The sequence below is a fragment of the Enterococcus sp. AZ084 genome (genome assembly GCF_051714905.1).
Taxonomy (GTDB): domain Bacteria; phylum Bacillota; class Bacilli; order Lactobacillales; family Enterococcaceae; genus Enterococcus_B; species Enterococcus_B pernyi.
In genome coordinates this window covers 2,897,672-2,955,342 of record NZ_JBIOSS010000001.1, presented here as the reverse complement: position 1 = coordinate 2,955,342, position 57,671 = coordinate 2,897,672, and the positions used below count along the sequence as shown (strand labels likewise).

The 57,671-nt window shown below is 38.4% G+C and carries 48 protein-coding genes and 1 other annotated feature (2 of these 49 running past the window's edge); of the genes, 42 read left to right on the top strand and 6 right to left on the bottom strand.

What is annotated here, in order from left to right; genetic code table 11:
• The 16 genes from IGI79_RS13335 to IGI79_RS13260 all read left to right on the top strand — a co-directional run.
• Positions 1-635: the 3' portion of an Rgg/GadR/MutR family transcriptional regulator gene (locus IGI79_RS13335; protein ID WP_108145290.1), read on the top strand. Its footprint begins 250 nt before the window's first position; only the last 635 of its 885 coding nucleotides appear in the window; its start codon lies beyond the left edge, outside the window; it ends in the stop codon at positions 633-635.
• A 149-nt stretch (positions 636-784) separates the two neighbouring features.
• Positions 785-1,078, top strand: coding sequence for a WXG100 family type VII secretion target (locus IGI79_RS13330; protein ID WP_019722716.1), 294 nt, complete (start codon positions 785-787; stop codon positions 1,076-1,078).
• A 252-nt stretch (positions 1,079-1,330) separates the two neighbouring features.
• Complete coding sequence (gene esaA / locus IGI79_RS13325) at positions 1,331-4,717, top strand: type VII secretion protein EsaA (protein ID WP_104776011.1); 3,387 nt, start codon at positions 1,331-1,333, stop codon at positions 4,715-4,717.
• 13 nt (positions 4,718-4,730) lie between these two features.
• Positions 4,731-5,216: a hypothetical protein gene (locus tag IGI79_RS13320; protein WP_104776010.1), complete on the top strand. Its 486-nt coding sequence runs from the start codon at positions 4,731-4,733 to the stop codon at positions 5,214-5,216.
• 13 nt (positions 5,217-5,229) lie between these two features.
• Positions 5,230-5,505, top strand: a complete 276-nt coding sequence (locus IGI79_RS13315) for a hypothetical protein (RefSeq protein ID WP_010734040.1) — start codon at positions 5,230-5,232, stop codon at positions 5,503-5,505.
• Positions 5,502-6,674 (top strand): type VII secretion protein EssB, encoded by a 1,173-nt coding sequence (gene essB / locus IGI79_RS13310; protein WP_104776009.1) that lies wholly within the window; start codon positions 5,502-5,504, stop codon positions 6,672-6,674. The genes IGI79_RS13315 and essB overlap by 4 nt, the downstream gene beginning before the upstream one ends.
• A complete protein-coding gene (essC, locus tag IGI79_RS13305; RefSeq protein ID WP_195273595.1) occupies positions 6,661-11,073 on the top strand; it encodes a type VII secretion protein EssC in 4,413 nt (1,470 codons plus the stop codon). The genes essB and essC overlap by 14 nt, the downstream gene beginning before the upstream one ends.
• Positions 11,070-11,471: a DUF4176 domain-containing protein gene (locus tag IGI79_RS13300; RefSeq protein ID WP_104776007.1), complete on the top strand. Its 402-nt coding sequence runs from the start codon at positions 11,070-11,072 to the stop codon at positions 11,469-11,471. Before essC ends, IGI79_RS13300 begins: the two co-directional genes overlap by 4 nt.
• 11 nt (positions 11,472-11,482) lie before the next feature.
• Positions 11,483-11,737, top strand: coding sequence for a hypothetical protein (locus IGI79_RS13295; protein ID WP_104776006.1), 255 nt, complete (start codon positions 11,483-11,485; stop codon positions 11,735-11,737).
• Between the two features lie 9 nt (positions 11,738-11,746).
• Entirely contained in the window at positions 11,747-12,097 is a 351-nt protein-coding gene (locus tag IGI79_RS13290) for a hypothetical protein (RefSeq protein ID WP_104776005.1), read from the top strand.
• Positions 12,088-13,680 (top strand): hypothetical protein, encoded by a 1,593-nt coding sequence (locus IGI79_RS13285; RefSeq protein WP_104776004.1) that lies wholly within the window; start codon positions 12,088-12,090, stop codon positions 13,678-13,680. The genes IGI79_RS13290 and IGI79_RS13285 overlap by 10 nt, the downstream gene beginning before the upstream one ends.
• Positions 13,681-13,685: 5 nt before the next feature.
• The gene (locus tag IGI79_RS13280; protein WP_104776003.1) at positions 13,686-14,597 is read left to right on the top strand and encodes a hypothetical protein; all 912 of its coding nucleotides are present in this window, start codon (positions 13,686-13,688) and stop codon (positions 14,595-14,597) included.
• A 35-nt stretch (positions 14,598-14,632) separates the two neighbouring features.
• Positions 14,633-15,508: a hypothetical protein gene (locus tag IGI79_RS13275; protein ID WP_104776002.1), complete on the top strand. Its 876-nt coding sequence runs from the start codon at positions 14,633-14,635 to the stop codon at positions 15,506-15,508.
• An 88-nt stretch (positions 15,509-15,596) separates the two neighbouring features.
• A complete protein-coding gene (locus IGI79_RS13270; protein ID WP_104776001.1) occupies positions 15,597-16,478 on the top strand; it encodes a hypothetical protein in 882 nt (293 codons plus the stop codon).
• A 19-nt stretch (positions 16,479-16,497) separates the two neighbouring features.
• Entirely contained in the window at positions 16,498-17,373 is an 876-nt protein-coding gene (locus IGI79_RS13265; protein ID WP_104776000.1) for a hypothetical protein, read from the top strand.
• On the top strand, positions 17,366-17,698 hold the full coding sequence (locus IGI79_RS13260; RefSeq protein WP_019723025.1) for a DUF4176 domain-containing protein: 333 nt from the start codon (positions 17,366-17,368) through the stop codon (positions 17,696-17,698). Before IGI79_RS13265 ends, IGI79_RS13260 begins: the two co-directional genes overlap by 8 nt.
• Before the next feature lie 171 nt (positions 17,699-17,869).
• On the opposite strand, the gene IGI79_RS13255 is transcribed toward IGI79_RS13260, so the two are convergent.
• Positions 17,870-19,477: an SWIM zinc finger family protein gene (locus IGI79_RS13255; protein WP_104775999.1), complete on the bottom strand. Its 1,608-nt coding sequence runs from the start codon at positions 19,475-19,477 to the stop codon at positions 17,870-17,872.
• A 171-nt stretch (positions 19,478-19,648) separates the two neighbouring features.
• Positions 19,649-20,116, bottom strand: coding sequence for an Rrf2 family transcriptional regulator (locus tag IGI79_RS13250; protein ID WP_104775998.1), 468 nt, complete (start codon positions 20,114-20,116; stop codon positions 19,649-19,651).
• A 121-nt stretch (positions 20,117-20,237) separates the two neighbouring features.
• On the opposite strand from IGI79_RS13250, the gene IGI79_RS13245 reads away from it, so the two are divergent.
• Entirely contained in the window at positions 20,238-21,083 is an 846-nt protein-coding gene (locus IGI79_RS13245) for an SDR family oxidoreductase (RefSeq protein ID WP_065096463.1), read from the top strand.
• Between the two features lie 330 nt (positions 21,084-21,413).
• Positions 21,414-22,574, top strand: a complete 1,161-nt coding sequence (locus IGI79_RS13240) for a glycoside hydrolase family 73 protein (protein ID WP_010734052.1) — start codon at positions 21,414-21,416, stop codon at positions 22,572-22,574.
• Between the two features lie 67 nt (positions 22,575-22,641).
• Here IGI79_RS13240 and IGI79_RS13235 read toward each other — a convergent pair whose 3' ends face one another.
• Positions 22,642-26,130: a glucosaminidase domain-containing protein gene (locus IGI79_RS13235; RefSeq protein ID WP_104775996.1), complete on the bottom strand. Its 3,489-nt coding sequence runs from the start codon at positions 26,128-26,130 to the stop codon at positions 22,642-22,644.
• Positions 26,131-26,350: 220 nt separating this feature from the next.
• On the opposite strand from IGI79_RS13235, the gene IGI79_RS13230 reads away from it, so the two are divergent.
• Both IGI79_RS13230 and IGI79_RS13225 read left to right on the top strand, forming a co-directional pair.
• A complete protein-coding gene (locus IGI79_RS13230) occupies positions 26,351-26,791 on the top strand; it encodes a DUF2798 domain-containing protein (RefSeq protein WP_019723030.1) in 441 nt (146 codons plus the stop codon).
• A gap of 84 nt (positions 26,792-26,875) precedes the next feature.
• Positions 26,876-27,184: a hypothetical protein gene (locus IGI79_RS13225; RefSeq protein WP_029594010.1), complete on the top strand. Its 309-nt coding sequence runs from the start codon at positions 26,876-26,878 to the stop codon at positions 27,182-27,184.
• 180 nt (positions 27,185-27,364) lie between these two features.
• Here the strand turns inward: IGI79_RS13225 and IGI79_RS13220 are convergent, their stop codons facing one another.
• A complete protein-coding gene (locus tag IGI79_RS13220; RefSeq protein WP_104775995.1) occupies positions 27,365-28,612 on the bottom strand; it encodes a glutamate-5-semialdehyde dehydrogenase in 1,248 nt (415 codons plus the stop codon).
• Positions 28,612-29,415 carry a glutamate 5-kinase gene (gene proB / locus IGI79_RS13215; protein ID WP_104775994.1) on the bottom strand — a complete coding sequence of 268 codons (804 nt, stop codon included), beginning with the start codon at positions 29,413-29,415 and terminating at the stop codon, positions 28,612-28,614. Before proB ends, IGI79_RS13220 begins: the two co-directional genes overlap by 1 nt.
• A 214-nt stretch (positions 29,416-29,629) precedes the next feature.
• Between proB and IGI79_RS13210 the strand changes: the two genes are divergently transcribed.
• From IGI79_RS13210 to IGI79_RS13155, 12 genes are all read left to right on the top strand, one after another.
• A complete protein-coding gene (locus tag IGI79_RS13210; protein ID WP_010734058.1) occupies positions 29,630-30,157 on the top strand; it encodes a dUTP diphosphatase in 528 nt (175 codons plus the stop codon).
• A gap of 65 nt (positions 30,158-30,222) precedes the next feature.
• Entirely contained in the window at positions 30,223-31,593 is a 1,371-nt protein-coding gene (gene radA, locus IGI79_RS13205; protein WP_019723034.1) for a DNA repair protein RadA, read from the top strand.
• Positions 31,594-31,619: 26 nt separating this feature from the next.
• Entirely contained in the window at positions 31,620-32,768 is a 1,149-nt protein-coding gene (locus tag IGI79_RS13200) for a PIN/TRAM domain-containing protein (RefSeq protein WP_019723035.1), read from the top strand.
• 325 nt (positions 32,769-33,093) lie between these two features.
• Positions 33,094-34,554 carry a glutamate--tRNA ligase gene (gene gltX, locus IGI79_RS13195; protein WP_019723036.1) on the top strand — a complete coding sequence of 487 codons (1,461 nt, stop codon included), beginning with the start codon at positions 33,094-33,096 and terminating at the stop codon, positions 34,552-34,554.
• Positions 34,551-34,784: a binding site (T-box leader), on the top strand. (Overlaps the previous gene by 4 nt.)
• Positions 34,785-34,866: 82 nt before the next feature.
• Complete coding sequence (epsC, locus tag IGI79_RS13190; RefSeq protein WP_010734062.1) at positions 34,867-35,415, top strand: serine O-acetyltransferase EpsC; 549 nt, start codon at positions 34,867-34,869, stop codon at positions 35,413-35,415.
• Complete coding sequence (cysS, locus tag IGI79_RS13185; protein WP_104775993.1) at positions 35,399-36,811, top strand: cysteine--tRNA ligase; 1,413 nt, start codon at positions 35,399-35,401, stop codon at positions 36,809-36,811. Before epsC ends, cysS begins: the two co-directional genes overlap by 17 nt.
• Positions 36,808-37,212 (top strand): Mini-ribonuclease 3, encoded by a 405-nt coding sequence (locus IGI79_RS13180; protein WP_010734064.1) that lies wholly within the window; start codon positions 36,808-36,810, stop codon positions 37,210-37,212. Before cysS ends, IGI79_RS13180 begins: the two co-directional genes overlap by 4 nt.
• Positions 37,196-38,059: a 23S rRNA (guanosine(2251)-2'-O)-methyltransferase RlmB gene (rlmB, locus tag IGI79_RS13175; protein WP_066025867.1), complete on the top strand. Its 864-nt coding sequence runs from the start codon at positions 37,196-37,198 to the stop codon at positions 38,057-38,059. The genes IGI79_RS13180 and rlmB overlap by 17 nt, the downstream gene beginning before the upstream one ends.
• A gap of 3 nt (positions 38,060-38,062) precedes the next feature.
• Positions 38,063-38,593 carry an NYN domain-containing protein gene (locus IGI79_RS13170; protein WP_019724412.1) on the top strand — a complete coding sequence of 177 codons (531 nt, stop codon included), beginning with the start codon at positions 38,063-38,065 and terminating at the stop codon, positions 38,591-38,593.
• A gap of 77 nt (positions 38,594-38,670) precedes the next feature.
• Complete coding sequence (locus IGI79_RS13165; RefSeq protein ID WP_019724411.1) at positions 38,671-39,246, top strand: sigma-70 family RNA polymerase sigma factor; 576 nt, start codon at positions 38,671-38,673, stop codon at positions 39,244-39,246.
• A gap of 116 nt (positions 39,247-39,362) precedes the next feature.
• The gene (locus tag IGI79_RS13160; RefSeq protein ID WP_010734068.1) at positions 39,363-39,608 is read left to right on the top strand and encodes a Veg family protein; all 246 of its coding nucleotides are present in this window, start codon (positions 39,363-39,365) and stop codon (positions 39,606-39,608) included.
• A gap of 93 nt (positions 39,609-39,701) precedes the next feature.
• Positions 39,702-40,139 (top strand): GNAT family N-acetyltransferase, encoded by a 438-nt coding sequence (locus tag IGI79_RS13155; RefSeq protein ID WP_023520523.1) that lies wholly within the window; start codon positions 39,702-39,704, stop codon positions 40,137-40,139.
• 35 nt (positions 40,140-40,174) lie between these two features.
• Here the strand turns inward: IGI79_RS13155 and mscL are convergent, their stop codons facing one another.
• Positions 40,175-40,639, bottom strand: a complete 465-nt coding sequence (gene mscL, locus IGI79_RS13150; protein WP_010734070.1) for a large conductance mechanosensitive channel protein MscL — start codon at positions 40,637-40,639, stop codon at positions 40,175-40,177.
• A gap of 224 nt (positions 40,640-40,863) precedes the next feature.
• Between mscL and yfmF the strand changes: the two genes are divergently transcribed.
• The 10 genes from yfmF to IGI79_RS13100 all read left to right on the top strand — a co-directional run.
• Positions 40,864-42,132 carry an EF-P 5-aminopentanol modification-associated protein YfmF gene (yfmF, locus tag IGI79_RS13145; protein WP_195273591.1) on the top strand — a complete coding sequence of 423 codons (1,269 nt, stop codon included), beginning with the start codon at positions 40,864-40,866 and terminating at the stop codon, positions 42,130-42,132.
• A complete protein-coding gene (gene yfmH, locus IGI79_RS13140) occupies positions 42,125-43,414 on the top strand; it encodes an EF-P 5-aminopentanol modification-associated protein YfmH (RefSeq protein ID WP_195273589.1) in 1,290 nt (429 codons plus the stop codon). Before yfmF ends, yfmH begins: the two co-directional genes overlap by 8 nt.
• A gap of 295 nt (positions 43,415-43,709) precedes the next feature.
• Positions 43,710-44,600 (top strand): helix-turn-helix domain-containing protein, encoded by an 891-nt coding sequence (locus IGI79_RS13135; protein ID WP_065096451.1) that lies wholly within the window; start codon positions 43,710-43,712, stop codon positions 44,598-44,600.
• 171 nt (positions 44,601-44,771) lie between these two features.
• On the top strand, positions 44,772-45,350 hold the full coding sequence (gene pgsA / locus IGI79_RS13130) for a CDP-diacylglycerol--glycerol-3-phosphate 3-phosphatidyltransferase (RefSeq protein ID WP_104775991.1): 579 nt from the start codon (positions 44,772-44,774) through the stop codon (positions 45,348-45,350).
• 309 nt (positions 45,351-45,659) lie between these two features.
• Positions 45,660-46,844, top strand: coding sequence for an IS110 family transposase (locus IGI79_RS13125; RefSeq protein WP_438846054.1), 1,185 nt, complete (start codon positions 45,660-45,662; stop codon positions 46,842-46,844).
• A gap of 404 nt (positions 46,845-47,248) precedes the next feature.
• Complete coding sequence (locus IGI79_RS13120) at positions 47,249-48,493, top strand: competence/damage-inducible protein A (protein WP_104775979.1); 1,245 nt, start codon at positions 47,249-47,251, stop codon at positions 48,491-48,493.
• Between the two features lie 105 nt (positions 48,494-48,598).
• Entirely contained in the window at positions 48,599-49,639 is a 1,041-nt protein-coding gene (recA, locus tag IGI79_RS13115; RefSeq protein WP_019723454.1) for a recombinase RecA, read from the top strand.
• Positions 49,640-49,927: 288 nt separating this feature from the next.
• Complete coding sequence (gene rny, locus IGI79_RS13110; RefSeq protein ID WP_104775978.1) at positions 49,928-51,484, top strand: ribonuclease Y; 1,557 nt, start codon at positions 49,928-49,930, stop codon at positions 51,482-51,484.
• Positions 51,485-51,676: 192 nt separating this feature from the next.
• Positions 51,677-51,880 (top strand): hypothetical protein, encoded by a 204-nt coding sequence (locus tag IGI79_RS13105; RefSeq protein WP_029594071.1) that lies wholly within the window; start codon positions 51,677-51,679, stop codon positions 51,878-51,880.
• 365 nt (positions 51,881-52,245) lie between these two features.
• Positions 52,246-57,671, top strand: the 5' portion of a protein-coding gene (locus tag IGI79_RS13100; protein ID WP_438846053.1) for a QWxxN domain. 2,476 nt of this gene lie beyond the right edge of the window; only the first 5,426 of its 7,902 coding nucleotides appear in the window; the start codon lies at positions 52,246-52,248; the stop codon falls past the right edge of the window.

Here is a 57,671-nt window from a genome sequence, read left to right as displayed (position 1 = left end):
AAAAGAAAGATAGTTTAGAATTACATAGTATTATCATGTTGTATGAAACAGAAGAACCTGATTCTCAAAGAGAACGTCATCTGATCAGTCTTTGTCGCTTGATGATCGCTCAATTAAAAGAGGAAAAAATCGATGTGCTATCTTCAGAGGTTTATCAGTATTTAATGAAGGCACAAACATGGACTCGCTACGAAATTTTTTTGTTTACTAATTGTATGTATGCGTTCCATCCTAAATTTATCGATTTGATTTTAGAAAAGTCGTTTCTTAGTTTGGCGGTCTACGAAGAAAATCGCAGCGGGCAAAGTGAGACATTTCGCATGTTGGCAAATGGCCTCATTCTATTTATTAAAAATCAGGATCTCCGCCTGGTTTGGAAATATGGGGCGAAGTTAGAAGAGTATTTCCTTGAAGAAGAACTATACTATGAGCGTAACTTGCAACTGTTTTTACAAGGCGTCTGGTATATGATCAAGGGAAATGAAAAAGGAAAGTCTCATGTGAAAAACGCATTAGCAGTCAGTTGCTACTTGGATTCAAAGCAACAATATCAAAAAAAATACGAACTGTTACGCTTCGTGGAGCAGGCTTATCACGTTGATTTTGAACTCAAGAATGAGCACCCACCTACCTAGTGATCGTAAGCTATCTTAAAATAACTAATCCTATACGAAAAGAATTGTGCGTATACGACGAAGATCAACCTTATTCGGCGTATTTTATTTTGACCGGTTGAAAATCAAGTATGATTAACTGGTCAAAAAAAATTTTAGGAGGTTACACAATGGCAGGAGTAATTGCAGTCACACCCGAACAACTGAAGTCACAAGCACAGGTTTATTCACAGGCAGCATCTCAGATCCAAGAGGCGATCCGTAAAGTAAATTCAATGAACCAACAAATCAGTCAACAGTGGAAAGGACAAGCATTTCAAGCTTATTTGGAACAATACAACCAATTAGAAGGTAATGTTCGTCAAATGGAAGAACTTCTTGAGAGCATCAATCAGCAGTTGAACAAGTATGCTGATACGGTTGCAGAACGCGATCGTCAAGATGCAGGTTCGTTTGGATTTTAACTTGATGTTCAAACAGAAGTCACTTTGCTAGTTTTTCTTAAACGAATCACATGTGCAACAATACACAATGTGCAGCAGAGCATCTCAGCTATAGCCTAAAAAGAGGATATGACAGAAGTGCACATCGCCATGATATAAGCGTCAAAATCCGAAATCAGCTAGCTATTTTTGGATTTTGACGCTTATTTTGAAAGGTAGAAATACAGACAAGTCACTTCTGACCCTATGCTCTTTTAGAAGGAGGAGAACAACTTGAAAAACCATCTGAAGCAAAAGCAGCCATTTATCCTTGCGATCATCGCAAGTTTATCTTTGCTTCTTTTCTTTGCTTATATTGGCTTTAAAGAAAAGAGTATCATCACGAGCACCGCCAGCCCGACGACAAAAATGCAATATGTTTTGGTAAATGAGGATCGAGGAGCAGATTTTGAAGGTCAGCAGTACTTGTTAGGAACCGATTTTGTGACACTGATCAATAAAGATACTGCCAATCGTTGGGAAACGACTACGCGTAATATTGCAACAGCAGGACTAGAGAACGGCCAATTCGATGCAAAAATCATTATTCCCCAAGATTTTTCGGAAAAACTATTATCTTTACAAAGTATCAATCCAGAAAAAGCGATCATCGAATACCAAGTTCGAGATGGTCAAAATGAGATAACTAACCAAATGATCGAAGAACAAGTGAATCAGATTTTAACAAACTTCAATCAGCGTGTTGTGCAGATGTATTTCTCTAGTATTGTAGGAAATCTCTCTGAAGCGCAGCAAAACGTGAATAAAATGACGAATACACATAGCAATTATCAGCAAAATCTAGAAAATAGTATCTATCAGCCATTCCAAAATATTCCAGACAACTATGCGAGTGTATTAGACTCAACTAGTATTTTAGATACAACAAATAGTGCATTCAAGGCACAACAACAGGTCTTTGTTGATTCGGTACAATCTCTTTTGGAGCGCAATAATACAAGTTTAGAAGAGACTCACAAAGAGACAGAAAATGTTCAGGAGACAATTCTTGATTATACAAAAGAAGCGAATGAAAAAATCACTGGAGCGATCGATCAATTCAATCAACAAGTCATCTTACAAAAAAATCAATTAACCACTCAGTGGGAGAACGCAACAACTGATTATAGAAATCAATACGACTTGTTCAATGATGCGATTTTAGCTCAATTTAGTAACTTTTATACACCAAATGAACAAAATAGTTTCGGTATTTATTGGGATTTCTTGGCTCAGGCAACGGCGTTTCAAACCAATCAACAAACCCGCATCGAAGAGATCCAACAACAAATTACTGAGTTGGAGAGTCAAGTAGAACAGCTAGAACGCTTAAAAGGTCAAATTGCCAATGCGTATTATAATGATCCGACAAGTACACCCGCAACTGCGACAGAAGTTCAAGTGAAAAATGCGATTATCAAATTGATGACAAATCAAAGTAATGAACCCAAATTAGATGGGGCGTACCAATCAGTAATAGAGCAGGCGTTGCCCCAAATCCCGGTGGATAGTTTGGCTCAATTATTAGCTGAATTGCAAAATCAAGCAGTGATCAGTCAGGATCAGGCCGCAATTTTCAATGATGAGCTAGCGATTGTTACACGTTATGCCAATGATTTTGATCGACCAATCGGAAGTGAGGCTTCTTTTGCTTATCTTGAACCGAAAGAGCAACATGAAGCAATTATTCCTTTACCAACAATCTACCAACAGATGTCAATCGAGTTAAATCACGACACGTTTCTCTCGATACAAACAGAAGATGAGCAGCAAGGGATGATCATTTTTGAGCCAACACATGATTTTACAGAAATGGAAAATCAATTGAATCAGTTACTGGCACCCTACAACTATGAAACAGCGATCCGAGTAGATACAAATCATTCATTCACAATCGTACAACCTTGGACGATTGAACCGGAGGAGGAAACGGAAGAGACATACCAGCGTATAGAATATCTTTCGCTACCAGATAAATTGAACTTTGAAGTAAGCATTCCTTTAAAGTGGCAGTTGACTCCAGAACAACAAACTACTTCATACAATCAGGTGTTTTACACATGGATGATCAATGAACGCGAACAACCAATGAGTGAATTCTCGGTATATCTTCCAATGGATCAGCCATTGATTGATGATGTGCCACACATCTTGGAACAGTTTCAACTATTAAGTACGACTGCGCAACAAATCGTCACGCTATTTGGTGCACCGCACCATTCTATAACGATTCCCGCATATCGACAGATGATCGATCAACCAGAAAATACGGGGAGCTCCCTTATTGAATTAGCTGATTCTCGTTCGATCTACTGGCTATATAACAATCTTCAGGAAAGCGACAAACCTTCGATGATCAGTGAACAACTATATCAGGAATACAAAAAAACAGGAGATCAGTTGTATAGCGATACCGAGAATCAAATCATTGCATTACAAGCAGTCATTGGTTCTCCTGGGACTAGAGAACCTGAAGAACTAAAACCAACCTTGTACGGTACCTTGCAACTAATGACATTACCACAAACATTTATGGAAGAAGCGGACAAATTAAACCATTGGTTCGCCTCTGCGAATCAACAAATCCATGCAGTATACGACAGTTGGCAGCAAACGGCACAAACAGAAGCGGAATCCGTCATCTCAGAAGAAAATCCACATCCCAAAGAAAATGAATACGCTCTGATTGAAGCTCAAACAGCCAGTCTGATCGAAACGATGCAAGGATTGATGGCAAGTTCAAAAGCAGCAGCTGAAGTTACCGGTCAATCTGCGGCAGAAGTAGCTGATATCACACCTACGATCGATCAGCTAAAAGAATCGACCATCGAAGTACAAGAGAATGCCACCACTATTTTAAGTAATCTAAGTACCTCTCTTGATGAATCAGCACAGACTGTCTCTGAAAATCAAACATATGCCGAATCATTTAGTGAAGTCCTTTCGAATACAAAGAATGGAGGGGCAGACAATCCACATGTCTTTAATTTTTTAGCAAGTCCAATTTTAGGACAAGGAAGCTTTGGCCAAACAAGACAAAGCTCATTGACTCCTTACTATGTGACATTGATCGGTGGCTTTATGATTCTGATAGTATCCTTTCAATTGTCTAGCGTGATGAAAAAACGTGTAGTGACTTCTGTCGATTTGTTAGTCACACCGAACCGTATATGGAAAAACGTGCCTAATATGGTGGCGGTACTCAGTGTAACGTTAGTTCTGTCACTTATTTACAGCGTTTTAACGACCACAGTATCAGGAGTCGCGCATTCTTTTGTTTGGCTCGTTTATGCATTTTTAGTTTTTGCTAGTGGTCAATTGATTCTTTTAGGGTTCATGCGCCAATTCAAAAAAATCACGTTGTATTTATGTGGTGGGATTTTTGGCTTGTTCTTCATGTTGACTCCTTTGTTGGGCGTAGCAATCAAAAATGGATCGTTGACAGAATGGCTCTATCGTCTGTCACCTTTACAGAATATTCAAAACGGGTTTAATGTGCTGATGAATGAGGGTGTCATCGGTTGGGGAAGTTATCTCATGCTCGTTCTATTCCTGATATTTGGAGTGATACTGAATTTTATTGTCCGACCAGAAGAGAAAAAAGAACGGTCAAATGAATAAACGGAGGTATAAAATGGTTCAGAAAAAAATAGGGGGGCTTTTCTTTTTGTTGGTAGTTTTACTATTTTTAAGTCACCCGAATGTCGCAGTCTTTGCAAGCACACTCACTATCAATAACCATGTGATCTACCAAGAAAGGGAAGGCATCGAAGATCATGAAACAACATTTATAGTGCATGATTTATTTTTAGAAGATAAAACAAAATTAGACCAAGAACGTGTCCAACAACAAAGACAACAGATTTCTACTGCTCACAACCTCGTCTTTGTGTCGGAAGCAACTCCACAGCCACAGGTCTTTGAGCAAACAATTACACCCCAATTATTCAAAGAAGGGCAAATGTCTGTAGGACATCAGGCGTCAGCTAACCCAAATCACACAGCTATCCAGGGAAGAATTGTTTTGTGGATCTTACTTCTACTAGGAAGTATTTTACTGACTATTGGAGGCAATTATCTTGGTAAAAAGTTTTCACAGCAGAAATACAAAAATGATTAAAGGACTGTTGTAGTTGGATAGAAATCAAGCAATTGGGATAAGTTTACAAGTCAAAGAAGAAATCATTGACTTACAGATCCCGACCCAAGTAACGATTACACGATTAAAAGAATTACTAAAGGAATCTTTCATACAAAATGGTTCGTCCTTGCCAGAGGTGTTCGACTTAGTGGTATTGAATAAACCGATCCGCTTAAAGGAAGAGGCATATGTGGCAGACTATCCATTAAGTGAAGGCGATCATTTACTGATCCATGAATCTCAACAAAAATCGGAGGAACGAACGTGACCCACATAAAAGATATTTCTGAAACGATCATGATTGAGACAACAACTGATGCTGTCAAAGTGACACTGAATGCTAAGCAATACCAACTCGATCGTTTAGAACAGTATCAACTATTCTTAACACAGAAAAAACACTTGCTCTCTGGACAGATCGTAGAATCTTCAGAGGAAAAACTCGTCATTCAATACCAGAAAAGTAAACAAACCTATTCTTTGCAAGAGTACCTTAAACGAACAGAACTTTTTCAACGATTATTACTTGCACAAAAAATCAATTTCTTATCCGAGTTTTTGAGTAGCCCGATCCAGCCGTTCATCCATCCAGCCAATCTATTTCTATTTGGAGAAGAAATCATCGTAGCACATAGAGGTTTTGCGCATTCAATTATTCCTTATGAAATAACCGAAGAAGAATTTTTGAAGCAATATCGTGCCTTGATCCTGACAATTTTACATCCTAAGTTCGATTATGAGCAACTGATTGAAGGAAATGGCACATTGAAGGACGAGTTTTCTAAACGAATCCAAAGAGCAAACAGTGTCGCAGAAATCGACCGCATGATTGGCGAACAAGTCGTACAGCAGAAAACGAAACGTGCATCAGAAATTCAAATGGTGAACAAAAGAAGCTACTTTATGTTTAAGTGGGGCACGCTTTTATTAAGTATTTCAACAATAAGTTTAGCGCTTACAACAGGTATCTATGCGTTTGATAAACTTCCCGCACAAGAACGGATCAGTTCTGCTGAAACGCAATATATTGCTAATAATTATGCTGGTGTTTTGACCACATTAAAAGATGATAAACCCGAAGATCTCCCTTCTGGTGCCCAATATGTCGCTGCAGTCAGCGCGGTACAGCTGGATAATTTGTCGAATGAGCAAAAGACAGCTATCTTAAATAACATTTCCCAAAAATCAAATGAGAATACTTTGCTTTACTGGATCTATATTGGACGGGGGGATTTTGAACGATCATTAGATATCGCACAAAACCTCGGCGATCATCAATACATTTTACATGCCTACACCAAACTATACGACGCGACGCGAGCAAACAACAAGATGAGTGGACAGAAGAAGCAAGAGTTATTAACAAGTTATGAGGAAGAAATCAATAAGTACTTAGAAATCTTAGAAAGCGAGACGGATAGTAATGAAGCAAACTAAGCCAATTTCAATAACTGATCAAATCCAACATTCCGTTTCAGTTCTTTATGATCTTTTTTACTTTGGTTCGACGTTTATTCATAAACAAATAACAGAAAAAAACAATCAAGTAATACTGGACGATCGAACACTTTCCTGTGAAGACGGACAGCTTTTTTGTGGAGGAGAATTAGTCAAGGATGAAAAGTTTCTCCTCGTTCATCATGAAAATTTGAAAACGGTAATCGTCAATAAGCCAAGGGAAAGCGTCTATCTATCAAATACACAAGACTCGGCGATCCGTATTGATTCGGATGCGTTGATTTTTATTCATCGTAATAGTACTGATGACTATCAAATAAAAATCTATCCTAGTAAGGCCAAGATTTATTACAATCACCAACGTGTAGAAAAAGGTGTCTTTCCATTTTCTGTAGGCGATCAATTGATCATTGATTATCTCATGATTGAGATGCGTGAGAAACAATTAAAGATCTCAGATTTAAAAAATCAGCTACAGTTGGACCCCTGGCAGTTGCTCGAAGAACCCTACATTCCCGAGTATCCAGAAAATTTTCCAGCATTTAGGCGTAGTCCAAGAATCCATTTAAAAGAGCCAAAAGAAAAAATAGAGATCCAAGCGCCTAAGCAGAAATCTAATGAAGGAAAGAATGAGTGGTTGAAAACTATCGTTCCACCGTTAGGTATGGTTGTTTTAAGCGGTGCGACAAGCTTTTTGAGCGGGGGCAATCCAGTTATGTTGATCAGTATGGGAGGTGCTAGTTTACTTACAACAGGTTTTTCTGTGTCGAGTTATTTTACAAACAAAAAAGAAATCAACAGAAAAAATCATATGAGAGAAGAGCATTTCCGTCAGTATATGATCAAAAAAAAGTCAGAGCTTAATGTCTTACAGCAAACACAAAAAACAGCATTAGAATATATGAATCCTTCACTGGATGAATTAGCATTGATGGCTAAAGATTATCATGCGAGGATTTATGAACGTATGACAGTGAACGAAGATTTTTTGACTGTCCGCTTAGGAATCGGCGAAATCAATGCTAGTTTTCAAACAAACTTTCAGCCGGTAGAAGAGGATGAACTGAGTAATGAAGCGTTTGAGCATCTTAATAGTCCCTACAAACAACTTGGAGATGCCCCGATCATCGTTTCACTTTTGGAACAGACGGTTGGCTTAGCAGGAACACCTAGTATATTACGAACAGCATTACAACTCCTATTATTTCAGTTATGTGTGTTGCATTCTTATCGAGACGTCGAATTCATTACACTGATCCCGTCGGAAGAGTACGAACAACATTGGCGAGAATGGCGTTGGTTACCTCATAACAAAATCCGTTCTTTAAATCTAAGAGGAATGGTGCATACCCCCCAAAGTCGAGACATGATTTTGAATTCTTTTTATCAAATAGTGGCAAAAAGAAAACAACAAGTCCGTGAAGCGGGAAATGAAAAGGTACACTTTCAGCCACAGTATGTTTTTTCGATTTTGGATGAAAGTTGGTTGGCAGGTCATGGATTGAACGAGTTTTTAGCCGAAAACTTAGGAGACTATGGAATCACGGTCATTTGGGGAAAAGAAACGTTGAATATGTTGCCAGAAACAACGACTACTTTAATTGAATATCAAAGCAATGAAGCAGCAACGTTGATCAATCAGGACAATGAATATGTGAACCAGCGTTTTATTCCCAATCATTTGCCGACAACCTATCCAATCGAAAAAGCCATTCGGCGTTTGGCGAATCTTCATCATGTGGAAGTAGAGAAAAATGCCGTACCTGACAGCTTGAGTCTATTGGATCAATATGAGGTCAAGACAGTTGAAGAACTAGCGATTTCAAATCGCTGGGCTACTGCGGAACCTAATAAATCGATTCGTTCATTAATTGGTTGGCGTGGAAAAAAAGATTTAGTTTACTGGGATCTACATGAACGAGTCCATGGACCACACGCCTTAGTCGGTGGTACAACTGGTTCAGGGAAATCTGAATTTTTAACGACTTATTTGATCGGCTTAGCAATCAATTTTTCGCCAGAAGATATCGGCATGTTGATTATTGACTGGAAAGGTGGCGGAATAGCCAATACCTTAGATCATTTGCCCCATTTTATGGGCGCAATCACTAATTTGGATGGTGCTGGAACTGCGCGAGCCTTAGCAAGCATCAAAGCAGAGCTAGCGAAACGTCAAAGAGAGTTTGCCAAATATGGTGTAAATAATATCAACGGCTACATGACCTTGTATAAACAAAGAAATACCCCAAAACCAGACGTTGTTTATCCACAAAAACCTTTGCCCCATTTGATTTTAGTTTCGGATGAATTTGCGGAGCTTAAAGCCAATGTTCCAGAATTCTTAGATGAGCTCACTTCTGTTGCACGAATCGGACGTTCATTAGGTGTTCATTTGATTTTAGCCACCCAAAAACCTTCTGGGGTAGTCAATGATCAGATCGAAGCCAATAGTACGAGTAAAATTGCCTTGAAAATGGCGAGTGTCCAAGACTCGAATGAGTTACTCAAAACGCCAGATGCCGCACAAATCACGAATCCTGGACGAGGCTATTTGAAAGTTGGCGAAAATGAGGTATATGAATTATTTCAAAGTGGCTATGCGGGGGTTCCATATGATCCAGAACAATTGATCGAAGAAGTGATTGATGAACGGGTATTCAAAATCAACGAATTGGGCCAGTTAGAATTACTCTATGATCCAGATATCGAAATCATTCAAGGAAAAGATACACGAGATTTGCCGACACAATTAGAAGCAGTGATTGATAAGATCAAGACAATCTTTGCCGATTCTGCCTACAAATTGCCGGATAAGCCATGGCTACCGAACTTAGATAAGCAGATTATGGCGCCAAAAATAAAACAGTCAGAAGTTCGTAATCTAGCTATCCCATTTGGTTGTTTAGATATTCCTTCTGAACAAAAACAAATGAATTATACCTTCAATCTCGAAGAAGCGAGTCACACATTGATCGTAGCTAGTCCAGGCTATGGGAAGTCGACAGTGTTACAAACTCTTGTAATGAACCTTGCCCGTCAAAACACCCCTGCAACGATTCAGTTTCATTTAATTGATTTTGGGAATAATGGTTTATTAGTACTCAAGGAATTACCCCATATTGCGGATATAGCGACTTTGGAAGAAGATGAAAAACTGCAAAAAATGCTTGATCGCATCGAAAAATTATTGGCAGCACGCAAAAATTTGTTCAAGCAAGCTGGTGTCGCGAATCTAACGCAATACGAAACAAGAACAAGAGAAAAATTACCGATCTTAGGAATCATTCTTGATAGTTATGATGGCCTGAGCTTGGAAGATAAGCGCAAAGATAGAATCGACGAAGTGCTTCTTCAACTACTAAGAGATGGTGCCAGTTTGGGTATCTTTCTTGTGATGACCGCGAATCGTGTAGGAAGTATTCGGACTAACATGATGAGCAATATTGCCACTAAGATAACGCTATATTTAAACGATGAAAATGAAATAAATATGATCATGGGCAGAAATGCTTTGTCACCTGAAGCAATCAATGGTCGCGGACAAGTCTTACTCTCTACGCCAACTACCATTCAGTTTTATCTTCCAACGAATGGGAAAAATGATGCTGAGTTACTTCAAAATCTGGAAGAAGAAATAATAGAAATCAATCAAGCTTGGACAGGCGAACGTCCTGAGAAAATTCCAATGGTGCCAGAAAATCTAACACAGAAAAGTTTCGCTTCTTATTTTGTACAAGATGACGAAAACAAACTGTATTTAGGATTGAACAAAGGTACTTCATTAGTAGAATCGTTCGACTTGTTCCAGCGCATAAGATTAGGGATCTTTTTCAAATCCAATAAGCAACTTCGTGCGATGATGCCTTGGCTGCTTCAACAAATTTGTCAAGAAAGACAAGAAGAAGTGGTGTTGATCGATGCAAATGGAACACTCGAACCAGCAAAGCCGAAAGTTTCACTATATTTGGACCGTTCATGTCTTAGTGAAAAAGCAACAGCCCTAAAAGGGGCTTTAGAAGCTCTCTTAACAAATGAAACTGGCAAGAGAATCATCATTATCAATGGTATCGCAGACTTGGTCGATAAATTAACATTGAACCCTGAGGAAGTTACCGCTCTGCTAAGTGGAGGAAACGAGCATTTACAGTTTGTTTTTCTCGATCATATGACGAAAGTGGGTAATACCTTTGGCGGAATCACTATGTTCGTAAAAGAAAACATCGATCATATTTTATTTGGTGGTAGCTTACAAAATCAACTATTTATTGAAAATCTTTCTTATCAAGAAAAAAACGCAATAGTCGCTAAAAACGTCCTACACAGTTTGAAGGATGATCAATTGGAAGCCTTGGTATTTCCAACGGAGGAGGAAGCATGAGAGAAGAAATGATCACACCGTTTTTGCCACTAGGCAGTATCTTAAGACTAGTAGGGACAGAAGATGATCAACTGCTCTATTTCGTCGTTGCTCGCGCCATCGCCAAAAATGAAGAAGAAAACGTGATATCAAGATATCGTGTAGCCCCCCATCCATTTGGCGATGTACCAAGCCAAGAAGTCTTTTCTATCCATGCCGATCAAATCACAGAAGTGTTGTTCGAAGGCTTTCAAAACCAAGACGATGAAGAATTTTTAGACGATTTGTTGAGGCAACTTAGGGATGCGCCAGCCAGACCACTACTCGTGCAAGAGGAGCAACCTGTACCGATTGTAGAAACTATAAAAAGCAATGAAGAAGAGAGATTAAAAGAAGACCCATTCTATCAATTCAGATAAGGAGAAAAAAGATGTCGAAAATCACTTCTCAGGAATCCACTGCAACAGCAGCCATATCAGGAATAAAAAATGTATCTGTTAGTAGTAGTAAAACAAGTTCTTTAAGCAAGAGCACGATCAGCAGTATGAAAACAGGAGTAGAGGTCAGTAACAACCTACTCACCGATATTTCAAATCTAGTTACTTGTGTCAATGAACAGGCAAACAAATTCCCCCAGCTTGCTCAAGCAATCGCAGTCAGAGACAGTCAAACAAGATTCAACTAAGGAGTCAGTATGGAAAAGGAAGAGTTGATCGCTGAATATGATCGTAAAATCAGCAACAATGAACAACGATTGGAGCATCTGAGCAAAGAAAAACAGCAGTTAAAACAATGTATGCATCATTTAGAGATGGATATGCGAAAAAGCTTTCGAGAAATCCAACGATTCACAGAAGAATCAGTCTCCCAAGGAAGTCAAGCAGCTCGTTGGGAAAAAAATGAAAACGAAGGGAAATCAGCTTACTTCACGCGGCTAGTAGAAGAACAACAGCACCAACTAGACCAAGAATACTTAAACGGTGTACTCAAGCTTGAAGAAGAACGTACAGCCCTTCAGAAAGAAAGGAATAAACGATGGGATTAATCTATTCAGCCAGTGAGTCTTCGAACTTAATAAGTAATATGACCACTAATTTATCACTTGCTCGTACAACGATCGACCAATTACGAACAGGTAGCCAACAAATTGTTCAAGCAGTTGACGGAAAAACACTCTCCGGAGCAGCTTATCAAGCCGGTAAAGGACTGTTTTCTGAATTAATCATTCCCACAGTTAATCGGGTAAACAATGCGGTACAAGGAATTCAGTCAGATCTGAATCTTTACTCCGCCGCGCATCCAATCGTTGCTAGTGAAGGATACTTGGACGAAGAGAATTTAAGCGGACAGATTCGTGCCAAAACATTCGCTAAACAATCGATCGATAACCACGCGCAGACGATTAGGCAGATCGCCAATACAAGCATATTACCCGGCATTACAGAAATGCTAAGTGATTTTCATCGAAACTTGATGCGAATGGCGGACAGCCTGCAAGAAGATATCTACAACTTGCAACGCAAACAACAAAAACTTCATGCCTTTAACTCCCAAACCAGTGGACTGTTCAATAACAGTCTGCTGGAATTGAAACTCGCCATGCAAAGCGTATTAGTCTTGAACCAAACAATCGTCAAGGCAGACGGTAGTTATGTATTGCCGAAAGGAGTGGATGGTAGTTGGTTTGAGAAGTACAAACCAAACGGACAAGCTTTGTTGGAAGAATCTTCAAACAATGCCTACTTAGAAATGTATGCGGAGATCGAAAAATTGGTCCAACCCCTGAAAGATGGGAAAACCGACACAATCAGACGACTTGAAATGTTGCTCAGCAATTATCCTGATGCATTGGTAAATAAGTTGGCATCCAACGATGAATTTTTGATGCTTGCTAATCATCTACCATCAGGTATGAAAAATAAATTATTTAGCGGTCTTGCAAAATACGAAATGTTCGGTAAAGCCGTTGCCCAAGGGAAATGGATTCCTAAAATCGATACGATAGGCAAAGCCTTTCAAAATTTCACTAAATTTACCTCTCCCGTAAAAACCTATGTCAGCGAAGCCTTGAAGAAATCTCAATTTGTGCAAGGAGCTAAAAATTGGGGTGTTGCCAAAGGATTAGGAACGGCAGGCCAAGTAGCTACCTATGCGCAATTAGGCATCACTTTCGCCGCCAATGCTGTGAATGAATATGGAAAAACAGGAAGTATTGGCAAAGGAATAATAGGTGGTGGAATAGAGATGGTGAAGAGTATTGGACCGTTAGAGGGGATGACGATTGGTAGTGCAATAGGAGGGGCTATTGGTACCGCAATTCCTATTCCGTTTTTGGGAACAGTTTCGGGAGCTGTAGGAGGTGCACTAATTGGTGGAGCTATAGGTGGAATAAACAAGCTAGTGCAATTTGTTAAACCAGATATCTATGATAGTGCAAAAGATGGAGCTTATAGTTTGCACGATAAGGCGTCTGAAGCTATAAGTGATGTCACAAAAAAGATGGGGAAGTCAGTGACACAAAATATAAGCACAGTAAAACGTGTGTTCAGCAATATTCAGATAGTGGGAAAATCTATAGGAAAGGTGCTATCTTCAGTAAAACTATTAGGGGTTAGCGTTAATGGATAAAAATAATGAAGCAGCTATTCAATGCAACATTCGAGGAAAGTTTAAATTTATGTGATGATACATTTGTTACTTTTATGAATAAAGATGTCAATCAATTGCCGGATCCAACAGGCGGTAAAAAGGTAGTTGCTAGAGTGATAGGAGTACTATTACTTGTCTTTTTAATCGGAATCAATTATTTGATCGCAGTAATATCCACGAAAATTAGTAAAGGAGAACTAGGAACTAGTACAGTTCCTACACCAGAGATCAATTTTTTACCAATGTGGTCGTTTTATTTATTATTTTGTATCTGGTTAATTTTAGTTTTCATTTTTAGGGATAAAGGGGAGTATTACCTTACAAGAATAAGAGGTCAATTCAACTTAAACTTATATATCATTTGGTTAGTGATAGAGATGAATCTTTTATTCATAACTGTATTTTTTAAACCTCTTACCATTTTAGGTATGTTGTTCGTGCTAGGCTCAATCGGGCTAGTAGGCTATGTCGTGTTTAGGAGTAAAAAACGTACGATTGAATATGTGTTATATGAAGTTGAGAGAAAAAAAGACAGGGTAGATATACTGGTAGATAACGTAATGAAATTAGCAATAAAATATGGCTGGATGGTTGTGATTATCGTCATGATATGGAAATTCGTATTTCCAAATAGTGATGAAGTACGAACAGATTTTGTTGGATTCATAGGTATGTTAGGTATGTGGATAGCTATGGATATTGCAATAATTTTTGCAGAAGCCTATCTATATTTTCCCTATCTATTACAGGGGTATTATAAGAAAAAATACACAGAACAATACCGCAATTGGGAAAGGAAGAGTCAGCTAGAATGGTACGGAGAGAAGCATTTTAATAAGCACATCAAAGGAACTGATAGAGAAGAAACAACAAAAACACAAGGAGTAGATATTTAAAAATTAGAAGAGATTAACTCTAATTGGTGAAGAATATGAAAAAATTATTCAATGCGACGTTTGAACAAAGTTTAAATTTATTAGATGATCCATTAGTTGATTATATGATAAAAGATACATCTAAACGTTCGCTATATAACGGAGAAAGAAAAATTTTACCATTGATTCTATTTCTAATGCTAGTTCTTTTTTCTTACGGTATAGCTATTCTCTCAAGAAACTCCATTTTATATCCAAATCCTAGTAGTTTTCTTCCAGTTCCGAGCATTAATTTCTTGCCTCTAACCTTATTTTGGATATTGAATATTATCTATTTATGCTTTTTTATTTTTTTTCAAACGAAAAGTAGATTTAGTAACAAATTATTTATTAAGTTAAATAATTTGAATAACTACATCATACTGCTGGTTATACTAATGAACCTCTATTTTTTAACAATTTTTTTCAAGCCACTAACATTTTTTGGCACTCTATTTCTGTATCTATGTGTTATTTCAGTTGGATATGTATTGGTGATCAGTAAATTCAATAAACTAAAACGTCTTTTATTTAACCAGACTTCAGAAATGAACAGCTTTGACTCGAAAATAGAAAAATTAATGTATTTGGTTTTAAAATGTGGTGGGGGGTTGATTGTTGTCGTGGGGATTTGGAAATTTATATTTCCAGATACTGGAGAAGTTCGTAACGATATTATTGGATTTACTAGCATCGTATTCATGTGGCAGGTGATGAATATTGTAATCATAGCTGCAGAAGTATACATGTTCTTTCCATACCTATTACATGGTTATTATAAAAATAAATTCTCAGAAGAGTATCGTCGTTTGGAAGGGAAAACACAATTAGAATGGTATGGAGAGAAATATTTTAACAAACATATCAAAGGAACCGACAGGGAAGAGAAATAGCATGGGAAGTAGTGAAAATATATATAATAATTGGAAAGGCACTATCTTCGGTGAAAATTCCAAAGATTAGTTTTTGGTGATAGAGAGTATGAAAAATCTGTTCAATGCATCATTTGAACAAAGTATTAAGTTGTTGGATGACCAATTAATAATATATATGATTGAGAAAGGAGATCCTAAATCACTTCGGAGTAGACCAATATTAAATACTTTTTTTTCAATAGTAATATTTAGCATTATTTATCTTATATCTAGACTGTTTTATCATCAAGATCCTAATAGTCCAGTGGGAAGAGCTGAAATCAACTTCTTCCCATCTTGGTTAGTGGCTATGTTTTTATTTTTATGGTTACTATGTATCGTTTTCATCAAAAGATTTGTTTATAAGGAAATTAGTCAAGTTGTTTTTCTTCTAAATGCGAATAATCTATTGATAATAATGTTGTTAAGTGCAAACTTATTGTGTATTACATTTTTTCTTAAACCATTGACTCTAATAGGATTGACAGTGTTACTAGGATTAGTATTACTAGTTAGTTGTGTCATTTTTATAAATAAGAAGCGTTCAATTGAGTATGTTTTGTATGGAACAGGTAGAAAGAAAGATATGTTGGAAATGTTAGTAGAGAAAGCAATAAAATATGGCTGGATAGTTGTCATTGTCGTCATGGTATGGAAGATCGTATTTCCGGATAGTGATGAGGTCCGAATAGATTTTGTTGGATTTATCAGTACTTTAGGTTTATGGATAGCTATGAATATCGTTATGATTTTCGGAGAAGCCTATCTATTCTTCCCGTATCTATTACACGGTTATTATAAACACAAATACTCAGAAGAATACCGCAATAGGGAAGGCAAGAGTCAGCTAGAATGGTACGGTGAGAAATATTTTATGAAACATATCAAGGGAACCGCTATGGAAGAAGTATCGCATAGAGAGATTAAATTATTCGTACAGAGAAAATAAACTTTAATTGGGGACAATTATGAAAAATTTATTCAAGGCATCTTTTGAAGAAAGTTTAAATTTGAAAAATGACAAGCTAATCAATTATATGAAAAATGATGTTGAAAGGTGGGATTTAAAAGAAAGACCTATTTTATTGAAAATATTAGCGCTAGCTTTGATAGGCATGCTATATGGCATAGTTTTATTTACAAAAAACATTATTACGAATCACGATAAGAATAGTTTGGTTCCACAAGCTGATATAAACTTTTTACCATTATCTTTGTTTTGGATACTTTTGGTAATGTATTTAGTTATATGGGTCTATACATTGATTAAACGTTATCGAGCCACTAAATTTTTCTGGGGCTACATTAATGCAGTAAACATTTTTGTTTGGCTAGTAATTGAAACTAACCTTCTTTTCATCACAGCATTTCTAAAGCCTCTAACAGCTATAGGAATGGGAATATTTTTCTCAATAATTTTATTAGTAGGATATATAGTAGTTAGAAGTAAGAAAGCGTCGTTGGAAAATTTGCTTTACGATACAAATAAAAAAGAAAAGGTGGATGAATGGATAGAAAAATCAATAAATTTAGTGGTGAAGTATAGCTCAATAGTCGTTATTATCGGGGTTATTTGGAATTTTATTTTTCCTAGTGGAGATGCGCCACGTACCGATATGACGGGCTTTATAGAAATTTTAGCGATGTGGTTAGCACTTGATATAGGCTTTATTATTGCACAGGCCTATCTATTCTTCCCTTATCTATTGCATGGTTATTATAAACACAAATATTCAGAAGAATACCGTAATTTAGAAGGGCAAACACAATTAGAATGGTATGGAGAGAAATATTTTAACAAACATATCAAAAGAACTGACAAGGAGGAAATATATAATGAATGAGGGGAAAAAGTTATTACCATTAGGAAGTGTCGTGTTGCTTGAGGAAGGGTTACAAAAATTAGTCATCGTTGGAAGAGGTGCTGTATATACAGATCAACAGTCGAAAAAAGATACGTTTGCAGACTATATGGCAGTACTTTATCCCTCAGGATTAAATCCTGAGACCACGATTTTTTTTGATCATAAAAATATCGATAAAGTTGTTTTTGAAGGATATAGTGATGAAGAAGAAGTGAGATTTTTAGAGATCTATAGCAAGTGGGAGACTGACGTGAAGCAAGCAACCAGTAAACCACCCCAATCAATTCCGATTGGATTTGATTGACAGATGAGATACCATGTTATTTAAAAGTGTTTGAAATGCTTTTTCTATTTTAGGAAAATATAGGAAACAGACAAATTTGTAATCGTCTATTCAAAAAAGCCGAATCAACGGCGTTGCTTGTTGATTCGGCTTTTTGAAGTACGGACTGTGAATAGGGTCGCTATTGCTACATTATTTATACGTTTTTTCTAATTTTCTCAATTCTTCTAGCATCGCTTTTCTGCGTGGGTATTTTTCTTTTAGTTCTTTGATCAGTAATTGAACAGAGATGGTGCTACTTGGAAGGGTGGCCATTTCGGCGATCAACAAAGCCATTTTATGATACCGTAAACGTGTAGTCGTCTCAGCAGCCATCCGCCGTAATTCGTATTCATATTTTTGAAGAAGTGCTTCTGGAAATTGCTTTCTCAAGAAAGAAAAATAGCGACTTGCTTCTTCCAGTCCTGGTGACTTGAGGACATAATCCAACAATAAATCATAACGTCTTTCTTTTGAATAAAACAATCCAACGTCTGTACGATATTTTAATTTTTCAAATAAGTTTTCACGTACCTCTTCCCACTGATCAATCGAATATGTTTTTTTCAATTGATGGATCAAATTCATATCGACGGTCTCTCCCTCTAATAGAAGATGCAAGACTTGTTCCGCATACAGCTCTTTTTCCCCTAGTTTATGATAAAGATTTTTTAATGCATAACGATGCAACGTGACCATATCAGAAGAGTGTTGATCTAATACAATACTTTCATTCAAAACAGTGATTGCTTCTTCATATGCTTTCTTTTGCATCAGATAGTCAATATATTGTGAACGTATAGTTGGAGATTGCCAGCTTTCGCGTGCACGTTGATGAATTTGATTGTCTGTATAATTCAAATTTTCCATTTGGCGAATGGATAGCAGTCTTTTGTTTTTATAGTTTAAGTGTCCGTTATTTTCAGATGTTTGATCAAGTTTTTGCTGATCCTGATCAGAGAACTGTTCGGGGAATTCTTCATGTAAAATTTGTTGGATATAAAAACTAGACTGGCTTGCGTTATTTATTTTAGCTGAAAGTTTAGAATATATTCGTTGTTTTTCTTGCTCAGACGCATGTCTAAGTAATTTTTTCCATAGAGAGTAACATTGATGCATGATAAGGCTGATATCATTTTCTACATTATGTACCTTTGCTAAGTCAAAGTGTTCAACTATTCTGTTCATTAATTCGAATGCATGAAGGATCTGCTTTTTTGCGATGGATGTATCAATAAGACTGTTTAAAAATTCAGACAGTTCTTTATTGATGTTTTGAAGTGTACGATCATGAATATTGCTTCCAGAATAATGGGTATGTTTTTCTAAAATAACAATCATTTTATCGTAATCGTCCATATTTTTGATTGCAGTATGTTCTTGGAATCGTTGAGCTAGTTCTTGGTTCTCTTTTAAAATAATTAATAGAAAGTCTTGAATATCTTGTTCATTTGCATAAGAAATCAACTTGACCAGTTCGTTTGCTTTTCTCTGCTCTTTTTCTTGTTCATATTTGAACAAGGTAGCCACGACATGAGGACAATGACCTGTGTCTTCGTGGGAGCAACTGCAAGACAGACCATAGAATTGGTTGTCATCTGTTAATTGGATAAGTATGTCATACTCCTTCTTGTTTTCTTCTGTGACTTTTGCGATGATTTTTTCTTGTGTAAACAAACATCCATGAACGCGTTTTTCAATAAACATTTCATAGCCATGATCTAAATCAGATTCCCAAAAATCGTTTTTCCAATCTTTCATAAAATTTCCTCCTTTAGTTATCTTCATAGTTTAATTTTACCGAATAAATCAAAAGAAAACAGCAATTTTTTTCCAGTACGAAGATTATTTAATCTATTATAAAAGTAATAATAATATAAAACTGTTATTTTAATTTTTAGATAACTAAAAGTGACTCTGATTTACATCAAACTAAAGAAATTTTTCCACGAGCGGCTGGTTTTCTGGACGTTTCTCTTTTTCTGATAATGCAATCTGTTTAATGAGTCCATCTAAAGTGATTACTGCCATTTCTTCTTCCACTTTTTTTTGTAATCGAGAATAAGTTGCAGCCAAGACTTCTTGGATATTAGCGCCTACCACGCAATTCGGATTTGTTTTTGGATCTACTTGGATCAAATTTGTGTTGCCTTCAATACTTCGATAAATTTCCAATAAATTGATATTTTCGGGAGCTTTCGCAAGTCTGGGTGTTGGTTTCCCGCTTGTTGTATGGATAAGATCTGCTTTTTTTAATTGACTCATGATTTTTCGAACATTTGTTGGATTCGTTTCAATGCTACTTGCAATCATGTCGCTTGAAAGTAAATCAGTTCCTTGAAATATGTGGATATAAGCTAAGATGTGGATCGCATCGCTTAATTGTAGAGAATATTTCATTAAAATCCATCCTTTCAACTTGATTTCTTGACTTATCTTAGCATACTCTTTATGATAATTGTGTATTTTAAAAATGTACAGCTATATGAACAAAAATAATTAATCAATAGGGAGTGGGAATATGACTTATTTAGTAACAGGAGCAACTGGAGGATTTGGACACTACGCTTTAGAAGAATTAAAGAAACTGGTTCCATTGGAGGAAATCTATGTCCTTGCTCGTAATGAAGAAAAGGCACAGAAATTAATTGAAGCAGGTCTTCAAGTTCGCATCGGCGATTATGCTGATCGCGAGACGATGGTACAGGCGCTACAAGGCATCGATCGTCTATTATTTGTATCAGGTGTACCGGGAAATCGACAAGCTGAACATCAACATGTTGTAGAAGCAGCAAAAGAAACAGGGGTTTCTTTTATTGCCTATACTAGTTTTGCGGATGCAGATCATTCAACTAGTATCCTGGCTCCAGACCATCAATTTACAGAAAAAATCATCAAAGAATCGGGTATTAAACATACCTTTTTACGAAATAACTGGTACTTAGAAAATGAGATGCCATTGATTGGAGTAGCATTGAAAACTGGTCAGTTTGTTTATGCAGCTGGCGAAGGGAAAACCGGTTGGGCGCTAAAGAGAGAGTATGCAGAAGTAGCTGCAAAAGTGTTAGCAGGAATGGATTATCCTGAGGTCTTAGAATTATCTGGAAAACCAATCACCTATCAAGCCTTGGCAGAACAAGTGGCTAAAGTAAGTGGGAAATCTTTAGACATCCTTTCATTGGCTCCGGATGAATTTACAGACAAACTAACAGCGTCGGGATTTTCTCAAGGTGGTGCAGAAATGACGACCGCAATCCAAAATGATATTCGCAATAATCAGTTAGATGTAACTTCTGATGATTTTGAAAAAGTATTAGGACGCGAATTGACTTCGATAGAAGATGGATTAAGGGAGTTAGGTATCTAAATTAAGGACTAGTTTTTTCTACCAAATTTAATAGGAATGTTACTCTTAGAGCACGCGTACGGGTTTGGAAATAGCAGATGTATTTCTAAGCTATGCCGGCAAGCCTCTAAGAGTTTTTTATTTTTTGATTTGAGCCAATAATCATCGACTTCAAAAATAGAAAGTTACAAAATGGCATAAAGACTCCTCTAAATCTTAAGAATTTATATACTGAAAAATGTTGAAATCTATGTATAATTAAAAAGTGTATGATGTTTAAAGAGAGTGTATATTTCTGTTATCATATGCAACACATTAAATTATTTTATTTTTAAGAATAAAGGAGAAGTAATGAAAGCAAAAAATTTATTATTTAGTGCAATTGTTCTGAGTAGTCTTGTGACTACCAACCTTACTGTACTTGCAGAAGAAGTAGGGACAAATAATTCTGTTGAAACCACCGTTTCGACACAAGCAGACGATGTGACAGAACAGCCTACGGAAAATGTGGAACAAACTGAATCTATTACGAATCCTCTGACAAATGGGGAAGAACTAACACACACACATCAAGCGGATTTATCACAATTTGAAAATCCTGGCATAGCAGCATTTTCAGCACGTGCTTCTTCAAATGCGCAACAAGCGTTCATTGATAGCATTGCTGCAAGTGCACAGACCTTAGCAAGCGCGAATGACTTATATGCTTCAGTTATGATCGCTCAAGCGATTGTTGAAAGTGGCTGGGGGAAAAGTACGCTAGCTTCGGCACCTAACTACAATTTATTTGGAATAAAGGGAAGTTATAATGGGCAATCCGTAACAATGCCAACTTCTGAGTTTGTAAATGGGCAATGGATCACTGTAAATGCCGCTTTTCGTAAATATCCTTCGTACGCAGAATCTTTACAGGATAATGTAACTGTTCTTAAAACAACTTCGTTCCAATCGGGTGTGTATTATTACTCAGGTGCTTGGAAAAGTAATACCTCTTCGTATAAAGATGCCACAGCATGGTTAACAGGGCGTTACGCGACAGCACCAAACTATGGTTCAACATTGAATAGTATTATTGAAACCTATAATTTGACACAATATGATACGCCAAACTCTAGTTCTTCACCGATGTATCGCTTATATAATAAAAGTACAGGGCAACATTTGTACACATTAAATGCGGGAGAGAAAAACTATTTATCAACAGTTGGTTGGAAATACGAAGGAATTGCATGGCAAGCACCAAATAGTGGTCAACCGGTGTATCGTCTGTATAATCCAAATAATGGGGATCATCATTATACAATGGCTCAGTCAGAAATCAACTTCCTTACACCACTAGGCTGGAGATATGAAGGGCTAAGTTTTTATTCTGGAGGTTCTAAACCAATTTATCGACTATTTAACCCAAATGAAACTATCGGAACACATCATTACACATTAAGTTCAGTAGAAAGAGATTCTTTGACACCATTAGGTTGGAGATATGAAGGAATCGGCTTTTACGCGAATTAATAAATAAAAAATATCTACTTGGCATTTTCAAATAATGTCAGGTAGATATTTTTTATAAAAGATCAGATCAATCAAACTGATCCAAACGCCAACGTTCAATGATGTTGTTTAATTTTGTTCCATAATTTGGATCAGTTGCATATGTTCCAGTTAAGGCTTGGGTCGCATCTCGATAAGAACGTGTATTAACTTTCCAAGTTCCACGATAGCGAACAGGGTCCCAAGGTACGCCATATTTCAGTTTCACAGCATTGTCGATGAAAGATTCATCGGTACTTTGATAGACGCGGAATTTAGAATTGACAGGTATCGTGATCCCGTTGACAACTTCATTGGATACATGCCAAACGTAATCATATTTCCCTTCATCTTCCCCATCTTTGAACTTCATTCCAAAGAAATTGTTCGCATTGCGTGCCAAGAAGCTAGTGCCATAGCCGGTCTCTAGAATTGCTTGAGCAAGCATGACAGAAGTGTACAATCCATATGCTGGAGCAACTCGATTTGCACTTTGTGTAATAGAATTGACAAATCTTCCTTCTGGTGTTGAAGTGTCAATTTGACCTAATATGGTCAGTTGATTTGCTTGGTAACCCGCTGGTTTTCGATCATTTTCTACAATCGTGACTTCAATTGCTTCGACAGGTAGACTCATTCCAACTGAGCCTGCTTTTTGACCATTTGAAGCCCAACCTAACCAACCGCGTGAACGGACGAATGAACGATAGTAAATATCGTATTTTTCAGATAATTCACCTGTTAGTTGAAAAGAGAAGGCCTGGAGTGCACGACTATGTCCGACCGAACCTGATATTGCTCCATTCTCAACAGGATTTGTCCATCCACTTGTTGAAATATGTGAATCATATCTAATTCCACCAGAGTAATCACTTTGTTCTAATTGTGCACGAATTGCTTCAAATTGCCGCCCTTGATTCGCATGATTGATTGAATTACTTAGACCATTGCGATTGACCCAACCAATACCAGACACATGACCATCAAAGGAAACCTTAGGTGGCGCAATTCGAAAGGCACGAGCAGTTTGACCTGGGGGAGCTTGCCCTTTTTCGACTAGTTTTATTTGTAAGCTCTCTGCACGATATGAGTAACCTTGTGTGCCAGCTGATTCTCCATTTTTTGCCCAGTCTAACCAGCCGAAGTGTTGGGAGTGGACACGGTAATAAATATCATAGTGGTGACTGATATCACCGGTCAAATTAATTCGGACAGCTTGTAATGCTAAGCTTTGTCCAACGGTCCCTGAAGTTTGTCCTTCCTGAATCCATGAAGTTTCCCAACCACGATGTGCCAGGTGGGATTGGTAAACGATACCACCTTCATAACTATTTTCCGTTAATTTTAATTGAAGTGCCTGTAAGCTAAGTCCTTGTCCGACCGTTCCAACTTGTGTCTCGGCTGTTTGTTCTGGTAGCCATCCTCTAGAAGCTACGTGAGCGTTCGCTAAGACAGAAGGGGTTTTTTCAACATAAGATTCACCCGTTGGTGGCCCAATTTGCTCTTTGGGTAGCAGACGTATTTCAATTGCTTCAATACGATAACCGTACCCCAATGTACCAGCACTATTTCCATTTTCTGCCCAAGGTAACCAGCCTAGATTTTGAGCATGGATTCGGTAATAAATATTGTAATGTGTTGCAAGTTCGTCTGTCAGTCGTATCCTGATTCCTTCAATCTGACGACCTTGTCCTTCTGTTCCCGATATCCCTCCATTTGATACCCAATTTTGCCAACCATGATTTTCAATATAGGAAGTATATTCGATTGATCCAGAAAAGGCAGAAGAGAGATTGACACGTAACGCTTCAATACGTAACCCTTGTCCTTCTGTTCCAGAAATTTCCCCATTCGAAGATTCAGGAAGCCAACCTTGCCCGCGTACATGCGTGGAATAATTTATAGATGCTCTTTGGACGTAAGAATCTCCAAGTTCAGGACCTTGTTGGGAGCGGCTAATTAATTGAATTTCGATGGCTTCGATTCGGAAACCAAAACTGGATGTTCCAGAAGGATTTCCATTTTTTGCCCAAGGTAGCCAACCAAGTTTTTGAACATGAACTCGGTAATAAAGGTTATAATTTTCAGCCAATTCTCCTGTGAGTCGCATATTAATTCCTTCAATTTGAAGACCTTGCCCCTCCGTTCCTGATATTGCTCCATTTGATACCCAGTCTTGCCAGCCAGTTCCTTCAACATAGGAACTATACTCAATCGAACCAGAAAGGGAAGAAGTAAGATTGGCACGTATTGCTTCAATGCGTAGTCCTTGTCCTTCTGTGCCAGACAACTCACCATTTTTTGAGGTGGGCATCCAACCATGTCCACGCACATGTGTTGAGTAACTAATTGAAGTTTCTGTTCTTCTTTCGCTAGGTGAATGATTTGTATCATTGACACTACTATTTGAAGGTATAGTAGGTGTAATATTTTCTGTTTCAGTTGTGTCTGGATCACCTTGTCCCAATTTGTTGAAGTCGTTCTGATCAACATACCCCACCACAACATTGTCATGGGATATTTTATAAAATGAACGGTTATTGATTTGTATTTGTTGATTTATTTCATAAAGTGTTTCAAGATCAGCTTGCATTGCAGATTTTTCAAGCCATGCGTCATCTAAAGTGGAATAAATTTTTGCATGATTTCCTGTTAATTTTCCTTTTTCAGAAAGGTTTATTATTTTAGAAGCATGATAAGTTAAATTTTCTGCAAAAATCCAACCGGACTGCGTATCGCTTTCAACAAAAAAGAATGTTTCCTGATTGGATAATACGATTTTTCGACTCAAAAGAATGTTTCCAGAGAATACTTTTTCATTAGATTGTTGATTAAATGTATCAGTTAGTGATTGTTGTTGCACACTCCCATATTGATCAGTTAAATCTTCTATTTCTCGAATAGTGGTTTTTTCTGTGACCTGCGGATAATACTCTTGGATCAAAGCAAACAAACTATCTTCATTGATCGCTAAAGTTGGATCAATTGAAAGAATATCTGTGAGATTCTCGAGTGAGAGTTGATAAGTTTTAAACTGTTGTGCAAGATAATAAGCTAAAGTTTGTTTGGTTTGTGAGACATCTCCAGTGTAGACAGCTAACTGGATCGTGGATGAATCAGTAGTTCGGGGGTTAGGGACTTGCACATCTGTGGAATTGATTTCATAGATTATGTTTCCACCAATGTAGCTGTGTGTTGTTTTTTTGTTTTCCTCATCTTCAATAAATGTTTGTTGCATAGTTTCAGTCGCTGATAAGTTGATTCGTTTCGGTTTACTGACACCATCCTTATAGCTTTCTCCTATTAATTGGGGAGTTCCTATTATAGTTGGTGTGTCAGTGCTGGGTGGGGGTATCTCTTCATTTGTGGTTGAAATGGTAGTTGGAGATATTACATTTGTTGTTTTTTCTTCGGTGATTGAACTTGAGGTGGTTTCGGTTTGCTGATTATTGTTTGTTACTGTTTCTGCTAAAGCAATACATGGCGACAATGATGCGTTTAATAACATTATCGATGCAAGCAAAATCCTTACTTTCATCAAATATCCTCCTAATTATAATCTTTTCTTTATTTGATTGATAAGAAAATGTTATTTTTATTTCGATCTTACTAATATTATTCTATCGTAAATTTAATTATTTTCCAATATATTTTCTAAATTAAGTCAAGAAATGTAGCTCAATGAAAAAAATAAAATAAAAACTTACGAAAAATTTTCATTTATGCTATGCTGTTTTTCATGAAAAGGAGTGATTGAAGTGCCAACAAACAAAAAAGAAGGAATTATTTTTACAACGATGATGTGTTTTCTGATGGTTTTAGGGATGAGTATCTATAATCTATGGTTACATAATGCGTTGCATGTATCAAACTTATTCGTAGGACTTATACCAGGATTTATCGTGGCATTTATCTTAGATGTTTTTATCGTAGGAGTAGTCGCGAAAAAGATTGCTTTCAAATTACCTATAAATAAACAAAATAAAATGCAAATGATCCTTACGATTTCATGTCTCATGGTTTTAGGTATGGTGACATGTATGTCATTATTCGGTATTGTTATTGAACAAGGAATTCCAGAACAATTTCTTTCTGCCTATCTTACAGCTTGGAAAATGAATGTGATCATGGCGTTGCCATTACAGTTATTATTTGTCGGTCCAGTTTCACGTGCAGTTTTGGCGACGATCCAAAAATAAATAAAGAAGTCTCTATGTTGTCGCTAGCAACTTTCAGTTAGATAAGCTAAAATGCAAGCAAGACATAAATGCGAGGCTTAGATGATGATCGAAGAATATTTTAAAGAGGTAGGTTTGACGATGGTCGAACTACCTGTTGAATGGGTAGATGAACAGTTGATTTATCGGGGGTTGATCAAGGAGCTTCCGACGATCAATGCGGAGGCTAATTCAAGGGCAAAAATGCAACAACAATTAGCAGAGACCTACCGAATCTATCGTGAACAACTTCTTCTTGAATCAGAAGAGGAAAAAGAAACTACCACAAATCTGACGAGTGAACAATTATTGCGCTATTACGATGGAGAAACGTTTGATGGCTTTTCTTTATTTGATCAATTAACGGAAGAATAGTCTATCAAGGGAGAATGTACTAATAGTGTTCACTCTTTAGAAACAAGACGACATCCACGAAATTTATTTTAAAATTTTGTGGATGTCGTCTTATTTTTTTCTTTTAATAAAGAATAATCTGATTTTTACGTAACTTTATTATGAAAGACAACTCGCACATAAAATGTTTCCCGTGAAACATTATTCACGAATTTGTCCGTCTCCGTAGATGATATATTTTGTCGTCGTCAATTCATTCAAACCCATTGGACCTCTAGCATGAAGTTTTTGTGTAGAGATACCGATTTCTGCACCAAAGCCAAAAACTGAACCATCCGTGAAGCGAGTGGACGCATTGACGTAAACAGCAGCTGCATCAACTTCATTTAAAAAGCGTTGGCTTGCTGTGTAACTGTCCGTCACGATAGCTTCGGAATGTTGTGTATTGTGACGGTTGATATGTTCGATTGCTTCGTCCAAAGAATCAACGATCTTAACCGCTAAAATATAATCCAAATATTCTGTATCCCAATCGGTTTCGTCTGCTAAGGTTGCGGTCTCTAAATAATCTAACGCGCGAGCATCTGCATGTAGAGAGACACCATGTTCAACCAGTGCTTGCTCAATAGATGGCAAGAAGAAAGGTGCGATCTCTGAATGGATCAGCAAAGTCTCGGCAGCGTTACAGACAGAAGGGCGAGATGTTTTGGCGTTCACAATGATATCCACTGCCATGGCTAATTGTGCTTCTTTATCGATATAGATATGGTTGTTGCCGGTACCCGTTTCAATGATTGGTACAGTGGCTTGCTCTTTCACACGTTTGATCAACGAAGTACCACCTCGGGGAATCAATACGTCTAAATAATCCGTTAATCGCATCAATTCCGCAGCCGTCTCATGAGAGGTATCATCCACGAATTGGATCGCGTAAGGCGAAACTTCAGCATTTCCCAATGTTGCTTGAAGTAATTCAACCAACAGTTGATTGGAATGGAAGGCTTCTTTTCCACCACGTAAAATCACTGCATTTCCTGATTTAAATGCGAGACTTGCCGCATCAGTTGTCACATTCGGACGTGATTCGTAGATCATGCCGATGACACCTAGAGGGACACGTTTCTTGCCAATCAATAAACCATCTTCGTTTTGCCACATGTGATCGACTTTTCCGATTGGGTCGTCTAGTTGCGCCACTTTAATGATTTCTTCCGCCATTGTATGGATGCGTTCTGGTGTTAGCCGTAAACGATCTTGCATTGTTTCACTAATATTATTTTCTGTCGCTTGATCTAAGTCTTTTTGATTGGCTTCAAGAATGGCTAGTTGATTTCTCTTGATTGTTTGTGCCATTTGCAACAATAAATCATTTTTTTGTTTAGTCGGCATCAAAGCAAGTTCTCGCGCGCCTTTTTTTGCTTGTTTCCCAAGTTGGTTAAGATCAGTCATTATAAAACCTCCTTAAATAATGTGCCGATTTCTTTTCCAGCTAAAATATCAAAAATGATTGCTGGATTTTTTCCGTTTGCTAAGATCATTGGACGATTTGCTTCAAAGATCCTTAAAGCTGCTTTTAGTTTGCTTGCCATCCCACCAGTTCCGTAGGCACTACCAGCACCACCTGCTTGGGCCATCAGTTCATCGTCGATCGCGGTAACTGTTTGATACATTTCAGCGTCAGGATTGATGGTTGGATTATCCGTATAAAAACCGTCGATATCTGAAAGAATGATGAGTAGATCAGCGGCAATCAGTTTGGTAACGATCGCAGATAACTGATCATTGTCGCCAAATTTGGTGGAGTGATCTAATTCATCAACTGCAACGGTGTCATTTTCATTGACGATCGGAATGGTTCCCATTGCTAGTAGCTGTTCTAACGTATTGACAACATTTTTTCGGCTTTCAGGGTAATCGATAACATCCCGCGTCACTAAGATTTGGGCCGTTTGTTGACCATACGCACTGAACCGTTGATTATAGATATTCATCAATTCAGCTTGTCCAATTGCTGCAATCGCTTGTTGTGCGGGGATCGTATTAGGACGCTTTGCTAGATTCATCTTGTGCATTCCAACACCTACTGCACCGGAAGAGACTAAGACGATTTCTTTGCCTTGATTACGAAGGTCAGAGAGAACAAAAGCGAGTTGATCGATCGCACCCAAATTGATGTTGCCATTTGGATAGATCAACGTACTTGTTCCTACTTTTATAATGATTCGTTTTGCTTCTATTATTTCTTTTCGCATGGTGCACCTCAACTAATCTTTTTTACACAGAAATGATTTTGCTCTATTCTACTTGTTTTCAATCATAAAGTCATGTTTTAATAAACTTTTTTTCAAAAAATCAATAAATTTGTTTCTTAAATAGAGAAAGGAATTTCATGAAGAATTCGTTAACTTTGGGTATTCAGTCGCTTGGTATGTTAAAATAGAACTAGTTTACTCTGGGAGGGATTCGGTGAATAAAAGAGGTTTTGAAGTAATTACACGTTATCAGGATCAACAGATCCAATTGCCGCAAAGAGCGACTCATCACGCTGCCGGTTATGATTTTGAAGCAGCAGAAGATGTGGTGATTCCAAGTGTTTGGAAAGCCGGGTTCAAGCAAGGACTAACAGCTGTATCAGATGCGCTGATCTCTGAAATGTCAGCAGAGGAAAAGAAAATCAAACCCGTTTTAGTGCCTACAGGAATCAAAGCGTATATGGGTGAGGATGAATTCTTACAATTAGCCAATCGTTCGAGCAATCCATTAAAACGTTTTTTGATTTTGACGAATGGTGTCGGCGTGATCGATAGTGACTATTATAATAACGAAGCAAATGAAGGGCATATCATGTTCCAATTCACGAATTTTGGTTTCAAAGATGTAGTGATCAAAAAAGGGGAAAGAATTGGGCAAGGAATCTTCCTACCGTTCTTAAAAGCGGACCAAGATCAAACCGCTAATGCTCGTCAAGGTGGATTTGGTTCATCCAACCAATAAGCAAAGTAGATTTAAGTTATCTTTAACTCAAGAAAAGTAAAATGAAAGACAGGTGGTACACCGAAATGGCCAAAAAAGCAAAAGTTCAATTTGTTTGTCAAAATTGTGGCTATGTGTCGCCTAAATTTTTAGGACGTTGCCCAAATTGTGGCAAATGGAATACCATGGTTGAAGAAATCGAACAAGATACAACGGACCGCAGAGTACGAACGAGTTTGACCGGAGAAAAAGCCAAGCCAACAAAAATTGCTGAGGTGGTTCCTAAGAAAGAACCACGAGTAAAGACGAAGCTAGAAGAATTGAACCGTGTTTTAGGCGGTGGTGTGGTCCCTGGCTCGATGGTTTTGATCGGTGGCGACCCTGGTATCGGAAAATCCACCTTACTCTTGCAAGTATCACAGCAACTGGCTGCTATTGGTGGAAAAGTCCTTTACGTATCGGGAGAAGAGAGTGCGGACCAAATCAAGTTGCGTGCAGAACGATTAGGTTCGATCGACACAGAGTTTTACTTGTATGCAGAGACAGATATGAATGAAATCAGTCGAGCCATCGAACAAATTTCACCTGATTATGTCATCATCGATTCGATCCAAACAATGACTCAACCTGATATTACGAGTGTCGCTGGTAGTGTTAGTCAAGTGCGAGAAACCACAGCTGAGCTATTGAAAATCGCAAAAACAAACGGTATTGCTATCTTTATAGTAGGTCATGTCACGAAAGAAGGCTCGATTGCAGGTCCGCGCATGTTAGAGCACATGGTTGATACGGTCTTGTATTTTGAAGGTGAGCAACATCATAGTTTTCGCATTTTGCGTGCCGTCAAAAATCGTTTTGGTTCCACCAATGAGATCGGTATTTTTGAGATGCACGCCCATGGCCTTGAAGAAGTAGCCAATCCTTCACAGATTTTCTTAGAAGAACGATTGGATGGGGCGACAGGTTCAGCGATCGTTGTCGCCATGGAAGGTACACGTCCGATCTTGGTTGAGATCCAAGCCTTAGTCACGCCTACGATGTTCGGAAATGCCAAACGAACAACGACTGGTTTAGACTTTAATCGGGTGTCATTGATCATGGCAGTCTTAGAAAAACGGGCAGGATTATTGTTGCAAAATCAAGATGCTTACTTAAAAGCAGCTGGTGGGGTAAAATTAAATGAACCTGCAATCGACTTAGCGATTGCAGTCAGTATTGCGTCTAGTTACAAAGAAAAAGGAACGCAACCAACGGAGTGTTTTATTGGAGAAATCGGTCTGACTGGTGAAATCAGAAGAGTCAACCAAATTGAACAACGAGTCAAAGAAGTACAAAAATTAGGTTTTACAAAAGTATATTTACCTAAAAATAATTTAGGTGGTTGGAATATTCCAGAGGGTATCGAAGTCGTAGGTGTTGCTACACTTGATGAAACTCTTAGACGAGTATTTCGCTAAAATCAAAATGAAATGGAGGAAACAGGATGCAAAAACGTGTCATCACCTTACTGATGATCATCGTTGGTGCCAGCTTAGGGATTTCTTTTTTACCTACAGCTTGGCAGGCGATCGGTCAACAGACGAATGGATGGCTGAATAACACCTTTACCAATAGCTTGTTAGGTGCACTTATTTTCTTTCTATTATCTTTGCTATTGGCAAAACATATAACAGCAGTCATCAAGCAAATTGAAGAAAAATTAAGTGAGGTCAGCTTGACGTATCTCTTATTTGGCGCAATCGGTGCAATTATTGGCCTAACGTTGGGGGTTGTGATCTCAACGCCGCTTTACAATATTGAAATACCTTTTGTGAACAGTGTTTTACCCATCTTATTGATGGTGATCCTTGGCTATTTGGGCTTGCGAATGGGAACGACCCGCATCGAAGAATGGAAGAAAATATTTGGACCTAGAAGCAAAAAGGTGGAGCAAGAAACACCTAGTCAGGTGGAAAGTCAGTTATTAGAACGCAAATTAGATGATCATTTTCATAAATATAAAATTTTAGACACAAGCGTCATTATTGATGGACGTATTTACGATATTACAAAAACAGGATTTCTAGAAGGAACCTTGATGATCCCAAATTTCGTCCTGTATGAATTACAATATATCGCTGATTCTGGCGATAGCCTGAAGCGGGTACGTGGACGTCGCGGACTAGATATTTTGAACGCGTTACAAAAAGAAGAAGGTATTTCAGTTGAGATGTATGATGGTGATTTTGAAGACATCAGTGAAGTAGATAGTAAGCTGATCAAATTGGCAAAACTATTAGATGGTGTCATCGTGACCAATGATTATAATCTTAACAAAGTCTCTGAATTTCAAAATGTACCTGTTCTCAATATCAATGCACTTGCTAACGCAGTGAAGCCAGTCGTTATCCCTGGTGAGAATATGAATGTACTAGTGGTCAAAGCAGGTACAGAACGTCAACAAGGAGTGGCTTATCTAGATGACGGTACAATGGTGGTTGTAGAAGATGGACAACACTACATGAATGAACGGATCGAAGTCGTGGTAACGAGTGCACTACAAACAGCTGCCGGACGCATGATCTTTGCAAAACCTGCTCATGCGGGTCGAGGAATCGACAATAAGCGTGAAAATGAGAAAAAAGCGAAATAAAAACGCAATATGGTAAATATGAGGCAGTTAGACATCGTCAGATTTTTTAGAGAGATGGTTTTTGCTTCCTCAGTTTAGGTGGAGTAGGCGAGGATTGAAAAGTAGGCCAAACTATTTTTTCGATTCCCGCCTTCTTACGTAGATTTGAATGACTTTTTCATAATCTCTTTACTATTTAACGTATAAAAGGTAAAATTTGTGCTGAGTAGCTTTAAATTTCAACATTTATCGCTAAAGGAGATCCAACCCAAAACAATCTGATAAGATATTGTATTGTCAGTTGTTTTTGGCGTCTCAAAGTCTAGTTTGAAAGAAGAGGAAGAAAATGACGAAAGTACGCGTACGTTATGCACCAAGTCCAACAGGGCATTTGCATATTGGGAATGCACGAACTGCATTATTCAATTATTTATTTGCCCGTCACAATGATGGAGATTTCATTATCCGCATTGAGGACACTGACCAAAAACGAAATATTGAAGATGGCGAAAAAAGCCAATTAGAGAATCTTGCATGGTTAGGGATGGAATGGGATGAATCACCTGAAAATCCAGGTGAATACGGTCCTTACCGTCAATCTGAAAGAAAAGAAATCTACCAACCATGGATCGATCAGTTATTAGCAAGCAATCGTGCTTACAAATGCTATTGTTCTGAAGAAGAATTAGAAGCAGAACGTGAAGCGCAACGTGCGCGTGGCGAAATGCCTCACTACGCTGGGACTTGTGCGAACTTGTCACCTGAAGAACAAGCGAAAAAAGAAGCAGAAGGCATTGTACCAGTGATTCGTTTCCGTGTGCCACGCAATACAGAATATGCGTTTACCGACATGGTCAAAGGAGATATCACCTTTGAATCAGACAATATCGGTGGGGATTATGTCATCCAAAAACGCGATGGTATGCCAACCTATAACTTTGCGGTAGCTGTTGACGATCACTTAATGAAGATCACTCACGTATTACGTGGGGATGATCATATTGCGAATACACCAAAACAATTAATGATCTATGAAGCATTTGGTTGGACTGCGCCAACATTTGGGCATATGACCTTGATCATCAATTCTGAAACGGGCAAAAAATTAAGTAAACGTGATGAATCGATTTTACAATTTATCGAACAATACCGTGAATTAGGCTACTTACCAGAAGCGATGTTCAATTTTATTGCTTTACTAGGCTGGTCTCCTGTCGGTGAAGATGAATTGTTCAGTCAAGAAGAATTGATCAAAATGTTTGATCCACAGCGCTTGAGCAAATCACCAGCAGCATTTGACGCGAAAAAATTACAATGGGTGAACAACCATTACATCAAAGAAATGGATCTAGATGCATTGACAGAAATGTGTTTACCTTATTTGATCGCTGATGGTCGTGTGCAAGAAAATCCAGATGCACAAACAATCGAATGGGTGAAAAAAATTGTTCGTCTGTACCAACCACAAATGAGTTATGCAGCCGAAATCGTTGAAGTATCAACATTATTCTTTAACGAACATCCTGTATTAGATGAAGCAGCCAAAGAAGTATTAGCGGGTGAAACGGTTCCGACTGTGTTGAAAGCTTTCAAAGAACAACTTACTCAAATGGAAGCGGTAGATGCACCAACAGTCAAAGCAGCAATCAAAGCAGTACAAAAAGAAACAGGGGTAAAAGGAAAGAACCTGTTTATGCCGATTCGTGTCGCTGTTTCAGGACAAATGCATGGACCTGAATTACCAGAAACAATCGAATTGTTAGGAAAAGAAAAATCTTTAGCACATTTAAACCAAGTATTGAACTAAACACGATGAACAGAAAGAAGTAAAAAAAGAATGGTTTCAAGAGAGTCAACGGGTGGTGTAAGTTGTCAATTGTTCTTTTTTGAAATGCCTCTGGGAGTGGTCTTTGCGAAGAGGGGGTTGATCAATCTCAATCCTTGAAAGTAGCGAAGAACGAATAGCAGACGTTACCTGTTAGAGATAATCATTTGATTATGAAAAAAAGTGGAACCACGCCTCATAGCGTCTTTTAATAAGGGAACTTATTAAAAGACGTTTTTTAGTTGTCTTTCGTTGTTCTTACATACAGTCGAAAAAGGAAAGGAGAGGAAGTCGATGGAATGGTTCAAACGAGCTGTCATTGCCGTAAAGAAAAATGATCCAGCAGCGCGTACCACAGCAGAGGTCATTTTGACCTATCCTGGGCTACATGCATTATTTTGGCATCGTTTCTCCCATTATTTATATCGCCATCGTCTCTATTTGATTGCCAAAATGAATGCCCAATTTTGGCGATTTATTACGGGAATAGAGATACATCCAGGAGCGACGATCGGAACGGGTGTATTTATCGATCACGGTATGGGAATCGTTATTGGAGAAACAGCAGAAATCGAAGATGATGTCGTCTTGTTTCATGGTGTCACTTTAGGGGGGACTGGAAAAGAAACGGGGAAAAGACATCCAACCGTCAAAAAAGGCGCAATGTTGTCAGCCAATGCCCAAATCTTAGGACCGATCACCATAGGAAAAGATGCGAAAATCGGTGCAGGCGCAGTCGTCTTAAAAGATATACCTGATGGGGCAACAGCAGTAGGGATACCAGCAAAAGTTGTCCGAATCAATGGAGAGAAAGTAGGGGATGAGAATGATAAAAATCTATAATACGCTATCAAGAGAAAAAGAGACTTTTGTTCCTTTAAAAGAAGGACAAGTTTCAATGTATGTTTGCGGACCAACTGTTTATAATTATATCCACATTGGCAATGCCCGAAGTACGATTGCGTTTGACACGATTCGACGCTATTTGGAATACCGTGGATATCAAGTGAACTACGTATCGAATTTTACAGATGTGGATGATAAAATCATCAAGGCTGCCAATGAGCTTGGGATCACGGCACCTGAAGTTGCTGATCGTTTTATCAAAGCTTTTGAAGAAGATACGAAAGCATTGAATGTGCAGCCAGCAACGAGCCATCCAAGAGTAATGGATCACATGGAAGATATTCGTGTGTTCATCCAAACATTGATCGCCAAAGGTTTTGCTTATGAATCGAATGGCGATGTTTATTATCGTACGCGTAAATTTACTGATTATGGTCAATTGAGTGATCAATCGATAGACGAGTTAGAGATTGGTGCAAGTCAACGTACTGGCGCAGAACAGCAACAAAAAGAAGATCCTTTAGACTTTGCCTTGTGGAAAAAAGCAAAACCAGGCGAAATTTCATGGGAATCGCCATGGGGCGAAGGACGTCCAGGGTGGCATATCGAATGTTCCGTGATGGCAACGAAACATTTAGGTGAGACAATCGATATCCATGGTGGTGGACAAGACTTGGAGTTCCCTCATCATGAGAACGAAATTGCCCAAAGTGAAGCGAAAACAGGCAAAAAATTTGCGAACTATTGGATGCACAATGGCTATGTGACGATTGGTGAAGACGATCAAAAAATGAGTAAGTCTTTAGGGAACTTTATCACTGTCCATGAAATGATCCAAGAGGTAGACCCACAAGTGTTACGCTTCTTTATGGCAACCACACAATATCGTCGACCGATTCGCTATAGTGAAGCAACGATGAAAGAAGCAGCGACAAACTTACAACGATTGAAAAATACGTTTGATAATCTAAACTTCCGTTTTGAAAATGCGGTGGAGTCTCAGTCAGAAGATGAGAGACAAGTAACAGAACTGGAACAATTGGAAACACGATTCATCAAAGAGATGGACGATGATTTCAATGCGGCTAACGGCATCACAGTTGTCTATGAATTAGCAAAATGGATCAATACGTATTTGGAACAACCGACTGTCTCCAAAACGATCCTATCCAAAAGTGAGGCACTATTTACCCAATGGTTGTCGATCTTTGGTATCTTATTTACGACAGCAGAAATGTTGGATGAAGAAATCGAGCAACTGATCGAAGAACGAACACAAGCCAGAAAAAACCGAGATTTCGCTCGTAGTGATGAAATTCGAGACCAATTAAAAGAAAAAGGTATCTTGTTAGATGACACTCCACAAGGTACTCGTTGGAGAAGAGAAGCATGAGAGATCATACACAACTAAATGGTTTAGCACTTGCTTATGTTGGAGATGCTATCTACGAAATCTATATTCGAGATTACTTGATTGAAAAAGGTGAAACAAAGCCGAATAAACTGCACCGAGCAGCGACACACTATGTTTCGGCAAAGGCACAAGCTTTTTTGATCCAACAAATGTTGCAAGAAAACCTGTTAACAGAAAATGAAGAACTTTACTATCGCAGGGGTAGAAATGCCAAAAGCCATACGAGTGCAAAAAATGCGGATATTACCACTTATCGCGTTGCAACAGGGTTTGAAGCCTTGATGGGCTACTTACATCTAACAAAACAAACCGAACGTATGGAAGAATTGATCAATTGGTGTATTGAGAAAGTAGGTGAAACCCATGAGGAAAGAAAATAAAGAACGTAATTATCAAAAACGAAACAAAAAAGATTCTCAACGTTTTACAAAAGGCAATGAGAAACGTAGTGCCAAGAAGGAAACAGTTTATGTTGGTCAAGAGGACACAACGAGTGAAGACAATTTTGTATTTGGTCATCATGCGACAGTCGAAGCTTTGCAACAAGGTCGTGGAAATAAATTGTTCCTCCAAGAAGATTCACGGGGCGACAAGGTTGAAGAGTTGAAAAATATTGCTCGAGAACAATCGGTGCCGGTCAAGTGGGTCCCTAAGCAGAAATTAGACCTACTGAGTGATCGTGGTGTTCATCAAGGGGTGGTATTGGCCATCACGCCTTATGAATATCTGACGTTGGATCAACTATTGGAACAGGCGAAGAGCAAAACGGAAACACCCTTTTTCTTGATCTTGGACAGTATCGAAGATCCTCACAATTTTGGTTCGATTTTACGAACGGCAGATGCCAGTGGGGTGGATGGTGTCATCATTCCTAAACATCGCGCAGTCGGAATCACGCCAATCGTGACGAAAACATCGACAGGCGCCGTTGAACACGTGCCAGTGGCTCGTGTGACAAACTTAGTTCAAACTGTCCAGCAGCTAAAAGAGCAACAATTTTGGGTATTCGGAACGGATATGGAAGGAACGAATTTCCAATCATGGAATGCAAAAGGATCGATAGCGTTAGTGATCGGTAACGAAGGTCGTGGCATGAGTGCAGGCTTGAAGAAAGAAATGGATGAGCTATTGACGATCCCTATGGTCGGTCATGTTCAAAGCTTGAACGCGAGTGTTGCGGCTGGACTACTGATGTATCAGGCTTTTTCTCAGCGTCAGGGGGGATAAGGCATGAAGAAGCAGCTGTTGATCGTCGATGGCTATAATATGATCGGTTCTTGGCCGGAATTAGTGGCACTGAAAAAGCAAGATAAAATGGCGGATGCCAGAGAAGCCTTGTTGCATCGTTTATCGAATTATGCAAAATATGAAGGTATTGAAGTAATCGTCGTCTTTGATGCACAATTAGTTCCAGGTATCCAACAAAATTATCGAAAATACCAATTAGAAGTCGTGTTCACAAAAGAGGATGAAACGGCAGATACGTATATCGAGCGGATCGCTGGAGAGTTGAATACTCGTTTGACGCAAGTGACTGTCGCAACGAGTGACTTAGCAGAACAATGGGTGATTTTTTCACAAGGTGCCTTACGAACTTCCGCGTACGAATTATATAAAACAATCAAAAAAACAGAAAAAAATATTACCCAAGATAATATAAATATGCGTTTTATTGATTTTCGACGAAATTCTCCGTGGAATGAAGAACAATTAGAAAAATTGTCCCAAAAATTGGACGATTTAATGAGAAAAGAAAAATAACAGCCAGATACGATTAGTTATTCAATGAATTGATGGTAAGATTCCTCCATAATCGAAAGTTATGGAGGAATTATTTTATGTCCGAGGAGTTATTGTGCGCCGCCCGTAATGGAGATGAAGAAGCATTTTCTATGCTGTATCAAAAATATTTCCCGTTATTATTACGGTTGAAAAATATTTATTATCTAAGGAATTATGTAAGTGAAGATTGGGAACAAGAAGCAAGGATTGCTCTATATCAAGCACTTAAAACGTACGAAAATAATAAAGGTGTCAGTTTTGGGAGTTATTACAAAAGTATTATCAGTAACCAAATCTACTCTTTATTGCGTAAGCAAAACGCGCTAAAACGTCGAGACCAAAAAAATGAAATTTCTATTGAACAAAAAATAGCGACAGAAGGACCAGATTTTTTAGCCGAGATCACCATCCAAGAACCTGTTGCGATGCAACAATTACTATTAAAAGAAGCTTTCGAGGACTGCGATATCAAATTCTCATCAAAAGAGGCAAAAATCTTTCAACATTACATGCAAGGCAATGATTTTAGCGAGATGGAGAGAGAATTATCAATGGATCTGAAGCAAATAAAAAGCGCTTACGGTCGAGTGAAATATAAGATAAAAAAACATCTGAAAGATTATAATGAGTGATTTTTTATAGCATTACTAATGTTTTTCTTACTTATTTCTATTGCATTTCTTTTTTTGATATGGTAAACTTGAAAAATTTTACTATATATGGTATGATAGTAATTGAGGTGAATTGTATGCCACTAACTTTAGCTACAATCAAAAAAGATTTAGAAGGTCGTATCGGCAGCCAAATCATGTTGGTTGCACAGACCGGAAGAAAGCGTCAAACGGAACGCCGAGGCGTTTTAACAGAAACCTATCCTTCAGTATTTGTCGTAGACTTAGATCCTGAAGAAAATTCATTTGAACGAGTATCTTACAGTTATTCAGATGTACTTACTCGAACAGTTGAGATCGAATTTTTAACTGAAGCAGTTTAAAAAGCAAGCGGACCTAGATTATATATGAGGTTCGTTTGCTTTTTTGTATCTAACTCGTTATGCTATTAGCAAGAAAGAACGGAGGTCCTGATGATGAAGCATTATGTAAAAAAATTTGCAGAACTAACAACAGCAGAATTTTATGCAATCGTGAAAGAGCGAATCGCCGTATTTGTTGTTGAACAAAATTGTCCTTACCAAGAAGTCGATGAGATCGATGAAATCGCATGGCATACTTATTTTAAAGATGAAGATGGTACGATTTTGGCATATACACGTATTTATGCAGAAGAAGACACAGTTCATTTTGGACGAGTCTTGGTCAATCAGGCGCATCGCAAGTCAGGGTTAGGACAAAAAATCGTGGCACAAACATTAGCGGCGATCGAAGCCAATGCACCTGGACGTCCGATCGTGATCGGGGCACAAGAATATCTACAATCATTTTATGAATCCTTTGGTTTTCAGGCCATCTCAGAAGTATATTTAGAAGATGGAATCCCCCACTTAGACATGAGAAAACAAGCATAAAAAAAACAGAAGAATTTCCTTCTGTTTTTTTTATCTCACGCTTTAGGATCCGTGCTCTCAGAAGTTGCTTGGGCAGTGGGGCGTGCATTATTTTCAGCTGTTTGTTGTGCCAATAGATCGCGAATATCACTAAGATAATCTTCCGCAGTGGGTTTGTCTTCCACCACTTCTTCTTCTTTTGGACGTAAGTTTTTCGCATGATTGGCTGCTTTGACCACTAGGAATAGAACAAAACCAGTAATGACAAATGTAATAATTGCACTAATAACATTCCCAAAAGAAAAGGTGACCCCTTTCGCAGGTGACCAATCAAGAACAGACAATGCACCATCCAAATCAGAGGTACCTGTGATCATCGCAACGACCCAACCAATTAAGGGAGTAATCAGACCTTGAACGATTTGATTCACAATGCCCGTAAAAGCACTACCGATCACTACACCGACAGCTAGATCTAGCACATCGCCTCGCATGATAAATTCTTTAAATTCTTTGATCATTGTTTTTCTCCTTTCTTGTTAATCCTAGTATATCGAAGAATAAAAAAATGTAAAAACAACACGCTTAATAATATCCCCACACGTTCGTTCAATCACTTGTATGCTATACTAGAAAATGACTCTTAAAAAAAATCGGACAAAAAAAAGAGAACTTTCGTGTCGTTGAAACAACAACGATCATCGCTAAGAGATCCAAGGATCATGACAAAAAGGAGTAGTTATTTATGGCCTATCAATTGACAGAAGGTGTCAACCTTCATGTGCTTCCAACTAAACAATTTAAGACGATCCGTATTTTTGTACGGTTCACCACAGCCTTAGAAAAAGAGATCGTTACTAAACGTTCTCTATTGAGTAGTTTATTAGAGACGAATAGCTTGAACTATCCGGATCAGACACAGTTAAGTGCGAAATTAGCTGATTTGTATGGAGCTGGTTTTGGTTTTTCTGTCCGGAAAAAAGGGAATCTACATTGGATGAATGCGGGAATCAGTTTCGTCAATGGCGCGTATGTCAATGACAGTACGATTTTGACGAATGCCGTTTCCTTTTTAAAAGAGGTACTTTTCTTTCCTAATATCAACGATCAAACATTTGATCAAGCAACATTTGATTTAGAGAAAAATAACTTAAAGCAATATTTGGAAAGTTTAAATGAAGACAAGCAAACAATGGCTTCGTTAGCTTTACAAGAATTATATTTTGAACAGTCAGATGCACAAAAAATCCCAAGTATGGGGTCCGTTGAAGAACTAGAAAGCATCACATCAAGCGACTTAGCAGAATATTATGCACGTATGATCAAGGAAGACCAAGTGGATATTTTTGTGGTGGGTGATATCGAAGAAGCAATGGCGATCGAAGCGTTAAAAGAGCTTCCTTTCACGGAGCGAAAAGTGGTACGACCAGAAATCTTTTATCAACAAACACAAGATAATGTGATCAAGGAACGACAAATCCAAGAACCAGTGGTGCAAGCCAAATTGAATCTAGCCTATCAAACCAATGTTTATTACGATCAGCCGGAACGTTTTTCATTGATGGTCTTTAATGGTTTATTCGGAGGTTTCCCCCACTCCAAACTCTTCATGAATGTACGTGAAAAAGAAAGTTTAGCTTACTATGCTTCTAGTAACGTTGATACTTTTCGTGGATTATTGACTGTACAAACCGGCATCGAGACCAAAAACCGGAATCAAGTCTTGCACTTGATCCATCAACAACTGGCAAGTTTACGGAATGGCGAAGTCACTGAATTGGAGCTTGAACAAACCAAAGCAATGTTGCGTAATCACTATTTGTTGTCCTTGGATTCACCACAAGCAGCCATCGAGTCCGCTTATTTAGCGCACTGGCTTCCTGATACCAAGCTGTCGGATGAGGAATGGCTGGCTCGCATGGAACGTGTAACGATCGAAGATATTCAAGAAGTGGCAAACCAAATCGAATTACAAGCAATTTTCTTTTTAGCTGGAGGTGAAGAGAATGAATAAAGAAGAGTATAGTCAAATCAATGAAACACTCTATCACGAAGTCTTACCGAATGGCTTGACGGTCTACTTGTTACCAAAAAACGATTATCACAAAACTTATGGTTTATTCAGTACGAATTATGGATCGATCGACAATGAATTTATTCCTTATGGTGCAACGGGAAAAGTGAAAGTTCCTGATGGGATCGCGCATTTCTTGGAACATAAGTTATTTGAAAAAGAAGAAGGCGATGTGTTCCAGTTGTTCGGTCAACAAGGAGCATCAGCGAATGCGTTCACGAGCTTTACAAAAACCAGCTATTTATTTTCAACGACAGATCAAGTAGAAAAAAATCTTTTGACCCTACTTGATTTTGTTCAAGCGCCTTATTTTACTGAAGAAACAGTCAATAAAGAAAAAGGGATCATTGGTCAAGAAATCCAGATGTATGAAGACGATCCGAATTGGCGGTTATTCTTTGGTATCTTAAACAATCTATACCCCAATCATCCATTACACATTGATATTGCAGGAACGGTGGAAAGTATTGCTGACATCACAGCAGAGGATCTATATACTTGCTATCGCACCTTTTATCAACCAAGCAATATGGTGTTATTTGTAGTTGGTAATTTGGAACCAGAACAGTTGATGGAGCAAATTCGCCACAATCAAGCTGCCAAAGAATTTCCACCCGCTCAAAAAATCGAACGATTCTTTCCCGAAAATCAAGCAGACGTTCTGCCGATGAGTACCTTAGAAGCAGCGATCACACGAGAAAAATTTGTTTTAGGGATCAAAGGAATCGATGTGTTACCTGAAAATGGGAGAGAATTGCTCAGATATAAAACAGCGATTCGTTTGTTACTACAATTACTTTTAGGCCCAACTGCACAAAACTATTTAGCTCTTTACAACGAAGGAATTATTGATGATAGTTTTGGCTTTGAGTTTAGTTTAGATCGTGAATTTCATTTTGCTGACTTCAGTGGCGATTCGGACCAACCAAAACTAGCAGTAAAAAAAATAAAAGAGATTCTATTGAACTTTGAACATGACGAAGGAATCACAGAAGAAAACTTGAACTTATTGAAAAAGAAAATGTTAGGGCAGTATTTCCAATCATTGAACTCCATCGAATACATCGCCAATCAATTTACACAAAGTCTATTTGGTGACCAAACATTGTTTGATTTGCCAGAAATCATTGAATCAATCCAGATGACGGATCTTCTTCAAGTAGGACGCTCTTTTATCAATGCTGATGTGTTTAGTGAATTTTATATGCAGCCAAAAAAGTGAAACAGTAAAAAAACTCTGAATTTATTGGACATACTCGCTGTTTCGTCATGCTTTTTGTAAGAATAAAAGAAAGTTTTAAATTTCACTTTAAAACAGATGAAATGTTATCCAAAGTAAGTTCGCTTTGTGGTATTCTTAAGTAGATTGAGTGCAAGATTGATCAATATAGAGGGAACACTATACATTGAGCATGAATAAAGCAAAAATTCAATGAGAAGCAGTCAGAAAACATGGTCGATCCTCAGTAGAGAAAGCACCTTCTGACTAGAATACACAGACTGGAGAAGATGAACGAGTGGCTTTTGAAACCATCGGGGAAAAATTACGGCAAGCCCGTTTAAACAAAAAAATATCATTAGATGAATTACAACAAATGACGAAGATACAAAAACGTTACTTGGAATCGATCGATCAAAACGAATTTGATCAATTGCCAGGTAAATTTTATGTTCGTGCATTTATTCGTCAATATGCAGAAGCTGTTGGTGAAGATGGTGATTATTTAGTGGATGTTTTTGATGGGAAAAAATCTTTCGCAGATGAGACCATCAAAAAACGACCAGAACCAGAAACAGTGAGTGGTTCAAGAAAAGCCATGCACGAAGAAGAAAAGAATCTAACAAAATTCTGGACAAGTCTGCCAGTGATTTTATTAGGATTAGTCGCTGTAGCAATCATCACAGTAGTGGCATATATGTCATGGCAAGACCGTCAATCGGAGCCGATCATTGGTGGAACAGCTTCAACGGTATCTGTCGATGGTTCGATCACGGAAGAAGAACCGGAGTCAAGTGAATCAACAGTTGAATCGACCGTGGAATCGACAACAAAATCAACAGAAGAAGAGAAAAAAATGACCATCACACCGGGACAAGACACAGGAAGTGCGCTTTCAATCGAGGTAAAAGATGCGAAAAAACCGATCACATTGGAATTTACAGCAAGTGAACGTGTCTGGATTGGTGTCCAATTGAACAATACGTTTGACTATCACTATCAAGAAACCTTGGTTGCCAATGATAAAAAAACAACAGAACTTCCAGAAAATACGACAAATGCAATGATCACACTTGGAGCAGCGAGTAATGCAACGGTCAAATTAAATGGCGAAGAACTGCCTATCAACGCAGGTCCGAATAATACGAGCCTGAAGAATATTTCGCTTTCCTTGCAGTATGCAGAATAACTAGTTTAAACATCAACCGTGTAAAAGAGAGCCGGAATCTCGTCTTGGGCTCTCTTTTCTTGTTTAGATAGTAGGTTATAATGTAGTGAAAGATTTGTTTAGCAATTGAGAGACTATTGGTGGAAACTTTTGCTGGACTGACGTAAAATAGGAAAGAAAGGAGTCGTTCTTGTGAATTTACCAAATCAATTAACTGTACTTAGAATCTGTATGATTCCAGTGTTTATTTTAGTCGTCGGCCTTCCGTTAGATTGGGGGCAATTAACGGTAGGAACAACGTCATTAGCGATCACTCAGCTAGTAGGTGCCATCATTTTTGCTTTAGCAAGTGTGACGGATTGGCTAGATGGGAAAATTGCTCGCTCCAGAGGATTAGTGACGAACTTCGGAAAATTTGCTGATCCATTAGCAGACAAAATGTTAGTTATGACAGCCTTTATCATGTTGGTAGGTCAAGGAAAAGCGCCAGCATGGGTGATTGCGATCATCGTTTGTCGTGAGTTGGCTGTAACAGGGTTACGATTATTGCTTGTCGAAGATGGAGAAGTCATGGCAGCTGCTTGGCCTGGAAAAGTAAAAACAGCTACTCAAATGGTTGCGATCATTTTATTATTCATCAATAATATCCCATTTAACTTGATCAATGTACCCTTGGATCAAATCATGTTATACGCTTGTCTGATTTTTACCATCTATTCAGGTGTCGATTACTTCATCAAGAATCGTGGCGTATTCAAAGGCTCCATGTAAAAACATAGAATCACTTAGTGAACCTTGCAGAGGCCGGGACAAACACCCATGGTCGATAACGCGTCCACCAAACAGAATGAAAACAAAAAGTGATCGACCTACATCTCATATTCTGTCATACTAAAAAGACAGAAGTGGGTTGTAGGTCGATCACTTATTGAGGTTCTTCTCCAAGTAACCTTGAGGGACAAACTGGATCATTCTACCTATTTGCACCAATCATTAGGTCATAGAACCTGTGTATAAAAATAAATATTCTCTATAGGTAGAATACCCTCTTCTGAAATTTTTTTCAAGGAGGGATTTTTTATGGAGGATGTTTTACGTTCATGTTGTGCTGGTTTAGATATTCATCAAAAAGTCATTGTCGCCTGTGTCATCCGTTCTGTAGAAGGTAAAAAACGCCCTGAAAAATTTTTCGGTAGCTTCGATACAACCACTCGTGGATTGTTTGAGTTATCTGATTGGCTAACTTCTTATGAAGTGACACACATAAGTATGGAAAGTACTGGGGTCTATTGGAAATGTGTTTGGCGGATACTACAAAATCATTTTGATTTGCAGTTAGCGAATCCTCGTCACATCAAAAATATCCCCGGGAAAAAAACAGATATGAAAGATGCGGAGTGGATTGCTCGTCTCACTCGTTTAGGCGTTGTTCCGACCAGCTTTGTTTCACCAGAACCGATTCAGGAACTGAGAGACTTAACCCGCTATCGCAAACATTTAGTGGAAGATTTGAACCGAAAAAAAAATCGTGGGCATATGGTGTTACAAAATGCTGGCATCAAATTAACATCAGTGATTAAAGATATCTATGGGAAATCCGGTAGAGGATTATTGTATGCATTAATTGAAAATAAACCTCTGACAGAAGCGCTTATTCTTGAGTCTGTTTATACAACATTACGTAGAAAAGTGCCTCAATTACTAGAAGCTTTAGAAGGCTTTATGACGTCTCATTATCGTAAAATGTTATCCCTTCATCTCACTCAGATTGAGTGCTTGGAAAAACAATTACTAGAAGTCGAAGAAACAATTAACGACTATCTCGTCCCTTATGAAGAATACGTCGAACGTTTAGAGGAAATTCCAGGAATCAATCGCAGAACGGCAGCTGTTGTCTTGGCAGAAATAGGAATAGATATGAAGGTTTTCCCTTCAGCTGGACAGTTGGCTTCATGGGCGGGAGTTAGTCCAGGAAATAATCAAAGCGCAGGAACGACGCGAAGTAAACGCGTTGGAAAAGGAAATTCGTATCTAAAAAAAGTTTTAGCACAAGGGGCGCTGGCTGTTTCACAAGGGCGACCTAATCGAATTCAAGCTTTTTTCTTTCGAATTCGGCGAAATGCCGGACATAAAAAAGCCATTATTGCGACCGTACATTTACTCTTGCGTATCATTTATCGGATGGTTTCCGATCAGTCCCGCTACCACGAACTTGGAGAAAGTTATTTACGTAATAGAAAACAGCAATTAGCGATAGCTACTTAAATTGATCTATACCGATTTAAAGAGTTTTTCTTGAGTTGGTAAGGAGTAGCTTTTTTTTGCTTTTTTTAGGGAAGTTTTCGTATAAGAAGTGTTTAGCCTCGAGAAATAAGGCGCCATCCACGAAAATTGTTCTTCATATTTTTGTGGATGGCGCCTTATTTCCGTAGAGGTTACTTCTGCTCCCGCCGTTTATTCGGTTTTAGGTGGTGGAAGAGTGCTAATGTCCCACTTCCTTTTATTTTTTGAAAAAAGACGCAATCACAAGAATAAATTGAGCAAGGAGAAATGATTCTATCAGCAAATAGCGTATACTATTTGGTAGAGACAATTAGTCGAACAAAGACTGATTTACAGATAAATAGAGATGTTGCAAAAGCAACCTCAACTAAAGGAAGCGATCAAATATGAAATCTGAAATCATAGCAGTAGGAACAGAATTATTACTTGGACAAGTCGTGAATACGAATGCGACATTTTTATCAGAACAGTTAGCAGATCTAGGAATCGATGTCTATTATCACACAGTTGTCGGGGATAATCCGACTCGTTTGGAGGAGTTACTCCAGTTAGCTGAATCAAGAAGTGAACTAATCATTTTATGTGGTGGATTAGGACCAACAGAAGATGATTTAACAAAAGAAGTTGTTGCAAAACACCTTGATAGAAAACTGATCCAAAATACAGAAGGTTACAAGAAACTGTTGGCATTTTTCGAAACGACAAAAAGAAAAATGACGGATAACAATTTACAACAGTCCCAAATCATTGAAGGTGGCACACCATTACCTAATCGAACTGGCTTAGCGTTAGGCACGTTTTATCAAACGAAAAGCAATGCCTATCTTTTACTTCCTGGGCCACCGAGTGAGTTGAAGCCGATGTTTGTAGAACAAGTACGCCCCTTGTTAGAACAACAATTCCCTTCAGAAGAAAAACTGATCTCAAAAGTGTTGCGCTTCTATGGCATTGGTGAATCACAATTAGTAACCGATCTAAAAGACTTGATTGCTACACAAATCAATCCCACGATTGCTCCTTATGCCAAACCAAATGAAGTCACACTGAGATTGACCGTCAAAACGTCAGATATCCATGCAGGGAATCAAGCGTTGCACGCACTGGAAGAAAAAATCCAAGCCCGTGTCGGTGAATATTTTTATGGCTATGGGGATGACTATTCGTTGCCACAAGCCGTCGTCGATTTACTAAAAGAGCAGGGTAAGACAGTCACAGCGGCTGAAAGTCTGACAGCTGGAGCCTTTCAATCCGCACTAGGAGCGATTCCTGGCGTCTCTCAAGTCTTTTCTGGTGGTTTTGTGACTTATTCAGCAGAGACCAAAGCAAAGCTCTTAGGCATCGATCCAGACCTGTTAGAGCAGTTTGGCACAGTCAGCAAAGAATGCGCAGAACAAATGGCGATCCGCGCGCGTCAGCTCGTCGGTACAGATTATGCCGTAGCATTTACCGGCGTGGCAGGACCCGACACATTAGAAGGACATACTGCAGGAACAGTTTGGCTGGCCGTTGCATCTAAAGAAGGCGTAGAGACAAAAGAGTGTCACTTCACGAGAGACCGTGCTGCAATCAGAAATAGTGCGATTATGCAAGGATTTGATCTGCTGAGAAAGCAACTATTAAGAAAAAAATAAATGCGAATATTTGTTCGGTTTTTGCTTGCTTTTTTTAAATAAAAAAGATATTATAAACGTAATGAAATGTTACTTTGAGTCGTAAAAATAAGGAGGATTATCGTATTGGCAGATGATCGTAAAGCAGCCTTAGATGCTGCATTGAAAAAAATTGAAAAGAACTATGGGAAAGGTTCGATCATGAAACTGGGCGAAAAAATCGACCAACAAATCTCGACAATTCCAAGTGGTTCTCTTGCACTAGATGTTGCTTTAGGGATAGGTGGCTATCCTCGTGGACGGATCATTGAAGTCTACGGTCCAGAAAGTTCAGGTAAAACAACGGTTGCACTTCATGCAATCGCAGAAGTCCAAAAAAATGGTGGGACTGCCGCCTTTATCGATGCGGAGCATGCCTTAGACCCGCAGTATGCCCAAAAATTAGGGGTAAATATCGATGAATTACTCCTTTCTCAACCAGATACAGGAGAACAAGGATTAGAGATCGCTGATGCTTTAGTATCAAGTGGTGCAGTAGATATCGTCGTTGTCGACTCAGTAGCAGCTTTAGTACCACGTGCAGAGATCGACGGTGAGATGGGTGACTCACACGTAGGGTTACAAGCTCGTTTGATGTCTCAAGCCTTACGTAAACTGTCAGGATCGATCAACAAAACAAAAACGATCGCGATTTTCATCAACCAAATTCGTGAAAAAGTTGGCGTGATGTTCGGTAATCCAGAAATCACACCAGGAGGACGTGCGCTGAAGTTCTATGCAACGATCCGTTTGGAAGTACGTCGTGCTGAACAATTGAAACAAGGAACGGACATTGTCGGTAACCGTACAAAGATCAAAGTCGTAAAAAATAAAGTAGCGCCACCATTCAAAATCGCTGAAGTCGATGTCATGTATGGCTTAGGTATCTCTCAAGAAGGCGAGCTATTGGATATGGCAGTTGAAAAAGATATCGTTGACAAGAGTGGTGCATGGTATTCTTACAAAGAAGATCGCATCGGTCAAGGTCGTGAAAACGCGAAGATCTATATGTCAAATCATCCAGAGATGATGGCTGAAGTATCTACATTAGTGCGTGCAGCTTATGGCATCGGTGAACCAGTTGATGTACCAGAAGAAGCACAAGAAGAATTACCACTAGATGAATAAAGAAATAAGCGGGTATCCGGTAGTCTAATAACTACCGGATGTTTTTTTATTTTTCTCTAGAATAAGCACAAAAAAATCAATCATCACTCGCTCAAAACCTCCCTTTTTTGAAAAACAAGGAAGCCGTTTCTTTTCGTATTTAAAGTTGACACTACTGGAAACAAACATTAGAATAAACTTGTGCAGGTTTTTATGCACATATGCAACAGCATATTTATAGTTTAGAATAATTTATCATAGAAATTGGTAGATGATAAAAATGGAAAAGATAGTATGGAGGTGGATTTAATGGGACTCAACATTCTCCTCGCTATCATCGGTTTAATTGTCGGTCTTGGTTTAGGGTTTATGGTTGCGAAGTCACGTCATGAGAAAGAAATTGCTGGTGCAAAAACATCAGCTGCAAGTATTCTTGAAGGTGCAAAAAAAGAAGCAGAAACTCTAAAAAAAGAAGCATTGTTGGAAGCTAAGGAAGAAAATCAGAAATATCGTTCTGAAGTTGAAAGTGAGCTGAGAGAAAGTAAATTAGAGCTAAAATCTCAAGAAAATCGATTGATCCAACGCGAACAAACGTTAGATCGTAAAGATGACTCGTTAGAAAAACGAGAATACTCACTTGAAAGTAAAGAAGAGGCACTTAGTTCAAAACAGCAATTAATTGAAGAGCGAGAAAAAGACGTTGAAAGATTGATTGAAGATCAACAAAAAGAATTAGAAAAAATTGCTGGTTTATCGAAAGAAGATGCAAGAGAAGTAATCATGAAATCAACCGAAGAAGAGTTGAATCATGAACTGACCTTGATGGTAAAAGAATCAGAACAACGTGCAAAAGAAGAAGCAGATCGCAAAGCGAAGAACTTGCTTTCATTGGCTATCCAACGTTGTGCAGCAGATCAAGTTTCTGAAACGACAGTGTCTGTCGTGACATTGCCAAATGACGAAATGAAAGGTCGTATCATCGGACGTGAAGGACGAAATATTCGGACCCTTGAGACCCTTACAGGGATCGATTTGATCATTGATGATACACCAGAAGCAGTCGTTCTTTCAGGATTTGATCCAATTCGTCGAGAAATCGCACGAATGACATTAGAAAAACTGATTCAAGATGGACGGATCCATCCAGCACGTATCGAAGAAATGGTTGAAAAATCACGCAAAGAAATGGACGAACGGATTCGAGAATATGGAGAAGAAGCAGCCTTTGAAGTCGGCGCACATACGCTTCATCCAGATTTGATCAAGATCATGGGTCGTCTCCATTTCCGAACAAGTTATGGCCAAAACGTGTTGAAACACTCGGTCGAAGTAGCGAAATTATCAGGAATCTTAGCAGCGGAGTTAGGCGAAGATATCCAATTGGCGAAACGTGCGGGATTGCTGCATGATATCGGAAAAGCATTAGACCATGAAATTGAAGGCTCACATGTTGAGATCGGTGCAGAACTAGCAGCGAAATACAAAGAGAATCCGGTTGTGATCAACGCGATCGCCTCTCACCATGGCGATGTCGAAGCAACTTCTGTTATTTCCGTCCTAGTTGCCGCTGCAGACGCATTATCAGCAGCTCGCCCAGGTGCAAGAAGCGAATCATTGGAAAACTATATCCGTCGTTTGAGAAGCCTAGAAACGATCTCAAACAGCTTTGCCGGTGTTGAATCAAGTTTTGCTGTCCAAGCCGGACGTGAAGTACGCGTCATGGTTAAACCAGAAGAAATCTCTGATTTAGATGCGGTACGCTTAGTACGCGATATCCGTAAACGCATCGAAGATGATCTGGATTACCCAGGACACATCAAAGTAATCGTGATCCGAGAGACTCGTGCAACCGATTATGCGAAATAAAAAATAGTTAAAATATAGGATGACCCAACAGATTAGATTAGTCTGTTGGGTCATTTTTTTTATTCTAGGGCAGAACAGATCGTGACAACGCTTATGACTTTAAAATGATCTTTTATGACAGATAAGATATCCATAGTTTTTTAACGGTATAGTAATACTTGAAATAACTATAGTATAAGGAGGCGAAGCATATTGCGGATGAAAATAATGAAATTTGCTGACGAACATCCCTATCTAATCGTCATTTATTCTGGATTGGTTGGGAGTGCTTTTGGGATCACGATTGAATATATCGTGAATCGTGATTTCCTGCCGAGAGGCATTTATAGTCTGATGTTTTACTATGTCATAGAATTGTCGATCGTTAAACTCAAATCAAAAAAAAGAGGAAATTAAAACAAGACAATAAGAAAAGATATGTTTACATACATTCATAAAAAACGGCTGAAATGACAGGAAGTGTTCATTTCAGTCGTTTTAGGTGTAAAAAAACACTTAAATGAATTCCTTTTTACCTAGCAAAAAAATGCACACCTTCTTGAGTAATAAGTTGAAAATCAGCCATTTCATCTTGGAACGTTCAATCTAATTTATTTGACCATTTTTTTCTAAATTACTTGAATAAAAGGCACATAAATTTTTACCACCCTTGTATGATGAAAGTGAAGGGGAGAAGAGATTTGTAGAAAAGCAAATAAAACTAGTGATTTTTATCACCTTATTCAGTTGATTTGCATCTTTTAATGAAGGAGTGAGAAGAAATGCCAGGAGAAGATTTTAATCGAAAAATCGGTGAGTTCCACAACGAATTTAATAAGAAAGATGATCTAAAAGAGCGAGACAATATAGTCCATGACATTGTAAGTAAGTCAGGTCAGACCCCGAGAGACCTCCTAACCCCTACAGGATTCCTCTTTATGTGGAGCGTTCTAGCTGGTCTACGGATGCCAGAGGAACGCCCTGATCAGCAACGAGCGGTTCAAGATTCAGGTGCTGTTTTAGAAGTAGATACGCATGTTGAAATTCAACAGATCGGAAATCAAGTGCGGATGCCTGCGCTCAAGTCTAGATCGACGTTTAACCCCAAAAGAATGACTCCTCCTTTACCAACGAATACCACCCAAATCAAACAATACAAACCAGAAGTTGTCTCGCCACTTTCGGATTTAGCAGACGCTGCTCACCAATTTAGTATAGATATGCACAAATTTGCTCATGGTATCTCAACACTTATTGATTGTACGACTAGCGAGCAAGTGTCCCATAAAAGAGAATACGGTTTGTGGGAAAATAAAAATCATACACAAATCCATTTTAAGACAGTATGCCAAAATGCTATCGCTGAATCACATACATTGAATGAAGCACGAAGTCATACAACGCATTCCATACAGCAGTTTTCCTTCAAAAAAAGCACGAATGCAAATAATCCACAGCAATTTAATGCAAGCAATGCGGCTGAAAAGCTGAAAAAATTTTTTCAAAAGACTTTTGAGGAAAAGTATCAGAAGAATGAAACGACAACAGACGTTCCAATACCAGACAATGTGACTCTTAGTGTTCATTCTTTTTGGAATGGTCTAAATGAAGTATTCAGCTCTTTCTTTCATCAGCAAGAGCAAATCCTTGATTCGAGGAATCACACAGATGGAAAATACAATATTTTAGGACATTTTACAGAGTTATTAATCCAAACTTTCTCTAGCGATCCTGGAACACAAGAGAAATCTTCTGATCCGTTAGGCAAAGACAATAGGAAATATGATCAGCAACCTATTTTAAGTCAGCAGCTCCGGGCAGATGATTCGAAAAGCCGAGCATCTCATGAAACAGACGTGAGCATTTCCGCAAAACTTGTGGCTTTAGCCGAAGATTTTTCAGAAATGATTGACCGTTTTGTTAAGCGGTATGATTTCTTAAAAACAAGGATTGTCGCGGAAGCAGCAACCCTTCCTACGCAATCGATGGATGAGCCACCTGTAATGGAACCAACAACCCCAACGCTTGTTGGTCTGAAATCGTCAGAAGCAGTTTCTGAGGAAACACTTGAGAAAATCAACAAAGTCATGTTAGCTTATCTGGAAAATAAACCGTCACCCGTACCAGTCGCTGAACCATTTACCCCGTTCTGGTATGATCAAGAAGTCTTTGTTCAGCGTAATGAAACAGACAAAGCAAATGAAAAAATCAGGCAGGCTGTTTGTGAACAGCATAGTGAATTATGTGACATGAAAGAGAAACCATTCCATGATTTTTTCCTTGCTCTTCAAAGCTGGGCAAACAGAGGTGCATCAAATCATGAACTTCTTGAGAAGCGACAACAGCTCGCTAAGATTATTCTTAGTGCTTATGGTCTTTCAGTTGGGCAGTTAACTGCTATTAGAGCAATCAATATTTTCTTTCAATGGGAAACAAATAACGTGTTTAAACCATATACTTTTACTGAAATTAAGAATATTGAGATCAATCCGATACAAAAACATAATGAAACAATCACAGAAAATGATCTAACCAATAATTTATTCATTCCTGTTAGTGCTTCTGACTATAGTAAGGTCCTTCAAATCACCGAAGCCATCTCTCAAGATATACAACCCTTTGATCAGTCAGAATTATTACCAGTTTTTCATTTTGATGAACAGCTTTTTCAGCAGAAAAATCAGACAACTGATGTGAATCATCTGCTTAAATCTTTTTTCATCGGTACAGGAGTTGTGAGCCAGATAGATACCGACTTGGAGTTGATTAAGGTTGTTCAAAATTGGGCAGGTAGGAATTGGAAAAATGATCAAACCTTACAGTCAGAGCGGGCACAGTATTTAGCTTATCTCATCCACAAAGGGTACGGGATTGAAAATAGTAGACTTGGAGATTTCTTATCCGATATACAATTACAAGCAATTTATAAACAATGGAAAACGAACACGTTGCTAGTGGGGTATCGTTATAAAGAGAAGACGAAACAAACCATTCAATATGATTTATCACCAGCGGAGACCGTCTCGATTCTTCAAGTTAAAAAACATTTAAAAGAAAACAATCAAATCTATGATGACTTCATCCATGGTCGACCAGATAGTATCCCAAAGCAAACACTAATCGTGCCAATTTATTATCATAAACAGCTTTTTGATATGAGAGAGCATACCCAAGAGGCGAATGGAGTAGTCGGAAAGTTCCTATATAAAGAACAAATGTATTTCACAACGGCAACACCACGTCAACTGGTTTTGTTATTGCGAAAATGGATCTTTGAAGGCTTACAGTATGAAGAAATCAGCAAAAGGCAGAACATAGCAGCGAATATGATTTTGAGGGCTCATGGTGAGGAAGGTATTCCCTTAACGGATACTGAGGCACGAGCAATTATCTTGCAGTGGGAAAACAATAACGCACAGATGGGCTATACGTATAAGAAGGGGCAAGACGATCGTTTGGGTATCGATATTGAAGAAATCAAAAAGAATCAAGAACAGGAGCATGAAGAGGAAGTTAAGAAAAAGATTGAACGTTTTTTTTCAGAAAATGATTTTAAGCCTACGACACAAACGAATAGTCAGCCAAAAGAAGTGTTACATATTACCATAGATCGTATAAAGTTAGAAAAAGAAAAACAAAGAGTAGCTAAATTCCTAACTGAAAAAGGCGTGGATTGTGAAACTACAGATGACAATGCTTTTGCGAAAATAGTCTCAAATTGGGTATTGCTAGAAGGCGCAAATCAAGAGGTTATAGACATGGTTAAAATGAAACAAATTGCTCAAGTCATCCTTGGTGAGGAAGTAGATGGCGTCATTTCAAATAAAGGCGCTGAAATCACGTTCACGAATTGGTTGTGGGACATGATCGAAAGCAATCATTTAGTTTTGCCTACCACCACTCCCTCTGCGACTTTAGATGAAAAAGCAGGATCTACACCAGCAGTAACAATCAATAAATGGTTGGATAAGAAAATCATGACACAAGTTGAGACATTTTTTCGTCAAAAAGGCACGTTGTCAGCTACCCAAGTAAGTAAAGAAGATATTTTGTCTGCTATGGGGGAATGGTTTGGGCAAACAGGGATAGATGGCAGAGTCTCATCTGAGAAAGTCCAATCGATAGCAAAAGTTATCCTGAAAGAGTTAAAACTATATGGTGGACAGCCAGGAGAAGTAATCTCAGACAGGGACGCTGAATTGACCGTAATGAAATGGACAGTTGAAAATGTCCTGGGTACCACAATTGAAGGGTATGCAGCCAAACAGATCATTGATTCATCTGACCCATCTACATTTACGATCGGCCAGCTTAGGAAGTCATTCTCAGTAGAAGAATTGATAAAAGCAGATCTAATCAACATCCCACCGAAATCAGTCACTCCACAAGTAGATCAAAAAATAGGGATACAAAATAACATCACTAAACTATGGATTATGTTCATGAATCGAGCACTCCCTAATTATTTTCTTAAATCAAGTGACGTTGGTGACGATGTATTGATCGCTGATTATGATTCTTTAATGCAGATGACAGGTTCTAGAATATTAAAGGATCTAGGTTACCTTGAGAAATTCAATCGGACAGAAATCAAATCAGTAGGCGAACTTTTCTTTGATAGTTTTAGAGATAAAGGGATTGATACTGTCGAAGAAATTTCTCACCTCCTAGTTCCAGCGACACTGGCTACCGCTCAGTTGGACCCAGATATTCTAAGAGGTCCATTAGCAAAAGGGAACTATCAACAAGTCGCGTTAAGTACCTTTATCAATTATTTGCAACGTGGCTATTTTGAACTAATAAAAAAGCAAGAAATGGTCAATGACCTTGTCTTATCTTATCAAACAGCAGTAATCAACTGGCGCCAACAATCAGTGCTTGTGGATGAAGTACTGGAAGAGTGCAATAGACTCGGTATCAAAGTTAGTCTTGCGGGCAGACAAGTTTATCTCTCTGGCGGAAATCCCTGTCCTGGTCCATGGATTCCACCAGATATCAATGAATGGTATACGCGGTTAACGAAAGCTGTATCCGAATCATTTTATTCGTTGGATCAGTTTCTGATACGACTTGAGATGGATTCATTCCACAAAGATGATTTGAATTTTATATTTTCACCGGAAAGTCGTATATATGAGGCACAGGCAGTATTGAGTCATAAAGCAAGTCATCCAGCAAGCGGACCAGGAAAGTCAGGTTTTCCACCAGTCTTTTTGGCCAAAGAGGTGGAAGTAGAGACGCTCCTTACATTGGATGAGACAGATTTATTTGTAGTTACTCGTGGAGGAGAAGAAAGATGTTACGCGTTGAAAAGGCTGGAAAAAGATGGAGGATACAAGCTTTATCGCGTGGATAAAGATCCTATGTTATATCTCCGCTATGGGCTTTTTAATCGACCAGATCTTTGGAAAAATGAATTTCGAAAATATGAAGATAAAGTTCTGATCAGAGATAAGCCGTACATTCTTAAACTGGATTCGAATCAGAACAAACTCGTATTACAAGGTAATGCACAGGAGACGTTTATCAACCATATTAGCGGTAAACACCGGGATAAAGTCTATCGCCAACTATATGATTCAGGAAGAGAGACAACAACGGCTGAAAAAGTTTGGGATGTTTTCAAACATCTCATTCCTTTTTACGATTGTGTGGTCGGTAGTATCAATCAAGATATTGGTGAGGCGGTCCCCAGTTGCATGCTTGATGCAGTTTCCTTGATTCCTGTATTGGGTCAAGTCACTGCATTTAATACGAGATTTGCATTTGGTATGGCAAGAACGATCATGAAACATGGCGCAGCAGGTATAGTACGCCATAGCACACGTTTTCTCCCTAAACCATCAGAGCTTCGATCAATTGTTGTGAGTGCTATACTTTACGCTGATCCAGGAATAGGATTTTTGTATGATAGTTCAAAAGCCTTATCTAAGGGATTGATACGGTTAAAAAACCAGGTATTTATTAGAAAGGAACTCAAGGAAGTAGCGGCAAAACTAGAAAAATTTGGTGTAGAAACCAACGATTGGGCTAAAAGTTATACGCAAGCTACTTTACCAAATAATGGCCCAGAAATCCGTGTGAAACGTGTGCAAGATCATTTATATGTTCCAGTTTCAGATTTAAAAAAAGGGGATGTTTATGGGAACCGGTTTACCTTACGTGGGACAAAACTAAGACTGTTTGAGGGACAGGCAGTTTTTTTTCG

Coding starts and splice junctions, on each gene's coding strand:
- IGI79_RS13330 (WP_019722716.1), top strand. CDS start 785: ATGGCAGGAGTAATTGCAGTCACACCCGAACAACTGAAGTCACAAGCA.
- IGI79_RS13320 (WP_104776010.1), top strand. CDS start 4,731: ATGGTTCAGAAAAAAATAGGGGGGCTTTTCTTTTTGTTGGTAGTTTTA.
- essC (WP_195273595.1), top strand. CDS start 6,661: ATGAAGCAAACTAAGCCAATTTCAATAACTGATCAAATCCAACATTCC.
- IGI79_RS13300 (WP_104776007.1), top strand. CDS start 11,070: ATGAGAGAAGAAATGATCACACCGTTTTTGCCACTAGGCAGTATCTTA.
- IGI79_RS13295 (WP_104776006.1), top strand. CDS start 11,483: ATGTCGAAAATCACTTCTCAGGAATCCACTGCAACAGCAGCCATATCA.
- IGI79_RS13290 (WP_104776005.1), top strand. CDS start 11,747: ATGGAAAAGGAAGAGTTGATCGCTGAATATGATCGTAAAATCAGCAAC.
- IGI79_RS13285 (WP_104776004.1), top strand. CDS start 12,088: ATGGGATTAATCTATTCAGCCAGTGAGTCTTCGAACTTAATAAGTAAT.
- IGI79_RS13280 (WP_104776003.1), top strand. CDS start 13,686: ATGAAGCAGCTATTCAATGCAACATTCGAGGAAAGTTTAAATTTATGT.
- IGI79_RS13275 (WP_104776002.1), top strand. CDS start 14,633: ATGAAAAAATTATTCAATGCGACGTTTGAACAAAGTTTAAATTTATTA.
- IGI79_RS13270 (WP_104776001.1), top strand. CDS start 15,597: ATGAAAAATCTGTTCAATGCATCATTTGAACAAAGTATTAAGTTGTTG.
- IGI79_RS13265 (WP_104776000.1), top strand. CDS start 16,498: ATGAAAAATTTATTCAAGGCATCTTTTGAAGAAAGTTTAAATTTGAAA.
- IGI79_RS13260 (WP_019723025.1), top strand. CDS start 17,366: ATGAATGAGGGGAAAAAGTTATTACCATTAGGAAGTGTCGTGTTGCTT.
- IGI79_RS13255 (WP_104775999.1), bottom strand. CDS start 19,477: ATGAAAGATTGGAAAAACGATTTTTGGGAATCTGATTTAGATCATGGC.
- IGI79_RS13250 (WP_104775998.1), bottom strand. CDS start 20,116: ATGAAATATTCTCTACAATTAAGCGATGCGATCCACATCTTAGCTTAT.
- IGI79_RS13245 (WP_065096463.1), top strand. CDS start 20,238: ATGACTTATTTAGTAACAGGAGCAACTGGAGGATTTGGACACTACGCT.
- IGI79_RS13240 (WP_010734052.1), top strand. CDS start 21,414: ATGAAAGCAAAAAATTTATTATTTAGTGCAATTGTTCTGAGTAGTCTT.
- IGI79_RS13235 (WP_104775996.1), bottom strand. CDS start 26,130: ATGAAAGTAAGGATTTTGCTTGCATCGATAATGTTATTAAACGCATCA.
- IGI79_RS13225 (WP_029594010.1), top strand. CDS start 26,876: ATGATCGAAGAATATTTTAAAGAGGTAGGTTTGACGATGGTCGAACTA.
- IGI79_RS13220 (WP_104775995.1), bottom strand. CDS start 28,612: ATGACTGATCTTAACCAACTTGGGAAACAAGCAAAAAAAGGCGCGCGA.
- proB (WP_104775994.1), bottom strand. CDS start 29,415: ATGCGAAAAGAAATAATAGAAGCAAAACGAATCATTATAAAAGTAGGA.
- radA (WP_019723034.1), top strand. CDS start 30,223: ATGGCCAAAAAAGCAAAAGTTCAATTTGTTTGTCAAAATTGTGGCTAT.
- IGI79_RS13200 (WP_019723035.1), top strand. CDS start 31,620: ATGCAAAAACGTGTCATCACCTTACTGATGATCATCGTTGGTGCCAGC.
- gltX (WP_019723036.1), top strand. CDS start 33,094: ATGACGAAAGTACGCGTACGTTATGCACCAAGTCCAACAGGGCATTTG.
- epsC (WP_010734062.1), top strand. CDS start 34,867: ATGGAATGGTTCAAACGAGCTGTCATTGCCGTAAAGAAAAATGATCCA.
- cysS (WP_104775993.1), top strand. CDS start 35,399: ATGATAAAAATCTATAATACGCTATCAAGAGAAAAAGAGACTTTTGTT.
- IGI79_RS13180 (WP_010734064.1), top strand. CDS start 36,808: ATGAGAGATCATACACAACTAAATGGTTTAGCACTTGCTTATGTTGGA.
- rlmB (WP_066025867.1), top strand. CDS start 37,196: ATGAGGAAAGAAAATAAAGAACGTAATTATCAAAAACGAAACAAAAAA.
- IGI79_RS13170 (WP_019724412.1), top strand. CDS start 38,063: ATGAAGAAGCAGCTGTTGATCGTCGATGGCTATAATATGATCGGTTCT.
- IGI79_RS13165 (WP_019724411.1), top strand. CDS start 38,671: ATGTCCGAGGAGTTATTGTGCGCCGCCCGTAATGGAGATGAAGAAGCA.
- IGI79_RS13160 (WP_010734068.1), top strand. CDS start 39,363: ATGCCACTAACTTTAGCTACAATCAAAAAAGATTTAGAAGGTCGTATC.
- IGI79_RS13155 (WP_023520523.1), top strand. CDS start 39,702: ATGAAGCATTATGTAAAAAAATTTGCAGAACTAACAACAGCAGAATTT.
- mscL (WP_010734070.1), bottom strand. CDS start 40,639: ATGATCAAAGAATTTAAAGAATTTATCATGCGAGGCGATGTGCTAGAT.
- yfmF (WP_195273591.1), top strand. CDS start 40,864: ATGGCCTATCAATTGACAGAAGGTGTCAACCTTCATGTGCTTCCAACT.
- yfmH (WP_195273589.1), top strand. CDS start 42,125: ATGAATAAAGAAGAGTATAGTCAAATCAATGAAACACTCTATCACGAA.
- IGI79_RS13125 (WP_438846054.1), top strand. CDS start 45,660: ATGGAGGATGTTTTACGTTCATGTTGTGCTGGTTTAGATATTCATCAA.
- IGI79_RS13120 (WP_104775979.1), top strand. CDS start 47,249: ATGAAATCTGAAATCATAGCAGTAGGAACAGAATTATTACTTGGACAA.
- rny (WP_104775978.1), top strand. CDS start 49,928: ATGGGACTCAACATTCTCCTCGCTATCATCGGTTTAATTGTCGGTCTT.